We start from the raw sequence: 54,276 nt of genomic DNA, 5'->3' as shown, positions 1-54,276 counted from the left end.
TTCAAGCTTCGTTGTGTTTTCCATGTTCTTTTCCTGCCTATCTTCTTCTATTTCCTTCTTTATTCGACATGCAGGGTTGAAATTCCTTACCATAATCCTCTAATTCTTTTGTTCAACTTATATAGTTCAAATACATTTATTGTTTGTGAAATTCCACAAGCCTCTTCATCTGCTATCGGCAGTATTAATTATATTTTAATACCAGAACGACTTATCATAGATTATGAAAACGATTTAATAATGGCACCTTTGAGAGGACTTGAAAATGATGGCCGTACTTTCCCAATGTTTGATTTTGAAGGATTAAATGAGGTTGATGTAGAGGCTTATTGCGTTAGAATTAGTAAGATAAAAACAGAAATAATAAAGATATTAGATGAAATTGTTGATTTTTTAAATGAATACGAGTGGGAAGAAGAAGTATATTTCGAAAAAGATGATGACAAATTCATGATTAGTGCATTTCTTTATGAAGAAATTGATGGGAAAATATCGATTTCTCTAAGTCTACAATTGCATATTTCAGGTCTCCATCCAATGGGTGATATTATTTTTGACTCAGAATATAAAACTGAAGAGGATGAACTAAAACTATTTACCGATAGCAGTGATTACAATTTAGATATAGAAGAAATTCAAGTTATTTTTTCGGATTGTTGGAACAATATCAGAAGATTCTTTTTATTAGAGAAGGAGTTCGAGATAGAACTTCCAGAAGAAATAAATTATTAAGGGATAATTAAAGAATGTGAGGCGACGTCCTGTCTGCGAAAGAGGGGGAAGATCAATCAGATAACACGGTAACTGGCTCAATACTTAATTTTATAAAATAATATGTCTTTAGCGTTTTCAAAGATGAGAATTACATAATCTCATTGTCACGAGAAACATATTGAGCTTGATTATTCAAGAACTCACCCGGACACATCTCAGAGCCTCGTAGTAGCCAGTCGGAACCATTGTCACCGATGATTCCGTGTTTTGGGAAATGAAATAACGTTCAAACAAACTCAATAATTTAATTGAATATTATGTTATATTATTTAGCTATTAATAATTTGGAGGGGAAATACTTGCCTACTTTATTTTTGAGTCATAGTTCTAAGGATAAGTTCTTTGTAAGGAAGTTAGCAGAGGAGTTAACGCAAAACGGCGTAAAAGTTTGGATAGACGAAGCTGAAATAAAGATAGGAGATTCATTAATTGAGAAGATTACTGCAGGTGTTAAAGACGCTGATTATCTAGTTATAGTTCTATCTCATAATTCTGTTGAATCTACTTGGGTTCAAAAAGAGTTACAAATGGCAATTAGCCGTGAAATGCTTGGTACTAAAGTTATTTTGCCGCTATTAATTGAAAAATGTGAAATACCTTTATTCCTTCAAGACAAGCTTTATGCTGATTTTACTAATCCGGATCATTTTGATAAATCATTTACTCAACTACTACATGCCGTCGGTATTGAAAACAATCAACAATCTCAAAAAGCAGCTACAAAAAAGAAAAAAACTAGGAAGGATATCCTGAAAGAAGAACCAATATTACCAAGAGAGTTACAACTTAAATATAAATTACAACAAAGTCAATTAGAGTTATTTGAAGACATTAAAATTGTGGGTGTAGATAAAAATAAAACTTATAATCCTGATCCTTCGAAGAAATTATTTAATGTATATTTTAACTTGTCACATTCTCCATCGAGAGAATGGGTAGAAATTTTTGATGCAGAACGTAGAGTTCCAAGACATACAATGTGGAGAAAGGCCTGGATTGAAGATACTTTCATTGTTGTTCATTGTTGTCTTAACGAGATTAAAAAATATCATCTACTAGATATCACCGAAGATGTACTAAATAGCAATAATAAATACAGAGAGTATTTGAAAAATATTGAAATGCAGCAACAACGGAAAGCATCTCGAGAAGAAAAAGAAAAGCATGAATTAAATGAGGTTTTGGATAGTTTGGAGTTTTAACATTTCAAAGAAGTAATAATCCTCTTCTAACATTACATTCATGCTACGGGACATTCGACTATCAGTCTGCCGATGCAAACAAGACAAATCGATTTCCCCTAAGATAAGAGCTAAGTGGGATCGACGTTGAGAATATAGAAGCATTAAAAGAAAATCTGATTTTGAAGGAAGGAACCAATGTCAAGTATATTTCTTTGTCATACAAGCATCGATAAACCGTTTGTGGAAAAACTTGCAAGAGATTTGAGGAGGATAGGTGTTAATGTATGGTTTGATAAGTGGGAAATAAAAGTTGGTGACTCTCTCACTTGGAAAATAGAGGAAGGAATTAGAGAGAATGAATTCTTAGGGATAGTATTATCACCAGAGGCACTTAAATCTGAATGGGTCAAAAGTGAACTTGGAGCTGCATGGTCAAAACAAATGAAAACCAGAAAGGTATTTGTATTGCCGATTTTTTACAGAGAATGTGAAATGCCATATTTTCTATCGGATCGTAAATACGCTGATTTTAGAATTGATTATGAGCATGGTTTCAGTGAGTTAGCTGGTATATTTGGGATTGATGAAACAGAAGTAATAACACAAGATAACTGGAGGAAATTCACTAGAAAAAAGAAAGTTAACTGGAAAAGCTTTAAAACTAAAGAATTTGAACAATTAGTAACTACATTAGTAGATAGAGCATATGAGTATAAATGGTCAGCTTGGGTTGGTGGAACTGCAAATGAATACTCAATCTCTTTTTATTGTTCTATTAAAAAGGACGATACGTTTATACATAATTACATTTCATTTAAATTAGTTGGAGAAAGCAATGCATATAACGCCAGTTTTAAAAAAGAATCTAATCCAAATAACCTAAAAGTAAGTGATTATGAAAAATACATAGGAAACTCAATTGATGCTTGTGATGAGTGTTTATGGAGATTTATGGATGATAGTAATTCAATCTATGGAACCCCGACAGAGAAACCATTTTATTTTACAGAACGTTTTTCGAGGGGGAATGAACTGCATGAAGCTGCTAAAGAAATGATGCGAAGATTTAACTGGTACAAAGGGGACAAGTTATAACTATTTCAAGATGGCAAGCAGCTAACATTGCATTCATGCACTATTCGTTTCTCAATTTAGTTCTCAGTAGTACTCTCGGAGAAGCAAATTTTGTGGACAATCTCTGACAGGTATGGTGAATGTAATAAAGATAGATAAATTGTCTTTCATTAAGAAAATAGTAATCAGGAAAGTGAAATTTGATGTTGGGCATTTGATTAGGCAGCATTAACGCAATAGTGATAAACAAGGATTTCTTTGGCATCTCTTGTCTTTTATTTCTCCTAAATATTTTACGATTTTAACTGCCTTAAGGGTGCTTCTAAAGAGCACTCTTATTTTATTTATCACACCTCAAATGTCATGGTGTGTTTTTGTGTTAGGTTATTGGAGGTCATCTATATCTGCAAAGGAATGTTTACACATTAGTATATATATGGTAGTTTTGAAATAAATATATGTATTTTTGTGTAAGCGTGGTTTTGAAAGAAGGTGATTATTTGAGTAAAGAAGATAGGCTTATCAGTGAGTTAATTTACGATTATCGGAAGAGGCTTTAGATACACTTTGCCGTATTTATCTGTTTTATCAGGTATTCCAAAAGTGGACAGGCTACACTAAGTTGGACAGAAAAATTAAGGGCTAGTAGAATGAACACATAAAACCAAGGAGCGGATCTACTATGCCAACACAAAGACGTACATTTACAGCTGAATTTAAGAAACAGATGGTGCAATTATACGAGAACGGAAAATCAAGAGCAGATATCGTCCGTGAATACGATCTAAGTGCTTCAGCATTGGATTGTTGGATCAAGCAAGGACAATGTACAGGTTCGCTCTCTGAGAAGGCGAATCGCACACCAGAAGAAAATGAACTCCTTGCTTTACGTAAAGAAAATCAACGTCTTAAGATGGAGAACGACATTCTAAAGCAAGCTGCGCTGATCATGGGACGAAAGTAAATGTCATCAAACGAAATAGCGACAAATACTCGGTGTCAGCAATGTGTGACGTCCTACAAATTCCACGAAGCACCTACTATTATGAAGCCAAAGAACAGCAGGAAGAAAACGAGATAACGAATCACATCGTTGAAATCTTTGAAAAGAACCGTAGAGCCTACGGTACGCGAAAGATTAAAGTTGAACTACGTGAATATGGTTTCACCGCATCTAGACGTCGAATTGGCCGTATCATGAAAGAACAAGGCCTGGTTTCTACCTACACTGTGGCTCAATTCAAACCACAAAGAACTTCATGTAACGAATCGAAGCAGGCAAATGAACTGAATCGTGAATTTCTACAACCAGAAGCAAAGCGCGTAGTTGTAAGTGACTTAACGTATGTAAGAGTGAAAAACAGATGGCATTACATCTGTGTATTTGTCGATCTCTTCAACCGAGAGATTATTGGCTCAAGTACAGGCCCTAGAAAGGATGCGGATCTTGTAGCACGTGCTTTTGCTTCTGTTCAAGGAGATCTACGTCAAATACAGCTATTCCATACCGACCGAGGCAGTGAGTTTAAAAACAAACTGATCGACGAGACACTAACAACATTCAATATTACTCGTTCATTAAGCATGAAAGGCTGTCCTTACGATAATGCCGTTGCTGAAGCTACATTTAAGATTATGAAGACCGAATTCATCAATCAAACAAACTTTCATAGTCTGCAACAGCTCAAGCTTGAGCTCAGTGACTACGTGAACTGGTACAACAAACGCCGTATTCACGGAACTCTAGGCTATGTCAGCCCGATAGAATACAAAAGATTAGCCCTTAAAAAAAATGTCTAGTTTAGTGTTGACAATCCAAGATGAATGGGAGAACTGTCAAACACAAAAAATACATTTAGATACACTCTTAGATGAGATATTGCCTAACCTGTCAGAAGAGGGAACACATGTAGTTGTATTCAAAGTTCCGGAGGATCCAGACGTTGTAAGAGTATCCGCGGATGATTTTAAAAATAATTTGTTGTATGAATGTTCTCAATATGAATAGCGCTCATGCTAATTCAGCATAAAGCTTCTTCTTTACGATTTGCTTGAACACGAACATACTGACAGACTGTGTTAATGCAGCACGGTCGACATTGAGAAGGATGTGAGAGAACAAGATGAACTGGGAGCGATATTTGCTGGACGAGAAATCTCCTGTTTCCTATTATGCTCATCTGGGCATTATGGAGGGGACTCGGAGAGTGGAGAACTTTGATCTTGCTGCATTGGAAGAAGATACTCGGATTGTTGATTTATTTACGCCTCTGAAAAAATGTAAGAAGAAATATGTGAATTATGAATCGCTGGTCGGTAATCAAATGATAGAAGGAATTTACCTCACTGATCTAGATGAGGAGCGATTACAAATATTTTCTACATTGCCGAATTTAAAGTACTTGCAAATTTCCTCCGGAAAAATGGGGGATATACCCAATTTATCATGTTTACATCGCTTAGAAGTGTTGATCCTGGCGAATTTGCCCCAAGTAAAAGATTTGAACTTTCTGATAGGGTTACAAAACCTGCAAACCTTATATATCTATGGTATGAATCACTTGTACGATTTAACGGCGCTTGCATCTTTATCGAATGTAAAGGAATTAAGTCTTGATCATGGACGAATGAGTGGGACGGGAAATCCAGTTAAAAGCTTTGAGCCTGTTGGAGAATTAATGCGATTGGAGTATTTGTCATTGATCCTGGCATTAGAGAATAAGAGCCGAGATATTACGCCTATTCTAAAATTGAAAAATATAAGGAAACTTCATCTATTGCCGCGATACACAAAGGGAATGAAGGAAACAATTACAGCCAGTTTTCCAAATTTGCTGAACAAACAAGACTTTGAATAGGATCAGAATAGAAGTGATGAGCTGATGTACATAGTCAGATTGATGGCAGGTAACTGTAAAAAATAAACAATAAAGTCTGCAAAAAAACGAGCCTTTAGAATCGCTTCTAAGGCTCGTTTCGCGTTTCGGCATCCATTTTACGGGAGGAATGGATGCCGTTCATATAAAGCAAAGGTAAAATGGAGGAATAATTTAATATTATTTATAAAATAAGCGGAAATATCCTTCTTCGAATGTGAGTTGTCTGTTATGATCAAGAGGAATACCCCGTAATTATTGTTGGAGGTGATGCTTGTAAAAAAATCGGCATAAAAATAGATTTATAGATGAGATTAGTTGTACTTAAGATGGAGTGCTTGGGAAGCTGTTTTTTCATGAACCCATGGGGAGGTTTGAAAATGAGATTAAAGAATACGCTGTCTTTCATCTTATGTTTTGCTCTCATTTTTTCAGGGACGACGTTGACTGTGTTGGCCGATGAAGCCATCACAGCAAAAGATGAAAATGGCAACACCATCACAGCGAAAGCTGCAAACGGTAACACCATCAGCATTACAGCAGTGAATCGAGCCATCGGAGCTTCAGATGAAATGATCCTGTTTACCCGAGAAAATAGTAGTAAGCTCACAGATTCGAACCCTTATGCGGCTGCTGCAGTCGTGGACTACCATGAAGGTACTTACAGCGTTACGGACGTCACTTATCGTGAAGGTGCTGTACAAATACCGACGAATGGTTTTGTACTGTTTGGTCACGGATCGAGTGAACAGTGGATTAAAGACAATATGAGTCCGGGAGACCCGGTTGAGATTGTTGGCTACACGCTGCCTGCACCGGTGGTTGGAGGTCCACAGCTCATCACAGAGCAGGGCACCATACCAATCGACGTTGTAGATCAGGATCAACTGGCGAACACCATCGCAGTCTATACACGTCATTTTGGTGAGATGACAAGACCATTCTCTGAAGATACTGTTCAATATATCATCACCAATGATGTGTCGGTCGTGAAAAGCACATATGGTGTTCATGGTCAGAGTGGAACCTACATTCCTGCGAACGGTTATGTCATTTCGGCTTCTGGCAACGCTGCGTCATCCTTGAATTTGGAGGTGGGACATTCCGTACAAGCAATTAACGTAGATATTCCTATTCTGCCTAGCAAGTATTTGAAAGTGAATGGTATTGCGGTAGGCATTGATAAAATAAATGGACCGCGTGGAGCGGGAGAGGTGGTGTTGTACCAGCCTACTTATGGTGCAACCACCAATCAGAATGCTTGGGGAATGGAACTTACAGTCGTTGGTAATAAGGTAACCAACGTCGTGGCGATTGCATACGATCCCAACACAGGTGCTTATCTTGATAACAACTCCTCCATTCCATCGGATGGATATGTACTGTCGATTCAATCGACAAGTCCATTCTATAACCAACTAGCGGGTCAAGTGCGTATCGGCGCAGAGGTTGAACTCGTGACAGATAGTTTAATTTACCAAGCGGCTAGAACTTCGTTTGATGCATTTAATCCGAAAGTAAAAGAAGATAATCCCGGAGGCTGGGACAATGTTGGCAATGTGCCTTATCCAGGATTTCGTGGATCGAATCAGTTGATCGTCTATAATCGTAATTATGGCGCGGAGACTGGCACGAACCCATGGGGCAATGAAGTGATTGTTAATGCGGACGGATATGTAACGAACAATGGCGGGAACAACAGTAAAATTCCTGAAGGCGGCTATGTATTATCCGGTCATGGGGTTAAAAACACATGGTTAAAGAACAACGCACTGGTTGGAGCCAAATTGAGTCTGGATTTTGTTAAAAAAGAAGTGTTGGTTATTTTTACGCCGGAATCTTACTTAGATAAAGCATCGATAAGTATCGATAGCGCAGAGAAGGGGCTCCAGTTATCCAAGAATCAGTTTATGGATGTGCCTTATGCCGATATTGAACAGAAGATTGTAGAAGCGAAGGGCGTTTATGAGTTGGTCAAACAGCGTTTAAATGAAAGCGATACCAAAGGGTTAATGGATTTACTGAATGACTTAGATCAGAAAGTTACGGATGCAAGTTACATGAATTTTGAGTCTCCAAAAGTACAGACTCGAGGTCTCTGGATGAGGCCGAAGGAAAAGAACTTGGAGCAGGTTCGAGATCATGTGAAGAAAATCAAAGAGACCGGTATCAATGCCATCTATCTAGAAACATGGTGGAATGGATATACCACTTGGCCAACGTCTTTGCCAGATACCGAATTAAATCCTTTGTATGAAGGCTTTGATGTACTTGGAGCATTTATTGAGGAAGGCAAAAGACAGGGGATTGAAATTCATGCCTGGGTGGAGAACTTCTTTGTCGGCGGACCGGTTGTGGTGAATCATCCCGATTGGCTCATGAAAAGCAGAAAAGGTATTGATTATGAAGAAGGCAGTCACAATGCCAAGTGGTATTGGCTTAATCCAGCGCTCCCGCAAGCTAGAGATTTCGTTGCTTCTGTCTACGATGAACTCGTCACGAAATATGACATAGCTTCACTGCATTTGGATTATGCGAGGTATCCAGGGTCCGGAGATTACACGAATGACTTTGGTTACGACACGTATACCCGCAATTTGTTCAGCGAGAAATATGGCGTTGATCCGCTTGACCTTCATCCAGGAGATCGTTACTGGGATGAATGGCTACAATTCCGTGCGGACATTATCAATACCTGGGTCGTTCGGGTAGTTAACGAGGCGCATCAAATCAAACCAAAGCTACAAATTACCACTGCGGTATGGCCGAATTATGAGGAAGCACCGAAATCGCACGCGCAAGAAACGAAATACTGGTTAGATCATAATTTAATCGATCACTTGTTCCATATGTCTTATGCACCGGGTTCGGAATTAACGGTAGCCGACTTGAGACACTCCATGGCATTAGCAGGGGACAATGCATTCGTCACATCGGGTCTGGACACGTTCCAAGGCAATCCTACATCGGCTGTTGTGGATCAAATTACCGAAGCAACAAAGAATGATGGAGCTGGATCCGCATTATTTGAATACGAAGGACTATTTAATTATAAGTATGACAAGGTGCTGAAGATTGGGTTGTATCGTAATAAGGCAATTTTGCCTCAATATGATACGACCAAGCCTCTAGCGACCGTGATGGAAGAAATGATCCGTAAAATCAATGAGATTTACGTTCCTTTCCAAGGGATGAGCCGTAAGGATGGCAAGAAACTAATACAGAAACTTGAATCCGCTGTAAAAGATCTACATGTGAATCCCAATATGACAGATGAGACTGCAAGTGACGTGAAACAGAAGATCGACAGCATAAGCAAACTTCTTGCAAGCAACTCGATTAATAAAGAAGTAAAGAATCGAATGAAGCATGATTTGGACTATGGCAATAAAATGATAGACATCTATTTCTCCAAAACAGCGAAAACGCAATTAAGTAAATTGACGGTGAGCTCGGGGAAGAAGGTAATGAAGTTAACGCCTTCCTTCACACCATCGACGTATGATTACAAGGTAAAGGTCGGGCATTCGGTTACGGAGCTAAATATTACGGCGAGTACAAGTAATCAGAATTCAGTTATTTCCGTGGGTGGCAAGCCTATTGAAAATGATTCGGTCATTCCCGTACCACTTCAAGTGGGTTCGAATCTGGTTACATTACAAGTGATGTCCGAAGATGGACGAATGAAAAACTACACGGTGACGATTCAGCGCGCTGGTAATGATAAAGGGAACTACGAAGAATAACGACAGAGTTGAAACTGCAATATTTAGGCTTCATCAATTTCTAATGAATTCACGGGGTGTCGCAGATCGATTTGGCACCCCGAATTTTTTAATTTATATAGTTGAGGTGATCCCAATATGAGTCTATCTATCGAAAAGGGTGCAAATATGGAGAAAATAATCTCCAATTATTTTAAAAATAGTGGAGAACTTGTTTAATGCGTGTTACAATGAACATGCAAGAAGGGAAAAGGTGGCAGGAACGACTCTTATTCCGAAATAACTCATGGATGGAGCAATTACAGATATAGCGTAGAATAATAAGGCTTTTTTGTAAGCGCTACCGTTTTCGGACTTACAGTCATTTCTTCTCCTAGCTTTGAGAGATAGTTTATAAAGAAGAGAGGGTGTTGTGGCATGAGCTTCAAAGGTAGAAGGTTGATTTCATTACTATTGGCATCAATGATGATGGTGGGGTTATTGGCGGCTTGTGGTTCGGATTCATCGGGCAACAAGGGGGCTGCTTCAAGTGGGAACAACGATAGCAAGAAGCCCGCGGAACAAGTCACGGTAGAGTTCTGGACAATCTCATTGCAGCCGACCTTCAATGATTACTTCAACAAGTTGATTGCGGATTATGAAGCGAAGAATCCGAATGTCAAGATAGATTGGAAGGACTACCCTTACGATGCTGTACTGAACAAGCTCATGACGAATATTGCTGGCGGTAATGCGCCAGACGTGGTGAACCTTAATACGGAGCTGGCCAATCAGATGGGAACCAAGGATGCATTGGTTGACTTCAACCAAGAGCTGACAGCGGACCAGAAGGCAGCTTATTTCCAAGGAATCTACTCCTCAACAGAAATGAACGGCAAAGGGTTCGCACTCCCTTGGTACACTGGATTGCCTGTCCTATTCATGAATAAGGATCTGGTGGAGAAAGCTGGACTGAATCCGGACAATCCGCCGAAGACGAAACAGGAATTGAACGAATGGGGTCGCCAGATCAAAGAGAAAACCGGCGCCTACGGCTACATATTCACGATGGAAGCACGGACTCTGTTAGAAGAGAACCTGCCGTTCCTGACTGAGGATTATAAGAAGGCAGCTTTTAATACACCGGAAGTAGAAGCGTATGTCAATGAGAATGTACAACTGTTAAAAGACGGCGTCATTCCAAAAGACATTATCAACTACGATAAACAAGTGCAATACTTCGCGAGTGAGCAAGTAGCCATGTCTTTATCCAGCTCACCATTTATTAACAAGATCAAGACAGCCGCGCCGGATGTATACAACAAAATGCTTGCCGTTCCAAGTCCGGTTGGCAAAGCGGGCATTCGCTATTCCAACACGATGAACATCGTCGTGCCTTCGGCAACATCTCATAAGAAAGAAGCGGTTGACTTCGCTGTATTCGTCACGAATGCGGCCAATCAGGTGGAATTCTCCAAGATCGCTAATACATTGCCTTCCACGGTAGAGAGTGCCAAAGATCCATTCTTCTCGGAGAATGACGGAACTCTAGAAGGGGTCGCTAAGACCGTATCTGCAGTCAGCCTTGATAAAGCCGAGGATTTCTACATCGGCGTTGAGAGTGCTAAAGACGTTAATCAGACTATCACCAAAGCATTGCAGGAAATTTATTTGAACGGTGCTGACGTGAAGAAGACATTGACTACGGCCGAGAGCGATGTTAACAAAATCTTGGGCAACTAAATACTTCAAATTGGGCAGGCTTGTCCTGCCCGATTCTTATAGACATAGAACTATGTTCAAAAAGTCCGGTTTTCAGCACCGAGAAGGTTGGATAAAGCTAGGGCCTGAGGAGCGCAGCGTACGTAGTTTGTACGTGGGCACCTAAGATGTTTCCGTAGGAAACATGACTTCGTAAGCATCTGCTTAGGCCCGGCTGAATTCAAGATTCGATGCCGATATCACATCCTGAGTTACTTCGTGATCAAAAGTGAACTTTTTGAACTACCTCTTATTAAGATGGTGGAGGAGTACTATCATGAAAAAGACATCCTTCTTTACTAGATTCGGCAAGTCGGAAGCGGCAGTGGCTTGGCTCTTCATGACACCGGGTTTGATTCTACTGGCCCTATTTGTCTTCTGGCCGATTATTTATAGCGTACCGCTGGCGCTGACGAATTACTCCGTCATAGGCAAGACCGAGTTTGTTGGCTTGGATAACTTCGTTAAGGCGTTGCAGGATAAGAGCTTCATCACGTCACTGCTCAACTCATTGCTATACGTCATTGTTGTGCCATTTATTCAGATTATATCTATTCTTATGGCGATTCTAGTCAACAGCAATGTCAAAGGCATTAAATTATTTCGTACGGCTTATTACATCCCCGTAGTTACTTCTATGGTCGCGGTAGCGCTGATTTGGGGCTGGCTGCTCAACCAGAATGGGGTCATAAACTATGTGCTGTCCAATGTAGGGTTAATGAAAGAGCGAATTACCTGGCTATCCAACAAAGATACAGCACTGTGGACACTGATGTTCATTACGATGTGGAAGGGCCTTGGCTACTATATGATGATTTATTTGGCCGGATTGCAATCCGTTCCGAAGGATCTGACAGAGGCTGCGATGATTGATGGCGCGAGCCGGGCGCAGACGATTCGTAAAATTACAATTCCGCTGTTGAAGCCGTATGTCTTTTTCTGCACGCTTATTTCACTAATGGCGGCAATCCGTGTGTTCGATGAAGTGTTCATCCTGACGATGGGTGGACCGGGGGATGCTACCTTAACATCGAGCTTGTATATTTATCAGCAGGGTTTCCAGCAATTTAATTTCGGCTACTCTTCGGCACTTGGCTTAATTGTCAGCGTCATGATTGGTGCGCTTAGTATCGTCATCTTCAGATTCAACCGGAAGGGTGGTGTCAATCCATATTAATGGATGCATGATATGAGAAAAAAACCACTTCGATTAGTGAAATTATTATTGTTATATGGAGCTTTGATTCTATTTGCCATTTTTATGATGGGACCATTCCTATGGATATTAAGTGTGTCGCTCATGCCCGGCAAGAATGTGTTCAGCTCTCCGCCGGCGATCTTCCCGACATTTATCGACTTTGATAATTACGTCCAAGTGTGGAATTACATGGACTTTCCAAGATACTTAATGAATACCGTTATCATTGCGCTGATGGGCGTTGTAATGAACATCTTCTTTTCTTGTCTTACAGCCTATCCGCTTGCCGTATTCCGTTTCAAAGGCCGGGATCTAATCTTTACACTACTGATAGCGACGATGATTATTCCCGCTGCAGCCGGCATGGTAGTTAACTATTTGACGGTAAAAGCACTAGGCATGATGGGCGGGTTTCTTGCAGTCGTGCTTCCTTCAGCGGTTACCGTGTTCAACGTATTCCTAATGAGACAGGCGTTTATGGGCATGCCACATGAACTGCGCGATTCCGGCAAAGTGGACGGTGCCAGCGAATTTCGTATTTGGCTGCAATTGGCGCTGCCGATTGTGAAGCCGGCGATCGCCGTTATTGGATTATTGGAGTTCATGGGGATGTGGAATAGCTTCCTCTGGCCGATGATTGTGCTTAATGATACGAAGCAGTATCCAATCGCGTCCGCGCTCAGCTTTTTAAATGGCCAATTTTCCTATAATTTTGGCTGGATTGCCGCCGGGACCGTCATTTCGGTTATACCGATTATCATCGTGTTCCTGTGCACCCAGAAATATTACATGGAAGGTGTATCCGGAGCAGTTAAAGGATAGGAGGACACTACTCACATGAGAAAAATTATATATATTCCGCTGGACGAACGTCCGTGCAATTACGAATTTCCGGCACTTCTTGCCGCGGGAACGGATTATCATGTCGTTCGTCCGGATTTGAGCATGATGGGGCTGAAGAAGCGCCCAGGAGACATCGAACAGCTATGGACCTGGCTATTCGAGCAGGCGCGTGATGCAGACGGAGCGATTGTGGCCTTGGACACATTGCTATACGGAGGAATAATCCCCTCGCGGCTGCATGAGATGACGGAGGAACAATGCGGGGAGCAATTGGAGAAGCTCCGTCAATTGAAGCAGATCAACCCGGCTTTGCATGTATTTGCTTATCAGCTCATTATGCGTTGCCCGCGCTATTCCAGCAGTGATGAAGAACCGGATTATTACGAGAATTGGGGCAGGGAGATTTTCCGGCGCGGATATATCCGCCACCGGTTGGAACTGGGCATCGCTACAGAAGAAGAGCAAAATGAATTGCAGCAGATCGAGGGCGTTTTGCCTGAATCCATGTGGCAGGACTATACGGAGCGCCGTGCTGTTAATTTAACAGCGAATAAGAGAGCAATCGAACTGGTGCAGGACGGGGCCGTCGATTTCATGATTATCCCACAGGATGACTCGGCCCCTTATGGTCTGACTGCGGTGGATCAGCAGCACGTTCGCGAGCATGTCAAGAAGTGTCAGCAGCAGCTGTCCGTCTATATGTATCCCGGGGCCGACGAAGTGGGATGTACGCTACTTGCCCGCATGATCAATCATTTTGAGCGTCGCAAGCCACGGGTGCAAGTTCATTTTGCCAGTGTGCAAGGGCCGTTAGTGATGCCTCTATATGAAGACCGCGTACTATATGAATCGGTCAAATATCAGATTATGGCGGCCGGAGGACTAATGTCGCCTTCCCTGGCAGAAGCCGATATGGCCCTATGCATCAATTCACCCGGCGAGAGCATGATGGAGTCGAATGATCAAGGGCAGTCTTCTTTAGGGTATCAGGTATACCGGAATCTAGTTGAACTGGTAGAGATGGCTGATGATATTGTTCACCGTCTCGGCAAGCCTTGTGTTATCGCCGATGTAGCCTATGCCAACGGAGCAGATCTTGAACTGCTGCAGCTGCTTCGCGATAAGAAGCTATTGTTCGAATTGGCCGGTTATGTAGGCTGGAATACAAGTGGCAACACGCTCGGAACTTGCATTGCACAGGGCATGATCTATGCCGTGAATGGCAATACGCCGCAGCATCGCGATTTCCTGTCACTACGCTATGTCGAGGATGGGGGCTATTGTGCCTTCGTACGTAGGGATGTAAGCGATCGAGTGCTGCCTGGTACGGGATACAATTATTTCTCGATCGACGGACAGCGGGGACAAATCGCCGAGCAAGTCAGAGCTGGATTGACTCGGTTCATCGAGCAGCATTTGCATGATCCAGAGAATAATTATGAGATTGTGATTGACGATTGCTATATGCCTTGGAGCCGGATGTTTGAGGTCGGATTGAAGACCCATGTCCGTGATACGAAGCAAGGACAATAAAGTACGACGAGGGTTCGAGCTTCGCTAATGCTGCGAGGGCCTACAAATTTTGCAAATAACAGAAAAGGTGCATGAACAGCACAGGTGGATGCTGGAAGCGCCGGAGAAGGAGCCAGCGAGAGATGCATAACGAGCGAATGACAGACGTCGCCGTCCTAGGCGGCGGGTTGGGCGGATGTATGGCCGCATTGGCTGCAGCCAAAATGGGTGTGCGTGTAATCATGACAGAGGAGACGGATTGGCTCGGCGGTCAGCTGACAAGTCAGGCGGTTCCGCCAGATGAACATCGGTGGATCGAGGAATTCGGCTGCACAGAGACGTATCGCGAGTTTCGAGACCGGGTGCGTGCTTATTATCGAGAGAACTATCCGATGTCAGAGGAAGCGAAGAATAATGAACTGCTTAATCCCGGCAACGGTTGGGTAAGCCGCTTATGCCATGAGCCGAAGGTGGCGCTGCGCGTCATCGAGGATATGTTGGCCCCGTATGTGAACAGCGGCCGTATCACGGTATTGTATCATTTCAGACCGACTGCAGCCTCAGTGAACGAGGATCAGATAGAGAGTGTAACCGTTACACATATAAGCTCAGGTGAAGAAGTTGTACTAAGGGGATCATACTTTCTCGATGCTACGGAATGTGGAGACGTACTGCCGTTAGCGGGGGTTGAATATGTAATAGGCGCGGAGTCCAGGCATGAGACAGGGGAGCCGCATGCGCTGGAAGAGGCAAATCCGCTCGATGTGCAGTCGATCACCCATGTGTTTGCCCTCGATTATGTAGAGGGTGGCGATTTCACGATTGAGAAGCCTGAACAATATGATTTCTGGCGCAAGTTCGTACCGAAGCATACGAATATTCCGCTGTTAAGCTGGTATGCGAACGATACGGATGACGCGGAGAAAATGAAGGAGTTCGCCCTATTTCCAGGTGAACGCAAGGACGCTTCTGGGCGGGAGCTACTGTCGCTGTGGACGTATCGTCGTGTCATCGACCCGGCTTTATTTGAGCCTGGGCTATATGAAAGTGACATCACCTTGATCAATTGGCCGCAGAACGATTATTTTCTGGGTTCAATTATTGACGTTCCTGAAGCAGAACGGGAGGAGCATCTGGCAAGTGCTAGACAGTTAAGCCTCTCACTGATCTACTGGCTCCAGACCGAGACGCCTCGTCCGGACGGAGGGCGAGGGTATCCTGGCATCCGGCTGCGTACGGATGTACTGGGTACAGAGGACGGACTGGCGAAGTACCCGTATATTCGCGAGTCGCGCCGGATTCAAGCGATGTATACCATTACGGAGCAGGATGTTAGTAAGGAAATCCGCGGGGAACAAGGGATTCGCCGTTACGACGATAGCGTCGGTGTCGGCAGCTATCATCTGGATGTTCACCTGACGACCGTCACGAACCGGACGTTCTATATTCCGAACTATCCGTACGAGATTCCGCTTGGTGCGTTACTGCCGATCCGGGTCAAGAATTTGCTTCCTGCTTGTAAAAATATCGGCACCACTCAGATCACGAACGGATGCTACCGCCTCCACCCGACAGAATGGAATATTGGGGAATCGGTCGGTTATTTAGCGGCCTATGCGCTACAGAATCAAGTGACGCCGCATGAGGTACACGCCAATTCGGAGCATCTTCAGGCCTATCAAGCGCTGATTCAAAGGCAAGGGGTCCAAATCCACTGGCCGGATGATCTGGTTCTATAACAACGATAGAGTAGAATAACTCAGCAGACAGCCACTCTATTGATAATAAGGGGTGGCTGTTTACTGATTCTAAGGAAATGAAAGAGTACGTATTATGAGTTACATATTACTCAATGAACAGTTTACGGAGGTGTGCACTATGATAGATTCAATTATTCAAACTTTAAAAGGCGGACTTATTGTTTCCTGTCAAGCTCTTGAGGAAGAACCATTCTACGGAAGTGAGTATATGGCCCGCTTTGCTCTAGCGGCTGAAATGGGCAAGGCAGTAGGGATCAGGGCGAATACGCCCCAAGATATTAGAGCGATTAAAAAGGTGACGAATTTGCCGGTTATCGGCTTATGGAAGAAGGAGTATACCGGTTCTGACGTTTACATAACTCCTACCTTAACAGAGGTTGAAGATATAATCGCTGCTGGAGCCGATATTGTCGCTACGGATGCTACATTACGCAATAGGCCGGGCAATGTTTGTCTTGCGGATTTGGTTAAAGAAATAAGGGAGAAGCACCAAGTATTATTAATGGCAGATGTATCTTCTGTAGCAGAAGGAGTAGAGGCGGAGAGATTGGGTTTTGACCTTATTTCTACTACGCTATCTGGTTATACAGCCTACAGCCCGCAGAGTGAGGAACCAGATATTCAATTAGTTGCTGATTTAAGTCAAATGGTTAGCATTCCCGTATTAGCTGAGGGGAGAATTCATAGTCCTGAACAGACTGTTGCGTGTCTTCGGGCCGGAGCTTACGCCGTTGTAATTGGCGGAGCCATTACCAGGCCGCAATTGATTACTAAGAAATATACGGATGCTATACTTCAATATCATAACGTTCCTGAAATGTAGTCTTTATTATTTCCGACAGAAGACTCCCACTTCATGGAATGTCAAGGGCATAGACCAATGAGTAAGTGGGGGATGAATGTCGGTTGGTGATAGCCAAAATTTGTGTCATTGTGATAAAATGGAAACAAGTGTTCTTGTGGCGAGGTGAATTCAATGTTAGTTAATAAGGCATATAAATTACGCATCTACCCAAATAAAGAACAAGAAATGTTGCTGGTTAAAACATTCGGTTGTTCTCGCTTTGTATTCAATCACTTTTTGGCACAATGGAATGAAGCTTACAAAGAGACCGGTATAGGTCTGACTTATAACGCTTGTTCTTCTCAATTACCACAACTAAAGAAAGAGTTAGTTTGGTTAAAAGAAGTCGACAGCATTGCGATTCAATCCTCACTCAAAAACCTTGCTGATTCGTTTGTTCGATTCTTCAAAAAACAGAATAAAGCACCACGATTCAAATCTAAAACGAATAGCGTACAATCTTATACAACAAAGCAAACCAACGGAAATATTGCTATTGTTGACAACAAAATCAAATTGCCTAAACTAGGTCTTGTTCATTTTGCAAAAAGTCGTGAAGTAGAAGGTCGTATTCTGAATGCGACCGTTAGACGAAATCCAAGTGGCAAATACTTTGTGTCTATCTTGGTTGAAACAGAAGTACACGAGTTACCTAAAGCGGGTTCTGTTGTTGGTGTTGATATGGGGTTGAAGAATTTTGCGATTCTTTCTAACGGAACAGAATACGAAAACCCTAAATGGTTTCGGAAGCTTGAGGAAAAATTAGTGAAAGCACAACGCATTCTTTCAAGACGACGAGAAATAGCATTAACACGAAAATGTACATTAAATGAAGTGAAGAACTATCAAAAACAAAAACGTAAATTAGCACGCCTCCATGAGAACATCACAAACGCAAGAACCGATTACTTGCATAAAATCTCAACTGATATTGTCAAAAACCACGACATCATTGGTATTGAAGATTTGCAAGTATCGAATATGTTGAAAAACCACAAATTAGCGAAAGCAATTAGTGAGGTATCTTGGTCACAATTTAGAACGATGCTTGAATATAAAGCAAAATGGTATGGCAAGCAAGTCGTTGCTGTGTCAAAAACATTCGCAAGTTCTCAACTTTGTTCGTGTTGTGGTGAACAATATAAAGACGTTAAGCATCTAAATCTTCGTAAATGGGAATGCCCCTCCTGTGGCACGTATCATGATCGAGATATTAACGCAGGACAAAATCTTAAAAATGAAGCAATAAGACTTCTAACCGTAGGAACTGCGGGGATAGCCTAATCCAAACTTTCGGTTACGAAGGTGTTCTTAGGAATCTCCCACTTCTAAGCATAGCGAAAGTGGGAGTAGTTCAATTGCAGCAGCCTTTAAACGAGGAGGTTCTATGGATGGGACATACTGGGGAAGTAGCTATAGGTCTGGATATCGGTGGAACAAACATGAAGTCGGGGATTGTAAATGCGGAGGGAGTGGTCATTCACCATTTGAATTGTCCGACGAAGGCAAATGAAGGCGGGGAAGCACTGTTAAATCGAATTGCCGAAATTACGAAGGAATTAGAAAGGTATTCAAGCAGTCAAGGATGGAAGGTAAAAGGTGTCGGCATAGGGACTGCTGGTCAAGTGAATAGTCGGACAGGCGTTGTAATGGGGGCCACAGCTAATTTGCCGGGATGGGCCGGAATGGAGCTTGGAAATCGGCTGCATTCCATGACAGGTTTGTCTGTATTGATCGATAACGATGCGAATGCCATGGCATTCGGCGAAGCGTGGGTAGGGTCTGGCAGACAATGGAACGATTTCATCTGTGTTACCTTAGGAACGGGAGTAGGCGGTTGCCTGATCATGAATCATAGGCCGTATCAAGGACGGGATGGGTTTGCGGGAGAAATAGGCCATCATGTTATTGAGTACAATGGTTATCCATGCAATTGCGGAAGAACAGGCTGTTGGGAACAGTATGCTTCTGTTACAGGATTGATGAGAATGGTAGAAGAAGCTGGGGCAGAGCTAGAGGGGATTAGTACCGCGGAAAGTATATTCGCATCTGCGCAGGAAGGACACGAAGCGTCTATTCACGTGCTGAGAAGATATACTCAGTATATTGCTGCTGGTCTGGCTAATATGGTTCATACATGTAATCCAGAGGGGATTGTCATTGGAGGGGCCATTACTCGGCAAGGCGATTTTTTACTTAATCCGGTTCGTGAAAGTCTGTCGCGCCAGCTGCTTCCTGTTTTTAGAGAGAGGGTTCGGGAAATTGAGGTAGTCTCGGCTTCTTTAGGAGATAATGGAGGTGTAGTAGGGGCTGTAGCGGGTTATTTTATTTAAAATAAAATTCACAGTATAATGTAATTTGTTATAGCATACTAGTTTGCCTTTTAAAATGCGTGTTCAAAAAGGTCGGTTTTCAGCACCGAGGCTTATGCTTCCGATGTGCGTTTTTTCAAAACGCTTGAATTGGATGAAGATAGGGACTGAGGAGCGGAGCTACACGTTTTCGTAGAAAACGACTTCGTAAGCATCTGCCTGTAGTGGGTACGTGAGCACCTAAAATGTTTCCGGAGGAAACATACCTCGTAAGCATCTGCTTAGGCCCGGCTGAATTCAAGATTCGATGCCGAATCAGCTTCCCGATTTACTTCGTGATCAAAAGCGGACTTTTTGAACAACCTCTTAAAGGAATTTGTGTATATCCTAAATAGTAGGTTAGTCTACAGTATCATTATTTGTTAGGCAGCCTGAAAGGAGAATGGATTTGTCTAACGAGCAGGGAATGGGAAAGACGTTGTTATCCATAAGAAGTCATTTTAATGGATTAACCAAAACAGAACAAAAAGTTGCAAATTTTATTCTGGAAAACGCTCAGGATATCATTTATCATTCGGTGACCGAGCTTGCAGAGAGAGCGGACGTCGGTGAGACGACGGTGATTCGCCTCTGCCGGAAACTGAAATTCCAGGGCTTTCAGGATTTTAAATTATCTCTGGCACAAGATATGGTTAAGCCTTCCGATCGCTTGTACAATGAAGTTACTGAAGAGGATGATGCAGCGACTTTAAACCGTAAGGTTATATCTATGCATATTGAGACGTTGGAACAAACTTCGGAACTTATTAGTTCAGATCAGTTGGAGAAGACCATTGATCTATTGACTGCAGCTCATCATATTCACTTTTTTGGAGTAGGATCTTCAGGATTGACGGCGTTACAGGCCGCGCATAGCTTCACCAGGATTGGCAAGCAAAGCTTCGCTAAGACAGATACGCACTTTCAGGCTATGACAGCTGCATTAATGCATCCAGGGGATGTAGCTGTTGGGATATCCATTTCGGGAAGCACCAAAGATACGCTCGAGAACTTAAGCCTAGCCAAGAAAGCGGGCGCCAAAATAGTCGTTATGACCAGTAATGCGCGTTCGCCTATAACCAAACTGGCAGATATCGAACTGTTAATGGTTGCTAGAGAAAATCCATTACAAGGCAGCTCACTTGCTGCAAAGATATCCCAGCTAGCTGTTATTGATATTTTGAATGTCGGGGTTTCTTTAAAAATAAAGGATGAAGCTATGAAATACCGCGAGATAACGGCAAAATCAATCTCTGAGAAACTGTATTAATGATTACATCATTAATTTCAATTATAATTAGTCGATAAAATGAGAAAGCTTTCCATCGTATGGAGAGCTTTTTGTCTTTCTATAGCCAGATACTCACAAAAAAGGGGTGCTGATATGCTTAAAAGATTTGTTTGGAAGAAAAACGATATTCATTCCATACAATTAAAAGAAAATGTATACATCATTGCTCAATTATTAGACAATCCATACGTTGCATTTTTTAATATAACGAGTGAACGTAATCATTTTAATGAGAAGCCGCTTGACTTAAATACGTTTAAACCTTTTGGGGTGTGTATGGTGTTAAAGGGGTTTTTCAAACAGTGTTCCGTAGGGAAACTAAAATGTACAACCTAATTTGAATATCCCTATACCAGAGATTTTTATTAGTAGTGACAGGGGACAGTGGGGAAATCGGTCTGAATTTAGTGATGATGAACTCATATACAATTTGGTGAAAATCGATCCCGCAGTCGGTGATAAGGGTCTTATGGGGAATGAAATTATCCAATACAATATTGATAGAAATGACCCGAACATGTTAAACAACTACGAAATTGTTGGGTATAACACTGGTTACGAATTTGTACGTCTCTTAATTCTATCGATTGAGAATGGACGATGGATCGATCCATTAAAAGAGCAGCGATTGCTTGGTATCGATAACTACCCGTTAAATACAGTTGAAGAGATGTGGCAAGCCGGGGTTCCGAAATATGGAGTAGAGGATAAAGACGGGAATCGACAAAATGAGAACGAAGCAGCCCAAATCAATTATCTAATTGAGATGTATAATGACCCTTTCTACCCAGAATTTTTAGTTGATAAAGTAAAGGAATGCATTTTGCGCGTTGTTCAGTTTATAGAAAAAGGGAATCATGATGTAAATAAGATTCAAAGTAAACTTGATGAAATGACAATAGCCATTAATGATTTGGCAGATGAGTTTGAGCAAAATAATAGTGAAATAGAGACTGTTGCAAGGGAATCAATTGCTGCTACAGTAAAATCGGTTTTACAATATTTCAAGATCGATATTGATATGGAAGATGCCCTCAGAGAAAGAGAATGGTAGTAGATAATTGCACACAAAGACAAAAAGGGGGTTATCCAGAAAGTCATTGAAAACTGACTTCTGGACAACCCCTTTTGTCGTTATAAAACATGGCCAACTCCCTTTCTGGTAGGATTTAACTCGATTAATGTCGAAGTATGGTGAGAAGCAGCGCTGCAGTACAATGAACCCGGCCAAGAGATCGAGAGAATCTTATCATTAAAGGAGTAAGTATGAAAATAAATATAGAACCCATTTTACCAATTAGACAAATAGGGGAAGACAATTGGATTGAAAACCTGACATGCTTTCTTGAGGATCATGATGTAGAAGTGATTTCATTAGAAACTGAAAATTTTCAAAAGACAGAGAAATATCTAGATTGGATAATTCCCTCACAAACGAAAGATTATTTCTTACATTTCGGTGGTATAGAAAGCTCTGATTTCATGTACAACCTTAAGAAAATGGATAAGTGGGAAGCATTGACAAATTCTATATGGGAATTTGTATCATTGCATTTTCAACAAGAGGAAACAGATAAATATATTGTTTTTTCCGAAAGTCCTAGCAATGATCCTATTTGCTTTAAAAGGGACACTGGGGAAATCTATTTATTTTCTCATGATCCGATTAAAAGGGCTAAAGTATATAAAGATTTCAATGACTATTTATTAAATGAGATAATTGAAATCCAAAAATTGTACGCAGAAGTTAGTTTTGATAGTTCTAAGGAAGAAATAGAGTATAAAGAAAATTTGTTGGATGGCGTGGGTATTGATTTTGATTTCCGCTATTTAAAACTTTGAGCACGACAAAGAATACAAACCATAGGGTTGCCAATAATAACAACATTTCGATTTGAGTATGTTAATGAAGGTATATTCATATATTCAAAACAAATGAAACGAAATCAGGTGGATGTCGAACAGTTAAGGTGGAAGATCAAAAAATCCAAAATCAAGTAGAATATTTCCACAGAAATAGTCTCACGCCTTCAACTAAAATCACAAGCGAGGTGGCTTTATGAATCAATCTGATATAATTTTACCAAACGAAATTAGTGACATTGTAAGCGATTGGTTTTGGGATATTATTATAAACGCAAATCTGAATGCGGATACATTAAGAGAAATATTGAGAGAAATGGATCAAGAACATATCGTGAAGTTCCAGGAACAATTTTTAGATGCGGCAAGTGTATTACAAGATGAACCATTTTTAGATTACATAGAAGAGTCAGAGGATGGGATTGAAGATGTAAGTTACTTGGTAGTAAGTAAGGGGAAGATATACTATGCAGAGATACTTAATAATCCTGAGAAAATCCCATCTACAGCTGAAGATTGTGTAATTTTATTCGGCATCGCAGATGAAGTATGTATAGAAAAGTTCGGTGAATCAACCGGGGGATATTAACATTATAGAACGTCTTTGTAAGTTAGTGAGTGCCATAAGTCTGTGTTATATATGCTGGAGGTAAGTGTCGTGGAAAATAGTAATAGGTTTCATGATTTTGTTCATTACTTGGATGATGAAGATGTGTATTCTGCTTTAGAAAAATATTGGATTGATATGTTTTTTATGTTGTTGCATAAAGAGAATGTAGATGGAATCGATTGGATATGCCCTTATTATAACACCACCTTCAGTAATGGGAAAAAAATGATGGATGGAAATCCTATATTTTCGGCGAAATCAACAAAAAAGAATAAAATAATTAGAATTATCCAAGAAAGCTCTGAGAATGCGGATTTATTATCTTATTGGATGAATAGTACTATGGACAATAGGAGCAAGAATGAATTGGTGATAGTTTGTACATTAAATAATAATAACTTGGAAAAGATAAAAGAAATAATCATTAGTTGGATTAAAGGAAATTTGAAAGATACAAAATAAAAAGTCTGAGAGAAATTTCGAGATGAGAAAATATACTTTTAATGAAGGTGTAATTGAAATAGATCCAAGGTATTTAGAAGAAGGACTCCATGTTGCAGAAGAAGAGCAGTTTGAATCGATTCGTATTAGGGGCTCATAAAAGAGACACGATAAACAATCTCCTGAAGTCATAATGATCCATGTAGAGAGAAGTGAATGTCATGATAAAGAAAAGAAATTTTGATGAAATAATGGATAGGTTAGAACATAGAAATCGAATTCCAAAGATCAGTGAGTTTACAAGGAAGGATTGTTTATTTTTATATGAGAAACTTGCCGATAATAGCATCGAGGCAGATCATGTTTTTTTATCTTATGAAAAAGCAAAAAAATATAATAAAGAGTATCACGCAGATTTTAGTGAACTTAAAGAAAGCCATTGGATATTCGCCGAAACTGGCAGAGGCGATTTTTGGATAATCGATCTTGATGATATTCAATCACCCCCAACAGTATTCTTTTATGATCATGATCATGGAGATTTTAGTCCTGAAAACATGCAGAATATTTCAATACATATATTAGAGTGGTTTGAGTTAGCAGATTTAATTTCTCAACTTCATAACAAGGATTTTTATGATGAAGATTTTAGACTTACGGAGCATTGGAGACAAAAAGCCATTGAAGAAATTGAAAAGATTAAAAAAGGGCTATCAAAAAAATCCCCTTTTCAATTATTCTGAATAGCTCGATTTCGAAAAGAGGAGGAATCAGGAAGTTGAAGTTCTATCGCTATGTGTTAAGTATCCCACCTTTGGATTGGGAGTGTTGCTTTCTTAGCATTGAGGAGTATAAGCAGAGCTTTGCGAATAAATATAATCAGAATATAGCGTATTACATGCAAGTTATTGGGGATTGTCAACAGCATCTTGGTGATATCGACACCCTCGCTGCTATTACTTATAAAGATCTATGTGCAAGCGTTCATTCTGCAGAGCTGCGTTGTCCAGCTATGATTTTCTCTATACCGAGTGGCGATCAGCGAGGTTCAGCTTTGTTTTGTATCATGTATAAGCTTGAAGACGACGGGGATACGTTTATTTACTCGCCTGTTCCACTTGTTCATCTAGAGCAAGATCAAGCAGGTGAAGTGGAGCTTTAATGGTATAAATTCAAAGGTGGCTTGGATGCTACTCAACTGTCACGAGGGTCATCAATAATACGATATGGGATATGTCTCAAATAAAAAAGCTTGCCTTTGGGCAGGCTTTTGACGTTTTAAACACAGTTCATTTTATTGGTAGGATTTAACTCGATTTATGCCGAAGTATGGTGAGATGATGAACAGGACGAAGGAGGCGCTTATAGTTGGAAGAAGTGTTGGCGACGTTGCCGGAAAAAGGGAAGAAGAGAGAAGACGCTATTGCGCGATTGAGTCATGTGGAGGCGCTTCTATATCTTGTAGAACATGAGAAGGGGAAATGCAAAAAAGCGGCGTTAAAAGCACTTGCTCATCAAGAGTGTGGGGAAGCGACTGCGATCTGGGAAAAATATATGAAACACAAAAATTTAGGCGAGGACATCCTGATGCCGGCTATTTCGGATACGGTTTCGGAAGTGGTGGGCAAGCATTGCGAGAAATATTTTCACGAGCTGTTTCAACAGCCGCCAGATTTCCTGACCGATGAGGATGAGTTTGAACGATTCACTGCCGTTGTTTCCGTTATGCTTGGCAAAGGAAGCCCGTCCATGCTCGGCGTCTACCGTCTCATTGCGGCGAATCGGCCGTTGGTTGCAAGGCTTAAACATATTGAAACTATCGGCCAATAAGGACTATGTGCACATTAACGATACGCTCAGAATATGGAACCTGCAGCCACAGGAAACCCTATGTGTTTTCCCGATTGTGCTCGCTGCTTCGATAATACGGAGCATGAATGAACGGTTGATTTTGTTGGCTGAGGAGCTGTATATGCAATACGGTAATGAGTGGCTGATTCCTTATTTTTCCGCAAAGCTTCTTACCAACCGCGCAGATAACGTGTATGATGAATTCTCCACTTTTTTGCGGGCATTAAATCGGTATATCCATAACGGTTTGGGACTGATCTATTATGACGATAAGAATGGCAGTCACACAATGGCGGCATTTTGGGGACGTTACAGCTACGGAAGTTACGATAACAGAACCTATTTCAAGCGTGAATTGGCAGAAAATCTGGATGCCAGGTGGTTGGAACGTTTGATGGAACATCCGCACCTGGACGATAAGGTCAAATTTCAATTTTACAATCGATGTCCTGTTATCTACGAATCGTTCAAACAGATGTTGATTGATGTACTACCTGAGACGATTGAAGATGCTCGGATGAGAAGTTATTTAGGATTATCAAAATAGTGATAACAATATTAAATTGTAGATTCCCTTAGAGAAAGAGATTGGTAGTAAATAAGGATGGTGCTGTAAAGATGTCAGTTGAAATTACTTTTAGAGATGTTGAAAATGAATCCAATGTACCTCGACTTGGCGGATATAGCTTCTTGCCTGAAAATATGGATTGGCCATTAAACCCAGATGGAGATAATTTAACACTCGTACTAAGCTTGCCAACGGATTTTCTTAATAAAACGCTAGATGTAAACTTACCCAAAGAACATGTACTATCTGTGTTTACAACGTACAAAAAAGAGGATTATTTTTTAGATGTAATCACTTTTCATGGAGATGAGGAAGAGTTACAAAACATTAAAAAAGGATATACAAGAGTTTTATTACACGAAGCAGGTAATATTCGAAATGAATCAGAGTTCTTGATACCAGCACAAGAGTTCATTTTAGGGGATGAATTGAATTTAGATTTAGAAGAAGAAGTAGATGGAGAAGATTTGGATGATATAGAGATTTACTGCGGTTCGTTGATTGGCCATACACCCTCTCTGTTACAAATAGAACACTTGGGTCTGGATGCTTATCAATTTTGTCTACAAATTTATGGTGGTGATTTTCCTGAAGGATTTCAAGATATATTCAGCCTTAGTGACTCGATCGGTTATTTGTTTATAAATAAAAATGTGGATCAGAATGATGCAGGTGTATTTTTTACACAATGTACTTAGAAGAATGACTTTTAATATAATCCTAGGCTAATTAATATGCTTCCGTAATATGCTTCCGAAACATATATGAGGAGGACGTCATAAGTTCTTTCTTTACATATGTTTTTTTGTTAGAAAAGGGAGTCATGCAAAAGTGAAATATCCTTGAGGTGAGTAAAGTAGAATTTGAAATCATAATCAACCCAAATTTTAAGATTGGAATACGTAATCCAGAAGATACAACGATATCGGAAGCACTAGATAATAGGCTTGTTAATAATCAACACTTTACAATGAAATGGCATGATACGTCATTAAGAATCAATTATGGAACACAAATAGCCGATGGCATAAGTGATGTTGTTAAGATGTTAGAGGCAATCAAAAAAAGAGAAGAGCGGTTTGTCGTAACTTTTCCAAGTCAAGCATTTTTCGAAACATGGATATGTAAAATTGGAAAATCTAATATTAACGTTAAATGGGATAGTCGTGATGATTATCAGAGTATGACGATGAAAACCGATTTATTTATAAAAGAATGGCTCAAGCTATTGCAGCAACTACGACAGGTCTTAATAGAAGCTGGATATAATGGTACCAATCTAGTGGATTTTGATTTGCTTGAAAACCTTGAAAGATTTTATTAGTCAATTTTTTTAGAAAAGTTGGAGGATCTATGGTGTAGGCGGACGTCTATATAGATCAGCTGCACGGGAGCCAATTGGGAGATGCTTATAGTATGAGGGGAAAAACAGATATTTTGAGTACAATAATTTACTACTATAGAGATGAAGAGAGAATGAGAAATCTTTGGTCAAACAAAAAAGAGTTTTCAAAGATTCTCTCTCTAGTAATGGAAGTTGAGCATGATACCTCTTCAACAACGATGTTACAAAGTTGTGCAGAGTATTTTATAAACTTTACTAGTGTTTTTCTAATAAAACAAAGTTCTGATGTTTTACATATATTCTCTGAGATAAATGACATAAAAAAACGTGTTTCGTTTATGAAAAAATTTTTCGCAAATGATCTTGTATCTGATAATATTATTTTCAATTTTTTAAACGATGTGGAAGTGATAAAAAAAGTAGGCTCTTACAGGGAGTGGATAGAACTGCCTATTATGATAAGGGCGCGAAAAATTATTACTACATCGAATGATAGTGAAATATCTGTAGACGAAATTATTCCATTAGATTTGGATTTAGATAATAGTCTTCAAGAGTATTTATTATCTTGGGCTTTTGAAGAAAAAAAATTAACTAAGGAAGGGGAAGATTATTTTAGAAAGAACTTTGGAAAAAAGTATAAACAAATATGTTCTGTCATGGAACAAAATTATTGAGAAAAAAGGTTAGAATACAGTGACGATAATAATTGGGGGGATGTTGATTTAAACGAAGTTCCTATTTTATTTAGTACGTCCGTAACAAGACAGTTTATTAAACATAGTAACATTTATAAACAAAGCATTAAGCCCCTTACAAATTACAAGCTCCCTACGTATAAAATAGAATCTTTAGGTATGGGAAGTAGACATGTGACGGTATGGAAAGGAACAACAAATGAGCGGAAAGTATTGATATTGGGTCAAGGTGGAGGCAGGTTAATAGAAGAGGACATGTCTACAGGTAGTTATAAAACGAAAATAATTATGCCTTCAATTCCTGTTACAGATAGCGAGACCATAGATAAATATGAATTAACCAATGTCCGGGTTTATCCAGAATTCAATGAACGATTATATCTTTGTTATAAGTTTGGGAAAAACGTAGATCCTTTAAAAGATCTGATTTTCGATAGACCAATTCCTTTAGAATATAAAGACTATATTGATATTATTTCGTCATAAAAACAATCTTGATAAGAGGTTCAATAATGGATACAGAAAACGGTGGAATATGTAAAAGGTCAGAATTTTGGTTTCGTTTAGCGGTTAACGTTAATTGTAATAGAACACGTGTTTAATTAGCTATAAAGAATAGACTGAGAGGTATACATATGAAAAAATTCCTAAAGATTTTCTCTATTACTATTCTTGTTATTGTAATCGTGTCTATAGTAGCTTTGCTAGTATTTGGTCGTAACAACCATAGTAATTTATCCGGAAGCGTTTCTGATAAAATCGATCAATATTTGACAAATGAAAAATTTCAGGGAACCGTCCTAATTGCAAAGGAGGGGGAAGTTTTATTTACAAAAGGTTATGGATTGGCAGCCACTGATTTACCGAATAGCCCAAGCACGCTCTATCAGATTGCTTCATTATCTAAAACATTCACTGCAGTAGCAGTCATGCAACTAGTAGAAAAGGAACTTATAAACGTAGATAATCCAATTTCGAAATACTTCCCAGACTTTCCGAATGGAGAGTCTATTACAATAAGTCATCTACTAAGTCATAGCTCGGGAATTCCGGATTATCTAAAGCCGAATTTCAAATTTGACTACAGCAAAGAATGGAATCCAAATGATATTGTAAAAACCGTTAGCGGTTCTGAATTAGAGTTTACCCCAGGTAAAAGCTTTGGTTATAGTAATACTGGTTATGTGATGTTAGGACTTATTGTTGAAAAAGTCAGCGGACAGTCATATGCAAATTATATTGAAGAGCATATTTTTAAGCCAAGCAACATGTTGAATTCTATGTTTACGGTTTCGGCTGGTACACCAAAAGCGGAAGGACATGTAAAGGGGGAAGTCGGACCCGTAATGCATAATTCTGCAGCGTTTGCAGCCGGGGATATCATTTCTACAGTTGAAGATTTAGATCGGTTTGACAGAGCCCTGCGTAATAATGTATTGCTAAGCAAAGAATCATCAGAACTGATGGGTATGACCCATGCTAAAAAGTTTCCGTCTCAATATGGATATGGATGGTATACGCAAGATGTCATGGGGAGAAAAGCAGTTGGGCATCCAGGAGGATATCCAAGTGGTTTCTGTCATTATGTTACACGGCTAATGGACGAGGAATTAACAGTGATCGTTCTTAGCAACGAGATGACGGTGAATTCAAAAAGAATCAACCGTAATCTTACATCCATCGTTCTTCAGCAGCCGATTTGGATATGGGAGGAGAAACTTTAATTATAAAGCCTTTTCTCAAGCTTGATAAAAGATTTCCTATTACATAATATTTAAAGAGTAGCATTAATCCTTATAACTTGGATTATCATGTTACTCTTTCTTTTTAAATTGCTAGGTTATAACCTGTCGGCTCTTGCGAGAAAGATGAAACTGCTCCAAGTTGCTTATAGATATATTTAAGTAGAGGAGTTTATCATGGAAATAAGAAAAAGGCTTAGCAGTCAGCTAGAAGGACATAGTATATATGAAATAGTTTATCGTTTTATTCTGGAGCCTACTACATATGAAGACAGTGTATATGACGAACCCTATGACATACTAAAAAGATATTGCAATAACATGTCTGGTGATGAGGAGTATGATACGATTTTATCCTATTACATAGAAATTTTTAATGATCAAGAAGTTGAATTGAAGTTGTATTTTTCAGAAAGAAAACGATACTTGCATGCGATTGAATTCTATGAAGACTCTCCGAAATTATTTGATTTCCAAGAATGTCTAGAGTCCAAGGATATTCTCGTATATGTATGTAAATCTGAGGATTTCGATTGGGAGTATGGAGTAATTCTCCTTAATAAAACAAAGGCGTTAGAATTTAGAGTAAATAAATCGTTAGGGAAATATGAAATCTTTCAAATAGAAGCTCCTCATGTTGGTGAAGATAAGGTGGAACGTACATCGAATAGGATGAGAGGGATTCAAACAGGATATAAAGAAATCAGCTTTCAGGATTTGCAAACATCTTGCTTTTGGAAGTAATGTAGATGGTTAAACAAGTACACCCCGAAACTATAAGTTCAAGTAATCCACATATAGGCGGCGCTAATAACTATTAAAAAGGGATGTGGGACTTAAATGAACAACCATTCTAAAGGGAATCATATTCAATTAATGAATCATGATATTTGTTTTGAGGATTCATGGAAGGCAATATCAGTGTCCCAAATAAATGAAGTTGTATCTGATGAGTTTCCAGGGGAAAAAGATTTTATCGCGTTTTACCTTGCTAATAATGGAGGGGTTTTTACTAAAGGGGCATATATTTATCCTGATCATTTTTATGAAATATCAAATAAGGATTATTTATCGATAGAGATTGGGAGTTTCTTCCATATTCCGTTAATCGAGGATAAGGATGATTCTTATTACACAATGTCTATGGAAAGAGCAAAAGATAGAAGGGCAGATTATTCTGAGGATTTTGAGAATTTCATTCTATTTCATATCCCTTTTGCCGACAATCATGCGGATAATGATTTTTGGATTGATATTCAAACCGGGGAGATTAAATATGTGGATTACGAAGAAAGTTACGACCCTGATGATGCAATAGTTGTAGCACCTTCATTCTTGGAATTTTGCAAGCACATTCAAGCAAATCGTAGGTAGCATAACTCCAATTGCAGATTCTTTGTCGGATTTTCTAGATTCTCTATCAGTGACATTTGTCTCTTAAACTCATGAGTAAATGTACATCTTGTTTTGGCATAGTATATTCGCTCCTTGGTATGACGATCGTAATGAACTACTTGGCTGCGTTATACTGCATCTCCTTTATCGTAATATTGACTTTAAAGGAAGAACCAATTGAGGTTGAGGTTTTGCAACCCGTTGAAGGCATTAATAAAATTGGGTGGTACCGCGAGAGCACAACTCTCGTCCCTTTGGGATGAGAGTTTTTTGTGTTTTCTTAGATGAACAATGGCAAAGGTACATGCATTCAGGTTATAACTAATCTGGCTAACTTGCTGCATCCTTTTGTACCATTTTCTTGCGATGAAATAAGGGGGTTTTAGGGATTGAAGAAGAGACCACTTTGCTAGGAAATCGGCAGTGAGTTTTTCAATAAATCCATATTTTACCGTGAAAGAAGCCTCCATGTATGGGATAATGTCTTTGGGATGGGTTAGGAAAACTTGGAGGAAATGATAGCGATGAAATTTATAATTCGAAAGATGAGAGAGCCGGACGATTTTGCTGCGGTTGCGTCGCTGCTCAATACGGTTTGGTCGGAACCGATAACGGCAGAACTTTTGAAGGAAGAGGAGGACCAAATCCCTCCGGGAAAGCTGGATTACAATGAGAAGGGCGAGCTGACAGGATGGGATCGTCCCAAATGGGTAGCGGAAGATGAGTCGGGGCAAGTTGTTGCTTACGCTATCGCTTGGAGGGCACCTTGGACGGAGCCGGGTGAATTATTCCTCACCCTTGTCGTACACCTGGAAAGCCGCGGGAACGGGGTAGGCAAGGCGATGTACGATACGCTTCACCAATGGGCGGCAGAGGTTAAAGCCTCTCGTCTGACCGTTATGTTGAGAGATGCGGACGCTTCGTCGACAGCTTTTGCCGAACGTCGCGGTTACGTACAGGAGCGCCATATATTCGAATCCGTTTTGGATCTGGCATCGTTTGACGACGACAACCTGTTTGTTTCGGTTGAAGAGGCAGAGCGGGCCGGAATTCAGTTCATTACATTAGCCGATGAGCCGGGAGAAGATAGGGAAAGAAAGCTCTATGAGCTGTACAAGGTCACGCAGCCGGATATACCCGGTTTTTCCGGCGATTTCCCTTGGTTTGAAGAATGGAAGAAATGGAGCATCGGACAAAGCGGAGTGCGCCCGGAATGGATCCATATCGCCAAGGACGGCGACCGCTACATCGGTGTCGTCACATTGTTGCAGAACGAGCAGACGCAGGCGATGTATCATGAATATACCGGCGTTCTGCCGGAGTACCGGGGCCGCCGCATCGCGCTTGCCTTAAAGCTGCTCGGCATCCAAACAGCACGTGTATGCGGAGTCCCTTATTTGAGAACGCATAACGATTCCATGAACGTCCCGATGCTCCGAATTAACCGTGATCTTATCGGTTTCCGGGCGGAGCCCGGGAATTACAAGATGGTGCTTAAGCTATAAACATCACAAGATGGATTATGACAATTCAACAAACGGGCCATTTTGCGGAACAAGGATTAGAAATCACAGGGGAAAAAGAGTTAGCATTGGTGAATATTTTGTGTACCCTATTTTGAGAATTATGGAAATGGTATTTGGAATGTTTTAGGCCATGTGTGAAAGTGGCTTGTCTTAGGAGAGGAGATAAAAAAATGATAGAATTACGAAAAATAACCGGGGATAACATAGATGAAGTAATAGCACTTGAAGTTGGAGAAAACCAGAAAGACTTTATACAAACTACTAACCTCAGAAGCTTTGCAGACGCTCATATGTTGAACGCAGACGGGATACCAGCGACTCCCATTGCTATTTATGCCGATGGAGTTGCGGTTGGATTTTTGATGTATATTTATGATACGACGGATCATGAATCATTTCAAAATGAAGTTTATTACGGGAAGAAGACCTATTTCATTTGGCATTTTATGATTGATAAGAGTTATCAGGGGAAAGGATATGGCAAGCTTGCCTTTGAAAAAATGTTGGCGGATATTGAAAATATCCCATATGGGGAAGCACAATATGTAGGCCTCTTTTATCATAAAAGTAATGTCATAGCTAAAGAATTATACGCTTCATTTGGTTTTGTAGAAACAGGCATCATTCAGGATAATTCGGTGCATGCGATTAGAGATCTAGATGGGAAAATAACAGAAGCCGTAGTAGAATAGGATCCCTCGGAAAGAAATGTTAGCTATCAACGTCTTGACCCATAATAAACACAAATATACAGAAGAAAAAACCGATTTTGTTAACTCTGTCTTATGATTTGAACGGAAAATGCTTAGCAGTCGACTAGAAGGATGTACTATATTTGAAAGAGCAAAGAGGGGCTCGATGCCCCTCTGTCATTTATCTACACTTCACTCTCTTCCATCTCTCGAATAGACTCGGCAACCTTCGCCATCATCGAGCATTCAATCCGTTTACGGAAAACGTCACAACTAAACTCGTAGCTTCCGTTGATGGAGCCCGTCGCATGCAATGCATTAGCAGGGCAGCCGCCGCTGCAGTAGAGTTTAGCCCAGCAATCCTTGCACTCCGGCTTCGTGTAGCAGTTGCTCTCTTTGAATTGGCATTGCAACTCAGGTCGCGTGATGCCATCCCAGATGTTACCCATGCTGTACGCTTCATCCCCAACAAACTGGTGGCAAGGGAACAGTTCGCCCCATGGCGTGACGGCGAGATATTCCGTGCCTGATCCACAGCCCGTGATTCGCTTCTGGATGCACGGTCCCTCTGAGAGATCGAGCATGTAATGATAGAAGGTAAACCCTCTGCCTTGTTCGCTGCGCTCAATCATTTCCTTGGCGAGAATTTCGTACTGATTGTAAATCTCCGGGAGATCCTTCTCGGTAAGCGCATAGGGTTCACGTGGATCACAGATGACGGGTTCCATCGAGAGTTTGTCAAAGCCAAGATCCGCGATATGGAAGATGTCATTGGTGAAGTCGACATTGTTCCGCGTATACGTTCCCCGTACATAGTATTCCTGGTCTCCGCGCTTTTGGACGAATTCCTTGAACTTCGGCACGATAGAATCATAGCTGCCCTTACCGGTGACGGTTGTGCGCAGCCGATCATGAACCTCTTTTCTACCATCCAGACTTAAAACGACATTGTACATTTCCTGATTTAAAAACTCGGTAACTTCATCGTTGAGCAGCATGCCGTTCGTTGTGAAGGTGAAGCGGAATTTTTTCTTCCATTCCTTCTCTTTGCTTCGTGCATACTTTACAATCTCTTTGACGACTTTCCAAGCCATAAGCGGCTCTCCGCCGAAGAAGTCGATGTCAAGGTTTCGGTGATGGCCCGAATTTTCGAGCAGGTAATCGATTGCTCTTTGTCCAACCTCTACGCTCATAATTGCTCGATCACCATTGTACTTCCCTTGGCTGGCGAAGCAATACTCGCACGACAGATTGCAAGTATGCGCGACATTGAGACAGAGCGCCTTCACATACGTTTTACGTGTTTTTAACTGAATAGACAGTTCCTCATACGCATCCTCTGTAAACAGCTGCTCATTTTTTATAAGATCCTCGACCTCTGAGATTGTCCCTCGAATGCTTTCTTCTGAATATTGATTTTCCTTCATTAACGCCAGGATTTGTTCGGGTGTTTCCTGTTCATAAAGCGCAATGATCTCATACGCCAGGTCATCAACAACATGCACTGAGCCACTATAGGTGTCGATCACGATGTTGTATCCGTTCAGTTGGTATTGATGAATCATACTGCGAATCAAGCTCCTTTTTGTCTACAAATTGCAGGTGGTATCCGTAGAAACAACTTCGCCGTCCTTGGAAGGACGGCGGTGAGTTTCATTGCCTATTTGTTATTTGTTCATTGCGTTCTCACAACGCTGGTTGGCAACGCCGCAGGAAGTCTTGCAAGCAGACTGGCAAGATGTCTGGCATGCGCCGCATCCGCCGTGTTTTGCAGTGTCCATCAGTTTGCGTGTGCTTAGTGTTACGATTCTTTTCATCATGAATAACTCCTCTACCATTTCGTGAATTCGAATAAACTTGCTACGTTGAACTATGGTAGCAACAACTTGGAATTCACAGCAATCAAAAAGGTCACACATTCCACCCTTGAAGTAATAAATTCCATATGCCTTAATATGGGGCCGCGCTGCAACACGATTCCTAACCGGGCTGCCGTGAAGGAACTTGTTGACAACTTCTATCACAGTGAAAATTAGTATAGGTCTATTTTAGAAAAGTGAGTTAAATTATGATATATAGGAAAGATGTACAATAATTTGAACCAGATGATATCGATCATTTCCCAAAATGATATAGGGAATAAATGTGAATAACATGTTGAACAAAGAGAACTAATTATGATCATTCAACTTGGCCAATTATTTTTATTAAAGACGCGAACCTGAAAATATATTATACAAAGAGGAGATTAGACGATGAATCTACCAAGGAAAGTACTCGTTATTGAAGATGAACTAGACATTTCCCGTATTTTGAAAGATTACATAACGATCAGCGGATATGAGGTATGGGTTGCTGAGAACGGTCAGGATGGCTTGAAATTCATAGACACCTTGTCCCCCGATTTTATTATTTTGGATATCATGCTTCCGGATGTGGACGGGATTGAGCTTTGCCGCCAAATTCGCGAAACATGCAATACGCCGATTCTAATTTTGAGCGCTAGAGGCAGCGATACGGATAAGGTGCTTGGACTCGGATTTGGTGCGGATGATTATATGACAAAGCCATTTTCACTAAGCGAGCTTGTCGCCAGAATTAATGCCCATTTGCGGAGAGGAAGCATGGAAAATAAGCCGAAGCAAAATGAATCGTTGCAGTTTGGGAGCCTTCTCATTGATAAAAAAGCCTACAAGGTAACCGTTGAGGGTCAAGAAATTTCGTTATCTGCCAAAGAATTTGAACTGCTGTACTACTTATCCAAACATAAAAATCAAGTGTTCTCCAAAAGCCAGCTATTAGATGCAGTATGGGGATACGACACCTTTGGGGATGAAAGCACAATAACTGTTTATATTCGAAGATTGCGAGAAAAGCTGGAGCCGGATCCTTCAAACCCAACTTATATTAAAACGGTCTGGGGCGTTGGCTACAAATTCAGCTCGGATTAGATCAGGGGATGGGGACTACCATGTATGTAAGCCGTTGGTTAAAAAAGTGGATTATGGCCGTATGTTTATGCCTTGTCATCGTGATCGGCTGTGGAGCGTACATCATATGGACTGGGAAAGAAGACAATGTTCAGACGAACTACGTCATTAATCAAGTGCGGATCAAGGTCAACGAAATGATGTTATTCCTTGAAGAAAATCATAAAGCGATCGCTACGGATGCGACAGTGCGACAAACCTTGCAGAAGATGAGCGAAAATGGCGACGTGCGCCTTCTGTTTGCACAGTTGGATGGCAGAATTATTTTTAATTCTGCACCTGAAACGCCGGTCCAAACCATCGATTTAAGGACTTCACTTCATTATGATTTATATGATTCGAAGGTAGATAAGGATCTTTTCAAAATTGCTTTTCCCGTCATCAACCCAGAAACACAAACTCAAATCGGAAACGCCATTTTTACATTGCCAGCAGCATTTGTCATCCCAAAACAATCACATCAAACCATCCTTATTCCTCTCTTCCTGATGGTGATATGTTTACTGCTGGTATTCATTTTATTGTGGTTCCTTAGAAGGAAAATCAACAACGATACTATCCGGCCCATTCAAAAATTAAAATATTATTCGGAAGCGATTCTAAAGGGAGATTACGAGCACAAAGCGGAGTATGGCCGGATGGATGAAATCGGAGAAGTATACGCCATGTTCGAGCAAATGAGGCTGGAAATCATACATCTTAACAAACGAAGAGATGAGCAAGATAAGGCCCAGAAAGAGCTGGTATCGAATTTATCCCATGAACTCAAGACCCCTCTAACTACGATCAATGCATATCTAGAGGCCATACGTGCAGGGATTTGTCCCGATATGGATTCGGTAATGGAATATATTCAAGTGATGCAGACCAATACGCATAAAATGACCGTGCTTTTGGACGATCTGCTCCTGCATGCATTAAAAGAATTAGGGCAAATCTCAGTCCATAGGACAGAGCAATACAGTAAAGAGCTCTTGCTGCAAATCCTTAAGCCGATGGGCCACAATGTTCATACGGCAGGCATTACCTTTATCGAACCAGCAGAAATTCCGAATGTGCTTATCAACGTGGATGCGAACCGGCTGGTATCGGGTTAGAGCGCGCCTGCGATTTGACCCGATTTTCTCTTGGATTATCTGAATTCGACTAGCGAAACTGGGGAGCGTTATTCTAACGGACACCACGACCTTGAAATCCCGAGGAATAACCCGCAGCAGCAAAACTAAATATGACATGTTTGATTCCGACTCTATAGGCGATTGCATAGGATAACGGGTGCATAACAAAATCATTACGAGGTGAATGAAGATGTACCCATGCAATTGCCCGCAATGTCAGTATTCTATGTATTACGCCGTGAACAACCCTCTTAGAGGTTTTAATGTGAACCCTTATGATTACAGCTGGAGTCAATATCTATGGCCTTATGCCTGGAACCAACGTATGGGAAATATGATATTGAAGGATTACGGTCCAAATCCGTTCGTAGTGAACATTGATCATGCCACGAAGCAAAACGATACTTACCGCACCGTTTTATGGACTGGAGAGCACCTACAAGTGGCGCTGATGAGTATTAATGTCGGGGATGATATCGGTTTGGAAGTACATCCTCACACGGATCAATTCATAAGAATTGAGGAGGGAGAAGGGCTTGTCAGGTTGGGGCCAAGCAAAGACAAAGTAGACATCGAGCAACGAGTCAATGAGGATTATGCAACTTTGGTTCCTGCTGGTACGTGGCACAATGTAATCAACATAGGGAATAAACCGCTCAAACTTTACACGATCTACGCTCCACCTGAGCATCCATTTGGTACAGTACATCCGACAAAAGCAATAGCCATGGCCGCAGAAGGAAGTAATCATTGAAATAAAATAAACTAGATCAATTCAGGATGAAGATCAACCAAGCCTTGCATGACAGAGATGACTAAAATGACGATGAAGACGCTGAGATATTCTATATCCAGGCGTCTTTTTTATGTCATGGAACGGAGTCCACTGTAATGCAAGGCTTCAAACTTATCCGCGTTCTAAGAGGATGCTCTACTGATAAATAAGACAATGGGTGAATATTTTTACCAATAAAATAGAAGGGGATATACATAGATTTGTAGAATATTGTATGTCAAATCATTGGGGATTGTGATAGAAGAGGAACTAGAAGCAGTCGAGAGAATCATCGTATGCTTTTACACTGGATGGCAGGCCGTAGATTTCCTCATGAATAACTAGTAAGAAGCAGAAATGAGAAAAAGAATGCGGTTAAATAGAATAACGGTCGTGCGCCATTTTCGACTTCTCGTCCGCTTAAGATAAATGGTGGTGAGTGTTAAAATGAAAAGGAATAAAGAAATCATGAAAAAAATAGTTCCTATAGTGATTGTAACTCAACTTTCGCAGAGCCAAAATTAGCTTAACAGCACGTACTGCATAGATTTGAGAATGATTGGATTATCTACTTGACGAAAATAGAAAAACACCGCTTCGTTTGGTAAAGTGAGAGTGTCGAACAATCACTACCATAAAGAAGAGGTGTCCTCTATATGATAGAACAAAAGCAGTCTTTCGATCAACTGCCAAGAGAAATCAAACCGGCTTTTCAAGAACTGAATGTGCTCAAACACTTAAATGCCGCGGGGTTCAAGAAAAAGTTTGGTTTCACCTGTGCCTGCTTATTTCGCCTCGTATTCGTTCTTTTGTTTCACCAGAAGAACTGGTTTCGCCTGCTGGAAAGTAACAAAGGCGAGGTGTTTCCCGGCAAAGATGCCGTTTACCGGTTTCTCAATCACGGCGGGTACGCCTGGCGGCGGTTCTTACTGTCGCTGAGTGGCGAGACCGTGCAGCGTATCGAGAAACTGACCTCGGAAAGCCGTGAGACGGCATTCATCTTTGATGACTCCATGTTCGAGCGTAATCGGAGTAAAACCGTCGAGATGCTAGCGCGCTTCAAGGATCATGCGACGGGTGCGTTCTATAAGGGATTCCGCATGCTGACGATGGGCTGGTCAGACGGCCATTCGTTCATCCCCATGGACTTTTCGCTGCTCAGTTCCGCGAAGTCCGGTATTAACGGCATCATGGAAGGTATCGACAAACGCACTCATGGCTACAAGCGCCGCCAGGAAGCCTTTTGTTCTGCCCCGCAAGTGATCTCGACTATGCTGGACCGTGCCATACAAGCCGGCGTTTCCGCGTCGTATGTCCTCATGGACAGTTGGTTTACGCATGCACCGCTCATTCAGGAAGTCACTCGCCGTGGACTGCAAGTGATCGGCATGGTGAAGAACGATAACAAGCGCTACCTCGTGAACGAGCAGCGACTGTGCCTCAAAAAGCTGTATGCTGTTGCGCCGCGTGTTGAGGGCAACAACCGCTATATCCTTCGCCACATCCGAACGGAGCTTGCCCCCGGCATCCCGGTGACGGTCGTGTTTGTCCGTCATCGTTCCAAGAAGAACGAGTGGCTTGCCATTCTCTCGACGGATCTGGCTTTGACCGCCCAGGACATCATCCGGATCTACCGGATGCGCTGGGAGATCGAAGTCTTCTTCAAGTGCGCCAAGTCACTGTTGCGACTGCAAAAAGAGTTTCAGGGCACAGCTAATTCATTATGTTTTATAGTAAGTAACACACTAACTACTATAGGAGTTGCCATGGAAGAACTTTTTAAAGAACTTCAGAAATGGGGCTTTTCACAACCTATGCCCCCTTACCAGCAAAAAAATTAATCCGACGATTGCGTAATGACTTTGACAATTCTATGGATTATCTGGAAAAGAATTTATCTGCGTTAGAAAGTGAACAGGAAGTAGATGTCATTCGACGCATCAGCAGTGATGAGCGCGTTGCGGCCGAAATGATTGATATTATAGATAAAGCAGAAGAAGAAATATGGTTGTAGATTTGGGAGCCACAATTCGCTTCGATAAAAGGTGCTATAGATAGGCGGATAAATGATGATATCCACGTTTTTTCCATTCTTTTTGGAGCACCTGAGATTCAGCTGGGTGTAACTACTCATCACAATTACATGGCTCCAGAAGTAGCTGAGGAACGTATGAACGGTCGATTAACGATTGTTGCACGGGATAATGAAGAAGTATTAATTGCTAATTTTTCGCCAAATACACCTGCATGGGCGATAAAAACAGAAGACCCAGCACTTGTGTTAATCGCGATGGAATACATCAAGCATGACATTATGTTTTCAGAATTAGTTAAAGAAGTTGGCCCAGAGAAAACAGAAGCTCTTTGGAAAAACGACCCTAACCTATTTCATGTTGTTACTGGAAAACGGTTCAAATAAATTGAACCGTATTTTCTTTCACTTTTTTCGTAGTAGTTAGTGTGTTAGCTGCTAATTTTTCAAAATAAGGAGGGGATGAAATGAGTCTGTCGAACGTCCAAATGAATTCGTCTCAGCGAGATGAAGACAGCTTTATCCGAGGAGTAAAAGATTGTATCCCTACGTTACTGGGTTATTTAAGTATCGGGTTAGCTGCTGGTGTTATCCAAAAGACTGCGGGACTTAGCATAGCTGAGATCGCTCTGATGTCTTTAATTCTCTATGCGGGCTCAGCTCAGTTTATTGCTGCAGGAATGATAGCAACAAGTAGTTCGCTTCCGGCCATTATTATTACGATTTTCTTTGTGAATCTTCGTCATATTTTACTTAGTGCAGCACTAGCACCTTATTTTCGGCATCTGTCTCCTCTTCGAAACATGCTAGTAGGTTCTCTACTCACCGATGAGACATTCGGTGTCGCGATTACCGAGGCTGCGAAGAAAAAACGAATCAGTGAGAAATGGATGCATGGCCTCAACATAACAGCTTATGTAAATTGGCTTATAGCTAATGTAGCAGGCGCATTTTTGGCACAATGGATTTCGAATCCCGAGAAATTTGGTCTAGAATTTGCCTTGCCATCTATGTTTATTGGAATTCTCATACTCTCCATGTTAGGGCGAAATAAAATTAAACTTGATATCGTTGTCGCAATTATAGCAGTTGTCATTGCTGTAGGAAGTTCTTTCGTGTTTTCCAGCAGTATGGGGGTTATTGTTGCTACAATTATTGCTTCAACAATAGGAATGGTGGTGGAAAAATGGAGGTAAGATGGGACGTTTTTTTGATTATTTTAGGCTCAGCTTTTGTAACGTTCATTCCAAGGGTTGTTCCTCTTATGGTGCTTAGCCGTTTTGAATTACCAGAATGGGGAATGCGATGGTTAAATTATGTTCCCATTTCTGTTATAGCTGCTTTGATAGGTCAAGAGATATTTATGCATGATGGAAAGATTTCATCTCTTTCAAATAACATCGAATTTTTTGCAGCCATACCGACTTTTTTTATTGCGATAAAAACACGTAGTCTATTGGGAACCGTAGTGGGAGGTATTATTTCCATTATCATTTTACGCTTTTTGTTTTAAAACTAGATACTTAATTTGGTCAAGTGCCACGTTTGCAGGCAAAAATGTTAATAAAGCCCTTTTTTTCTTTTACGGCCTAGTAATCTACATATAACCATACTAAAACGATAAATTTGAATAGACTGTAAAGAACTTTGTGCTTCTTACTAATCGCTCAAGGAGGAATCATATGGATGACTCATGTGCATTCGGCCCTTTAGATCCGGAGGAAAGGCAATGTAACGCGTATCAAATTCGGAAACAAGCTGCCATTGAAGAAAAGTTGCGCAAAATCTTACCGCAGCCCTGCAATCACGATGAAAAAAAATATCCGAACAAAATCGGAAACTTCTCGAAGGGCCTGCCGCATAACGGTCTTGGAGAAGTCGATCGGCATGCTTACCAGGCATATCTCAAAGCATTGAAAAGCGGAAAGCCAAGTAAATTTGAAAAAATTCCGCTCGGGGGAACGCTCAAGCTCGTTGATCCGCAAGGCGCTTACGTGTATGATCTTGCCGGCCCCGACGGACATGCATTAACGATTCCAGCTCCGCCTTCGATAAACAGTGCTGCGGCCGCCAGCGATATGGTAGAACTGTACTGGGAATCGCTGCTACGCGATGTTCCGTTCAACAGCTACGATAGGGATCCATTAGCGGCTGCAGCAGCGGAAAACCTTTCAAATCTGACGGATTTTTACGGGCCCAAAATAAATGGACAAGTAACGCCGCAAACTTTATTTCGCGGCGTTACGCAAGGCGATCTGACAGGTCCATATATCTCACAATTTTTATATAAAGATATTCCATTTGGCACCACTGCCATGATTCAAAAATACAAGGTTCCTTTGGCGGGTCAACATTTTCTAATAGATTATCAATCATGGCTGAGCATTCAAAACGGCGCTGCTCCGTCTGCTTCCATCGTTTACGATCCGGTGCCTCGCTTTTTAAGAAACGGAAGAGATGTAAGCGAATGGGTGCATAAAGATTTTTCTTATCAAGGCGTGTTAATGGCTTGTTTATATTTGTTGAGCTTGGGGCCTTCCGCACTCGATCCGGCCAATCCGTATTCCCAATCTCGCACCCAAACCGGATTTGTCACCTTCGGTGCTCCGTATATTTTGGATTTGGTCGCGCGGGCCGCGAATTTCTCGCTCGAGTCTGCCTGGTATCAGAAGTTTCTTGTGCATCGGAGACTTCGGCCGGAAGAGTTTGGCGGTCTCGTTCAACATAAAATAACGAACAAAGCAAATTATCCGATTAATGACCAGCTCCTGAATTCTCCCGCAGTTGATCTAACCTTCAATAAATACGGCACCTATTTGCTGCCGCAGGCTTACCCGGAAGGCTGCCCGGCACATCCGTCCTATCCGGCAGGTCATGCCGTAATTGCCGGCGCAGGCGTCACTATGTTAAAGGCGTTCTTCAATGAAGATTTTGTTCTTCCGAATCCGGTTACAGCGAGCGACGACGGCCTGTCCCTTGAGCCTTTTAACGGAGCGCCGCTCACAGTAGGCGGTGAATTGAATAAGCTTGCCAATAACTTGGCCATCGCTCGAGCATTTGCTGGTATTCATTATCGCTCTGACTGTTTCGATGGCATGAATTTGGGCGAGGCTGCCGCCATTGGTTTGCTTCGCAACTACAGGCATACTTTTAACGAGCCATTCCGCGGATTTAAGCTTACGAAATTCGACGGCACAACCATACTTGTAAAATGATTGCCCGGGTATAAAGCAGCCTAGGACTTTCCTCGAAAATTCTGATTTTCCTACATGGTTAGCTAGACTTTTAGCCAGTCACGGGGAAGAGTATTGGTTATGAGATTATTATGATCGGTTGACATGTTAAGTCCTAACAGATTTAATAAGACAAAGGCATGTTAGAGATGAGTGGAGTGCCTAACATGCCTTTGTAACACGTTGCAAAGGGAGAAGCAGAGATTTTAATGCTTCTGATTGGAATGAATGGGATGAGATGAACAAGCTCGACTTTACTATTTTCAAGTTACTGAATAGCACACCACGGAAAAGAGAGATAAATAAAAGATTATTACCGGCTTTACAAACTCGGCTGTAGAACCAGAGGAAACTAATGGAGTGAAGTATAAACAGCCGACTTACATGGAGAGATTTTTCAATTTTTTTGATACTCCTTAGGTGTTTTACCATACTTCCTTTTAAATACTTGAATAAAATGAGTTACTTGATTAAATCCTGTTAAACTAGTAATTTCAGTGATTGAGTATTTATTTGTCTTGAGATACTCCACACTTCTTTGTAAACGATGATCCATTACATATTTATATGGTGTCATTCCCATCCAACTTCTTTATGACCAAAATAAACTTTGAAAATTTGATCTAACTTTTCGAGCATCTTCTTTTGCCAATCCTCTTTCCTTTTAAGGAAAAGTTTCGGCAGCCAAAATGGTTGCGTATAAGGTTTCCTGCGAGTCTAAGTGGCGGAGCCACTCGGCGACTTCGTCGCCTTAAGCCTCTCGGGTTCGTAGATACAAGAACTTTATACACAATTGCTGGAAACCGATATATAAATAGAACACGTCATAAGTTTGTATCTGGAGGGGGTAATAAAATGGATATCTCTTTATTCAAATCAGGTCTTAATGAAGCATCGATTATTCACGAAATGCAAATCAAAGCCTTTATGCCGTTGTTAGATAAATATCAAGATTATGAAACCAGCCCTGCTAATGAATCTGTGGAACGAATAATAGATCGATTAAATCAATCATTTACGGATTATTACATTATAAAAATTTCCAATGTTTCCGTAGGTGCAATTAGAATTGTAAAGAAAGAGAATAAGACCTATCGCATCAGCCCAATATTTATTTTGCCTGAACATCAAGGGAAAGGAATTGCTCAAAAAGTATTTTCGATTATCGAAAATATGTATAACGACGCGAGAAATTGGGAGTTGGAAACAATATTACAAGAGCAGAGTAATTGTTATCTCTATGAAAAGTTAGGTTATCAAAAGACGGGGGAAATAAAGCAAATTAACGATAAAATGACAATTGTGTTTTATGATAAACGTTTAATTTAGCGTAATCTTAGTATTTTTAAACCCTAATATTGTAGGAATTTCAATAAAATCCAACAACAGCGTATAACAATGTGTTCACGCATCGGCAGACAAGCGCCTCGATCCTGGGCGATTAGTCTGGGAAGCGAATGCCGGGACATATCCGCACCACCTAACCGCATTGCTGCATTGAGTTTAATAGCGAAGTGATCATTGGTTCAATTTCAAGATCACCCTATTTATTAGCAAAAGCAGGGATATTAGAAAATCGGAAATATACGGTCGGTATGCATGAAGCAGGTCGAAGACAAACAGGAGTTTTTAATGAAGAGAATTATTGTGATGATTTGGTCGACTCTATCAGACTTCATTCGCACACAGGGACGGTCAATGATTGCTTGAGGTTCTTTCAACACAAAAGCAGACATTCTTCCGAAAATCTCATCTACAGTGTGATAGAAGACGTTATTCACTACATCCGCTTTGACCCAATTCCAGAGTCCTTCGCATAAGCCCGGCATGGGCGTTATCTTTAGGGTGAACGTCCCGAACGGGGACTGGCTTGCTCCATCTGAGAATCGTTTTCACATATGGTGATGTGTATACAGAGGTGGGGGAGAGGAATTTCCCCCTACCCGCAATTGTCATGCTTCTTCTACATTTGGGTGTAACAGTTTCAAGCTGGTATCAAACTCTTTCTCGATAGCTTCGTCCCGTTGATAGGTAAACAGGCTTATGACAATACTGACGATAAGGTTGACGATAAATCCGGGAATGATTTCGTATATATCTTTAGTAATTTGCAAGTCAATATTTTTCCAAATAATCACTGTTGTTGCGCCTGCTAACATTCCGACAATGGCACCCCAATTGGTCATTTTTCTCCAGTACAGGCTTAACAGGATAACGGGGCCAAAGGAAGCGCCAAAACCGGCCCAGGCATAAGCGACGAGACTTAAAATGGTTTTGTTTTCACCGCCCAGCGCAAGCAGGCAGGCGATGACTGAAATCGTTAGAACAGACATTCGTCCAAAGAACACAAGTTCTTTATCAGAGGCATTTTTACGCAGAATCAGCTTATATAAATCTTCTGTTAATGCACTAGAGGTTACAATGAGCTGAGAAGAAACCGTGCTCATTATTGCAGCCAATACGGCAGCAAGGACAAGTCCGGCAATAAACGGATGGAATAAAATTTGTCCAAGTTGAATGAAGACAGCCTCTGGATTAGACAATGTATAATTTGTTTGTGTAAAAAAAGCAAGACCAACCAATGCTGTTAATGAAGCGCCAAGTAATGAGGCAACCATCCAGCCCATACCAATACGTCGCGCAGTTTTGGTCTCCTGTACAGAGCGGATGGCCATAAAGCGGACGATAATATGCGGTTGTCCAACATAGCCAAGTCCCCAGGCAACTGCGGAGATGATGCCGAGCGCAGTAGTGCCAGCAAATAAATCCAGAAGGGACGGATCTATGGAGCTGATTGTATCAACTGTGTTGGCAAACCCACCCGTCTCGCTCATTGCTAACACCGGTACAAGGATAAGGGCAAACAGCATGATAAGCCCTTGGACAAAGTCCGTCCAACTGACAGCAAGAAAGCCCCCAAACAATGTATAGGCAACAACCACTCCGGATACGAGGAGCAGCCCCGCTATGTAAGGAAGGGAGAAGGAGTTTTCAAAAAAGACGGCTCCTGCCACCATTCCTGAGGATATATAGAACGTAAAGAAAGTTAGGATAACAATAGAGGAAACGATCCGCAGAAGTTTGGTGCTATCCTTAAATCGATTTTCCAAAAACGACGGAATGGTAATGGAATTCCCGGAAACTTCCGTGTATGTGCGCAAACGTGGGGCAATAAACAGCCAGTTAAGATAGGCGCCAACTGATAAGCCAATGGCAATCCAGATATTTGACAGTCCCGTCAGGTAAATCCCTCCCGGAAGCCCCATTAACAGCCATCCGCTCATATCGGCAGCGCCAGCACTTAAAGCAGTTACAGCAGGTCCTAAGGAACGTCCCCCTAACATATAGTCCGTCAAGTTTGTCGTTTTGCGGAAAGCATACCACCCTATACCTAGCATAGTTACCATATATAGCACAATGGAAATCATTTTTGGAATATTTTCTGACACTGTTCCACCTCGTTTAAAAATGATTATTATTCAATATATAACCATCCCATTACATATTGACCTGAATTTCGAAAGTTTTTTATCGGCAGATTGCGACTCTAAATTAGGTCAACTTTTTTTCAATAGAGAGGGCGATTGTCCATCGAGCGGGAGAAAATTTTAACAACAAGCGAAAGTAAAAACCCACTCAAAGGTTAGCACCGAAGGTGGGTTTTGTTCATACGACTTAGAAGTGAATAAACCATCCAAGCCAATTGTATGGATCAAGTGTTAGCGCACTTGGCCTTTATTATATATATATAATAACACAATGGAAAAAATGTATCAAAGTGTAAAATGAAAGATCAACCGATTATTCCCATTTGAAGAGGCGAAGAGACATACTCATACATATCACTGTAAGTACAATCATCACAACCACGGGAATGATGACACGATCCATTGGCATGCCAAGTGAAGTGGCTTTCAACATCTTAATGCCCTGTGCTAGCGGTAATATATCGGCCACTTTTTGAAGCGCCGCAGGCATAACTTCATAAGGCAAGGTAGCACCAGAGAAAATAAGCATTGGAAAATATAGCAGGCTGGCTACAGCACTTGCTGTTTTCATGTTTGGCGCCAGTCCACCCACCAGTAGTCCTATGCTGAACATGGACAGCATGACCAGTAAGTATGCGCCTAAAAATTGTAGCCATGAGCCATGAAATTGATAACCAAAAAAAATGGTTGCAGTCATATAAACAAGGATAAGTGAAGCAATGGAATAAATCGCATAAATGACAACTTGTACGGCTAGTATAAGAGCGGGACTGGTCGGGGTTACCTTAAAACGTTTTAGTATCCTCCTGCTTCGGTAATCGGATACCACTAAAGGAAGTCCCATAACTCCCCCAGCGCATATTGCAATCGTGGCCACCGCTCCAAAGGATTGTTCCAGGAAGGTATAAGCTGCGCCATCGAAAGCTTGCTTATTTCCGAAAACTGCACCTAAAATGATCACGACGACGATAGGCATGCAGATCGCAAAGATGAACATGTCCATCCCGCGAAGAGACAGTTTACACTCTGTTTTGAGCAACGCCCTAAATGCTCTCATTTTCTTTCCTCCTCGTCTGTATACCAAAGATATGCATCCTCAAATTTCTCATGAGGACTAGCCGCAATCGCTTCCTGTACTGTCCCGAAAAAAATGCTCTCCCCTTTTTTCAGAATCATAATTTTATCACAAAGAGCTTCCACCTCGTCCATGAAGTGAGAGGTCAACAGAATGGTTAACCCTTTTGCTTTTAAATCAGCAAGGCTTTTCCACACATCTCGTCTTGCTCTCGCATCAAGCCCAGTAGTCAACTCGTCTAAAAATACGACCTCGGGATTGGGAATTAACGCAAGCACGATGAACAGTCGTTGCTTCTGTCCTCCCGAAAGCTCGCTTACATGGCTTTTCAGCTTGTCGGAAAGCCCAAATTGATGTAACAAGCTTGCGTAATCCATAGGGGTTTTGTAAAGAGATGCAGTGACTTCACAAAGTTCCGCCACTCTTATCTTCTCTTGGTAATTGGCTTCTTGAAATTGAACACCGACCTTCTCAAACAGTTTTTTTCGTTCTTTTTGCGGATCCATTCCCAATATGGACACCGTACCGCTGTCCTGTTTTTTGGTGCCTAAAATACACTCAATGGTGGTGCTTTTGCCTGCACCGTTTGCGCCCAGCAAGCCGAATACTTCACCACGACAAATCGATAGGCTTAGATGATCAACTGCTTTGACGTTGGCGTAAGACTTGCTCAAGTTTTCTACCTTGATCGTTGTTTCCACGTTATCAAATCCCTCCTAAATGCTTTCTTTGCATAAATAAAATAACACCAGAGCAAAGTCTGGTGTTAAAGTGTAGGGTTTGTTGTAAATTGCTTTTTCATCTCCTCAAGGTGAGTGAGCATCATTCGAGCGTTGTTCTCGACGTTTTGCAGGGAGGTAAGTAGTTTATCGCAAACGGAGATAATGTCGTCGTGTTTTTCGGGTGTATCAATGGCCTCTCGTATGTCCGCTTTGGGATCACTGGATAACGCATTCAGCATTCGCAAAATAGCTGCAAGGGAATAGTTTGCGCAGCGTAAAGAACGTATTATTTTCAGTCTCCTGATATCCTCGTCGGAATAAACACGATACCCATTTTGCTTTCGTTTCACCGTCAATAAACCATTCAATTCCCAATTCCTTAAGGCGTCCATTGAGATTTGCAGAAGGTCAGCCGTTTCTTTTCTGGTTAAAATAGCGTTGCTCAGTTCTTGGTTTTCGCCTGACAACAGCTTTTCTGTAATCGCTATAGCTTCTTCTGCGTTTCTTTGTTCTCTTTTTATTTGTTGGTAATAACGCTTCGTCAGATGAATAGCTTTGTCAAAATTTCTGGCGGACGAGGTCTTAATAATATCAATTGCTTGTTTTCGCAGACCGTTTTGCAAAACCTCAACTTGTAGCGCTATTCTCACAAATGTAAGCTGCTCCACATGGAAATCTGTAAAAATACGATAACCATTCGCTTTCCGTTCTGCTTTTGGAATAAGTCCAAGTTCCTCATAAAACCGCACAGTGTTAGGATGGATTCCAATGCTGTGCGCTATTTCTGTTGTTTTGTACGTATTCATGAATCCTATCACCTCATCTCTGCACTATATCATCACTTAAAAGTCTGGTGCTATAATGGAGGGTTTTTCTTATAAATAATGACCACAAAAATTAACTTGAATAATTCTGTTTCATCGAATGAATTTCTAAGAGCATGATGGAGCCAAATTAGAAAAAAAGCAGGCAGTTGTGACAGATGTTCATCTGATTGATACTTCGCTTTTTCAGAAAAGGGAACAGGATCATAGGTCATGAAAAGGATATCGATGATTACATTCATTTCTACAACTACGAACGGTTACAGAAAAAACGAAACAGCCTTAGTCCGATGGAAGCACGAGCTAAGGCTGCATAAGCATTTTATTTTATTCTATTGTCTACTTGACGGGGGGCAGTTCAGAGTGACTACAATTGTTGTGTATTCTTTCCATAAACGCGAAAATGTCTTTAGGCTGCCCATCTTCTCATCGTACGATAGATTGATAAATACTATTAATTTGAAGAGCCATTTGTTGTTGATTTTTGTCTAGAAGAAGTTGATTTTGATTGAGTTTTTGAACTTCTCCTTTAAGAGATTTAAGTTCTTGAAGAATTTGATGAAGTACCTGCTCCACAGGCAATCCCACCTTTCATGAAGATCGTTATAACACTAGAAGACTTAAAGAATCAGTAGGAACTTGAAACAAGGGGAAAATAAAGACTGTATAATAATAAGAGCACCAAACGAAAGGAATCGTGAAACCTTGTAAAGAGCTTTTGTAAGTAACACTAAGAAGGCCGATCCATCCTATAACAACATATCGTTATACGCAAGTTCGTTAAAGCTTTTATGAAACAACTAATAGAGAGATTTGAGACAATCTGTTGATAACATAATTCACTTAAGCTACCAACTCCATACATCCGTACCGATTTTCCGTTAATAAAGTCTATATCTAAGCCAATAGGTTCAACGAGATCAGTATCGAAGATAGTTGTGGAGCATCCAGTATCCAGTAAGACATTATGCAAAAGAGTTGATTTATTCTTGTAAGATAAAGGGAGAGAGACAATAGGAAGACCATTTATAAGATGGATTTTCATTGAAGGCCTCTAATTCCGGTAAAGGGCTGTTCAATGACTTCAATAAATTCATTTCCGGTGTAGAACACATAGAGTTCTCTAGTGGGCTCTGACAAATGAAGTTTTTTATAGGAGGCCCAGGCATGTTTAGGGTTGTCATATTCAGAAATTACAGACATTTCCTCAATAGTTCTCTTGTGATTATTTGAATGAGCAGCTAGAGCTTCAACTAGAACCCAACGCTCGGGATAAATATCACGGATATTAACCCATTTCATATATGAACACCTCCGAAAAGACCTTATAAATCAATTGTACAACCCTACTGAGAAACAAGCAATGATGGTGAATTCGAAGAAGAACGAACCAGCGTATAACACCGTTTTCCTGCTACGTCGCGTGCGCTCCTTGGTCTGCCCGAGGTTTTTCGAAGCAGCGGATTCAGGCAGACAATCCTGTGAGGCTAAGACCGTCGGACCCGGTCGCTGGGGCTGCCTTAAGCCTCTCGAGTTCGTAGATACAAGAACGCTATCGGAAATAATATGTATATTAAGGAGTCGAAGATGAAGTATTCGAAGGAAGAGTTAGATCTAATTAATCACATTGATCAACATGTTAAAAACAAAAAAATAACATACTATAAAGCAATACCTCAAGAACTTTATCAAAAGATTAAAGCAATAATGAGAACTAAAAATTTCAATGGATCTCTTCAAGAATACTTTGAATTTTTAGGATACATTTTTATACCCACATCTAAATATCCAAAAGATACGATTGATATAATTACTTTACTTATGCAACACTACCCAAGTAGATATGTCACTAACCTAGAAAATATTGATAGGAATTTATATTATATAATCCAGGACAAAGCTCTACAACATAAGGTTGATATTCCTGAGTATATTAATAAATTAGGTTTTAATTTTGTTTTCAATAGTAATATATATCCGCACTCTCCTACATATTATATCGGAACATCAGAGAAGGAATATATTAAACAGCTAAACAAATTATTTCCAGAAGGAACTATAATTATTGAAGAACTAATAGAAAAAGACAGTTGGTTATTTAAAAGTATAAATTATCTAAGGCAAATCCGCTCAATACAAACAATTGATGAACAATTAGAATTTTTTGGATTTAAGGTATTTAGGAGATGGAATGGTTAAAAAATATTATGTATATCAAAGGGAATATATTACTTCCGATAACACCGCATTCACGCATCGGGACTAAAGCCCCTCGGGCCGCCCGAAGTTGTGAGCAGTGGAGCGAAGACAGGCGGACACACCAGCTAACCGCGTCGCGGCCGGTCCCTACGGAACCTTAGGGTTCTCGGCGTCGTGAATGCAAGAATGTTATATGAAAGACATGTAATAAGTATCAAGCCAATCTCTCAACCGATGGGTTAGGTGAATATCATGTTTAACGATCTTTATGACGGAATAAAAAATATATTTTATGGTCTCATGTTATTTATATCAGGAATATATGAGTATTTGGATGGTTACTAAGTGCTATATTTATTGTTGTTATAATTTATTTAATGATAATTCGACCTATTTGGGGTTTGTTTTTTGAAAAAGGAAAACGATTATATTGGCTATCATTATTGTTATTAATAGCTTTTGCTTTAGCTATAGGACCAATAATTGTTCTTAAGTTGTCTGACAAGTATGGAAATATTGGTTTGTTTTTTGGAGTTATAATTTATATTTTTGGCATTTGGCTCATTTCTAGACCTGGAATTAAAAAAGAAAATGAAATGAATGGTTAATTCTTGCTATATAAGTTGAATTATTGAATCACTTAGAATCTAACACAAAGACGATCGATGATGGACAAGGGATATTTCATGATCTCGTCCATAAACTGCTGAACATTTTTGCGGATTTCGGCGACTGTGTGATAGAAATCTAACCCCTTCATATGACAAGGTTTTTTGGACATAGAAAAAGGAGTACCTCCCCAAATCTCGAAAGTGTTAGCGACGAAACTACACCAAAAGAGATGAGGCGACTCCCTATGCCGTATATTCGACACGAGAGCCTGTTTACCCTGCAAGATTTATTTAAAATGGAACAGTGTCATCGTTTTGAACGATTTTTCAGCCGTAGACATTGCTCCTATTCTTCGTTTGGTCATAAAAAAGTCGCGTCATGGTGCTCCGATTGAAGTCAATTATCCGGCGATGGTTTACTCTCTCATTGCCAGAATTGTTGAGCGAATTCCGACCATTAAGGATCTCGTGAAGCGCCTGCGGGAAGATATCTTATTTCGATTGGACTGTGGCTTCATGCTGTCTGAAGCGGCTTTGATGAATATTTCGCTCCGACTTGTGTGCGGGAACATTCATATCGCTATGATAGTTATGATCCAAGGTATGAAACGCTCAAATATGTTCGACCAAAGGAATGCGAAAGTTGCCCATTAGCCTACGACTCGCTTTGCCAGAAGGTTTACAAGATGAAAATTACAACAGATCTTAGAAAGTATACAGCTCCAGCACGCGGGTCCGTATCATGGAAGCAGATCGCGAAATAGAGATCGCTATTGAACGAGTGAATGCATATTTAAAAGAATACTTTCAACTTAACAATGTGAGACATCGGTCAGGACAGAAAGCGAAAGCTCACTTCCACTTGGTTACGTTGATTTATAATGGCATGAAATTAGCTTGTGATCGGTTGAATAAGCAGTTACAACTTCAGGCTGCATAAAATTTTCAAAAAATAGCGGAATTATTATGGGATTGGTCTATAGTTTTTTGAATAAAGCATTAAAAAATTGATTCAGGAGAGAAATTTATGTTAGCACTTAGATTTACTCAAAAACTTTTAAAAGATATGAATGTAGCTCCTGTTGAATTAGGTGAGACAGACCCTCTGTTTAGTTGGCATGTGAATATATTACAACTAAGAAGAAAACATATATTATTTGTAAATGACTCAAGTTCTCAACTATATAAGTTGAACAAAAGAATTAGAGGATTATGGTAAGGAATTTCAACCCTGCATGTCGAATAAAGAAGGAAATAGAAGAAGATAGGCAGGAAAAGAACATGGAAAACGCAACGAAGCTTGAAG

The 54,276-nt window shown here is 40.8% G+C and carries 52 protein-coding genes and 5 pseudogenes; 48 read left to right on the top strand and 9 right to left on the bottom strand.

The window, feature by feature from the left end:
- The 33 genes and pseudogenes from M3650_RS30325 to M3650_RS30165 form a co-directional block, all read left to right on the top strand.
- Positions 1 to 732 (top strand): annotated as a pseudogene (locus tag M3650_RS30325) (hypothetical protein); the annotation flags it as partial.
- A gap of 341 nt (positions 733 to 1,073) precedes the next feature.
- Positions 1,074 to 1,976 carry a toll/interleukin-1 receptor domain-containing protein gene (locus M3650_RS30320; protein WP_251580025.1) on the top strand — a complete coding sequence of 301 codons (903 nt, stop codon included), beginning with the start codon at positions 1,074 to 1,076 and terminating at the stop codon, positions 1,974 to 1,976.
- 177 nt (positions 1,977 to 2,153) lie between these two features.
- Positions 2,154 to 3,053: a toll/interleukin-1 receptor domain-containing protein gene (locus M3650_RS30315; protein ID WP_251580024.1), complete on the top strand. Its 900-nt coding sequence runs from the start codon at positions 2,154 to 2,156 to the stop codon at positions 3,051 to 3,053.
- Between the two features lie 661 nt (positions 3,054 to 3,714).
- Positions 3,715 to 4,832 (top strand): IS3 family transposase gene (locus M3650_RS30310; protein WP_251580021.1). Its coding sequence is split into 2 segments (ribosomal slippage): positions 3,715 to 3,961 and positions 3,961 to 4,832, totalling 1,119 coding nucleotides; the frame shifts between segments, so codons are not numbered across the junction.
- Complete coding sequence (locus tag M3650_RS30305; RefSeq protein WP_251580019.1) at positions 4,825 to 5,040, top strand: DUF2750 domain-containing protein; 216 nt, start codon at positions 4,825 to 4,827, stop codon at positions 5,038 to 5,040. The genes M3650_RS30310 and M3650_RS30305 overlap by 8 nt, the downstream gene beginning before the upstream one ends.
- Before the next feature lie 115 nt (positions 5,041 to 5,155).
- The gene (locus tag M3650_RS30300; protein ID WP_251580018.1) at positions 5,156 to 5,890 is read left to right on the top strand and encodes a leucine-rich repeat domain-containing protein; all 735 of its coding nucleotides are present in this window, start codon (positions 5,156 to 5,158) and stop codon (positions 5,888 to 5,890) included.
- 398 nt (positions 5,891 to 6,288) lie between these two features.
- Positions 6,289 to 9,654 carry a family 10 glycosylhydrolase gene (locus M3650_RS30295; RefSeq protein ID WP_251580017.1) on the top strand — a complete coding sequence of 1,122 codons (3,366 nt, stop codon included), beginning with the start codon at positions 6,289 to 6,291 and terminating at the stop codon, positions 9,652 to 9,654.
- Between the two features lie 396 nt (positions 9,655 to 10,050).
- Positions 10,051 to 11,355: an ABC transporter substrate-binding protein gene (locus tag M3650_RS30290; protein ID WP_251580016.1), complete on the top strand. Its 1,305-nt coding sequence runs from the start codon at positions 10,051 to 10,053 to the stop codon at positions 11,353 to 11,355.
- 295 nt (positions 11,356 to 11,650) lie between these two features.
- Positions 11,651 to 12,550 carry a carbohydrate ABC transporter permease gene (locus M3650_RS30285; RefSeq protein ID WP_251580015.1) on the top strand — a complete coding sequence of 300 codons (900 nt, stop codon included), beginning with the start codon at positions 11,651 to 11,653 and terminating at the stop codon, positions 12,548 to 12,550.
- A gap of 12 nt (positions 12,551 to 12,562) precedes the next feature.
- Entirely contained in the window at positions 12,563 to 13,393 is an 831-nt protein-coding gene (locus M3650_RS30280; protein WP_251580014.1) for a carbohydrate ABC transporter permease, read from the top strand.
- Between the two features lie 15 nt (positions 13,394 to 13,408).
- A complete protein-coding gene (locus M3650_RS30275; RefSeq protein WP_251580013.1) occupies positions 13,409 to 14,947 on the top strand; it encodes a DUF4127 family protein in 1,539 nt (512 codons plus the stop codon).
- Between the two features lie 122 nt (positions 14,948 to 15,069).
- Positions 15,070 to 16,665 carry an FAD-dependent oxidoreductase gene (locus M3650_RS30270; protein ID WP_251580012.1) on the top strand — a complete coding sequence of 532 codons (1,596 nt, stop codon included), beginning with the start codon at positions 15,070 to 15,072 and terminating at the stop codon, positions 16,663 to 16,665.
- Positions 16,666 to 16,804: 139 nt separating this feature from the next.
- Positions 16,805 to 17,509, top strand: coding sequence for an N-acetylmannosamine-6-phosphate 2-epimerase (locus tag M3650_RS30265; protein WP_251580010.1), 705 nt, complete (start codon positions 16,805 to 16,807; stop codon positions 17,507 to 17,509).
- 153 nt (positions 17,510 to 17,662) lie between these two features.
- Entirely contained in the window at positions 17,663 to 18,814 is a 1,152-nt protein-coding gene (gene tnpB / locus M3650_RS30260) for an IS200/IS605 family element RNA-guided endonuclease TnpB (protein ID WP_251580008.1), read from the top strand.
- Between the two features lie 107 nt (positions 18,815 to 18,921).
- Positions 18,922 to 19,863, top strand: a complete 942-nt coding sequence (locus M3650_RS30255; protein WP_251580006.1) for an ROK family protein — start codon at positions 18,922 to 18,924, stop codon at positions 19,861 to 19,863.
- Between the two features lie 427 nt (positions 19,864 to 20,290).
- A complete protein-coding gene (locus M3650_RS30250) occupies positions 20,291 to 21,151 on the top strand; it encodes a MurR/RpiR family transcriptional regulator (protein WP_251580004.1) in 861 nt (286 codons plus the stop codon).
- 769 nt (positions 21,152 to 21,920) lie between these two features.
- Complete coding sequence (locus M3650_RS30245; RefSeq protein WP_311295172.1) at positions 21,921 to 22,226, top strand: DUF5713 family protein; 306 nt, start codon at positions 21,921 to 21,923, stop codon at positions 22,224 to 22,226.
- A 212-nt stretch (positions 22,227 to 22,438) separates the two neighbouring features.
- A complete protein-coding gene (locus M3650_RS30240) occupies positions 22,439 to 23,014 on the top strand; it encodes an SMI1/KNR4 family protein (RefSeq protein WP_251580002.1) in 576 nt (191 codons plus the stop codon).
- A gap of 217 nt (positions 23,015 to 23,231) precedes the next feature.
- Positions 23,232 to 23,624 (top strand): DUF4240 domain-containing protein, encoded by a 393-nt coding sequence (locus M3650_RS30235; protein WP_251580000.1) that lies wholly within the window; start codon positions 23,232 to 23,234, stop codon positions 23,622 to 23,624.
- Positions 23,625 to 23,693: 69 nt separating this feature from the next.
- A complete protein-coding gene (locus M3650_RS30230; protein ID WP_251579999.1) occupies positions 23,694 to 24,107 on the top strand; it encodes a restriction endonuclease subunit S domain-containing protein in 414 nt (137 codons plus the stop codon).
- A 200-nt stretch (positions 24,108 to 24,307) separates the two neighbouring features.
- Positions 24,308 to 24,829, top strand: a complete 522-nt coding sequence (locus M3650_RS30225) for a hypothetical protein (RefSeq protein WP_251579998.1) — start codon at positions 24,308 to 24,310, stop codon at positions 24,827 to 24,829.
- Positions 24,830 to 24,864: 35 nt separating this feature from the next.
- Positions 24,865 to 25,248, top strand: a complete 384-nt coding sequence (locus M3650_RS30220; RefSeq protein WP_251579997.1) for a hypothetical protein — start codon at positions 24,865 to 24,867, stop codon at positions 25,246 to 25,248.
- A 206-nt stretch (positions 25,249 to 25,454) separates the two neighbouring features.
- The gene (locus M3650_RS30215) at positions 25,455 to 25,916 is read left to right on the top strand and encodes a hypothetical protein (RefSeq protein ID WP_251579996.1); all 462 of its coding nucleotides are present in this window, start codon (positions 25,455 to 25,457) and stop codon (positions 25,914 to 25,916) included.
- A gap of 103 nt (positions 25,917 to 26,019) precedes the next feature.
- Positions 26,020 to 26,484 carry a hypothetical protein gene (locus M3650_RS30210; RefSeq protein ID WP_251579995.1) on the top strand — a complete coding sequence of 155 codons (465 nt, stop codon included), beginning with the start codon at positions 26,020 to 26,022 and terminating at the stop codon, positions 26,482 to 26,484.
- 71 nt (positions 26,485 to 26,555) lie between these two features.
- Complete coding sequence (locus tag M3650_RS30205) at positions 26,556 to 27,203, top strand: DUF1963 domain-containing protein (RefSeq protein ID WP_251579994.1); 648 nt, start codon at positions 26,556 to 26,558, stop codon at positions 27,201 to 27,203.
- A gap of 149 nt (positions 27,204 to 27,352) precedes the next feature.
- On the top strand, positions 27,353 to 27,829 hold the full coding sequence (locus tag M3650_RS30200; RefSeq protein WP_251579993.1) for a hypothetical protein: 477 nt from the start codon (positions 27,353 to 27,355) through the stop codon (positions 27,827 to 27,829).
- A gap of 92 nt (positions 27,830 to 27,921) precedes the next feature.
- Positions 27,922 to 28,527 carry a hypothetical protein gene (locus tag M3650_RS30195; RefSeq protein ID WP_251579992.1) on the top strand — a complete coding sequence of 202 codons (606 nt, stop codon included), beginning with the start codon at positions 27,922 to 27,924 and terminating at the stop codon, positions 28,525 to 28,527.
- Positions 28,528 to 28,722: 195 nt separating this feature from the next.
- The gene (locus M3650_RS30190) at positions 28,723 to 29,034 is read left to right on the top strand and encodes a hypothetical protein (RefSeq protein WP_251579991.1); all 312 of its coding nucleotides are present in this window, start codon (positions 28,723 to 28,725) and stop codon (positions 29,032 to 29,034) included.
- 149 nt (positions 29,035 to 29,183) lie between these two features.
- On the top strand, positions 29,184 to 30,272 hold the full coding sequence (locus M3650_RS30185) for a serine hydrolase domain-containing protein (RefSeq protein WP_251579990.1): 1,089 nt from the start codon (positions 29,184 to 29,186) through the stop codon (positions 30,270 to 30,272).
- Between the two features lie 195 nt (positions 30,273 to 30,467).
- The gene (locus M3650_RS30180; RefSeq protein WP_251579989.1) at positions 30,468 to 31,034 is read left to right on the top strand and encodes a hypothetical protein; all 567 of its coding nucleotides are present in this window, start codon (positions 30,468 to 30,470) and stop codon (positions 31,032 to 31,034) included.
- Positions 31,035 to 31,130: 96 nt separating this feature from the next.
- Positions 31,131 to 31,664: an SMI1/KNR4 family protein gene (locus tag M3650_RS30175; RefSeq protein WP_251579988.1), complete on the top strand. Its 534-nt coding sequence runs from the start codon at positions 31,131 to 31,133 to the stop codon at positions 31,662 to 31,664.
- Between the two features lie 545 nt (positions 31,665 to 32,209).
- Complete coding sequence (locus M3650_RS30170; RefSeq protein WP_251579986.1) at positions 32,210 to 33,190, top strand: GNAT family N-acetyltransferase; 981 nt, start codon at positions 32,210 to 32,212, stop codon at positions 33,188 to 33,190.
- Positions 33,191 to 33,381: 191 nt separating this feature from the next.
- Positions 33,382 to 33,903 carry a GNAT family N-acetyltransferase gene (locus tag M3650_RS30165; RefSeq protein WP_251579984.1) on the top strand — a complete coding sequence of 174 codons (522 nt, stop codon included), beginning with the start codon at positions 33,382 to 33,384 and terminating at the stop codon, positions 33,901 to 33,903.
- Between the two features lie 185 nt (positions 33,904 to 34,088).
- Here M3650_RS30165 and scfB read toward each other — a convergent pair whose 3' ends face one another.
- Together scfB and scfA are read right to left on the bottom strand one after the other, a co-directional pair.
- Positions 34,089 to 35,468: a thioether cross-link-forming SCIFF peptide maturase gene (gene scfB, locus M3650_RS30160; protein ID WP_251579982.1), complete on the bottom strand. Its 1,380-nt coding sequence runs from the start codon at positions 35,466 to 35,468 to the stop codon at positions 34,089 to 34,091.
- A gap of 102 nt (positions 35,469 to 35,570) precedes the next feature.
- A complete protein-coding gene (scfA, locus tag M3650_RS30155; protein ID WP_076321126.1) occupies positions 35,571 to 35,720 on the bottom strand; it encodes a six-cysteine ranthipeptide SCIFF in 150 nt (49 codons plus the stop codon).
- A gap of 438 nt (positions 35,721 to 36,158) precedes the next feature.
- On the opposite strand from scfA, the gene M3650_RS30150 reads away from it, so the two are divergent.
- From M3650_RS30150 to M3650_RS30115, 8 genes and pseudogenes are all read left to right on the top strand, one after another.
- Positions 36,159 to 36,854: a response regulator transcription factor gene (locus M3650_RS30150; protein WP_251579980.1), complete on the top strand. Its 696-nt coding sequence runs from the start codon at positions 36,159 to 36,161 to the stop codon at positions 36,852 to 36,854.
- An 80-nt stretch (positions 36,855 to 36,934) separates the two neighbouring features.
- Positions 36,935 to 37,990 (top strand): histidine kinase dimerization/phospho-acceptor domain-containing protein, encoded by a 1,056-nt coding sequence (locus M3650_RS32405; RefSeq protein WP_251579978.1) that lies wholly within the window; start codon positions 36,935 to 36,937, stop codon positions 37,988 to 37,990.
- Positions 37,991 to 38,237: 247 nt separating this feature from the next.
- Complete coding sequence (locus M3650_RS30140; RefSeq protein WP_251579976.1) at positions 38,238 to 38,765, top strand: cupin domain-containing protein; 528 nt, start codon at positions 38,238 to 38,240, stop codon at positions 38,763 to 38,765.
- A gap of 677 nt (positions 38,766 to 39,442) precedes the next feature.
- Positions 39,443 to 40,531 (top strand): annotated as a pseudogene (locus tag M3650_RS30135) (IS4 family transposase); the annotation flags it as partial.
- A gap of 65 nt (positions 40,532 to 40,596) precedes the next feature.
- Positions 40,597 to 41,205: pseudogene (locus tag M3650_RS30130) on the top strand (TrmB family transcriptional regulator); the annotation flags it as partial.
- An 80-nt stretch (positions 41,206 to 41,285) separates the two neighbouring features.
- On the top strand, positions 41,286 to 42,014 hold the full coding sequence (locus tag M3650_RS30125; protein WP_251579972.1) for an AzlC family ABC transporter permease: 729 nt from the start codon (positions 41,286 to 41,288) through the stop codon (positions 42,012 to 42,014).
- A complete protein-coding gene (locus M3650_RS30120) occupies positions 42,005 to 42,331 on the top strand; it encodes an AzlD domain-containing protein (protein WP_251579971.1) in 327 nt (108 codons plus the stop codon). The genes M3650_RS30125 and M3650_RS30120 overlap by 10 nt, the downstream gene beginning before the upstream one ends.
- Before the next feature lie 169 nt (positions 42,332 to 42,500).
- Positions 42,501 to 44,033 carry a vanadium-dependent haloperoxidase gene (locus M3650_RS30115; RefSeq protein ID WP_251579970.1) on the top strand — a complete coding sequence of 511 codons (1,533 nt, stop codon included), beginning with the start codon at positions 42,501 to 42,503 and terminating at the stop codon, positions 44,031 to 44,033.
- A 415-nt stretch (positions 44,034 to 44,448) separates the two neighbouring features.
- Here M3650_RS30115 and M3650_RS32810 read toward each other — a convergent pair whose 3' ends face one another.
- The gene (locus tag M3650_RS32810) at positions 44,449 to 44,628 is read right to left on the bottom strand and encodes a helix-turn-helix domain-containing protein (protein WP_369011167.1); all 180 of its coding nucleotides are present in this window, start codon (positions 44,626 to 44,628) and stop codon (positions 44,449 to 44,451) included.
- A 278-nt stretch (positions 44,629 to 44,906) separates the two neighbouring features.
- Here M3650_RS32810 and M3650_RS30110 point away from each other — a divergent pair, with 278 nt between their 5' ends.
- Positions 44,907 to 45,380, top strand: a complete 474-nt coding sequence (locus M3650_RS30110) for a GNAT family N-acetyltransferase (protein ID WP_251579969.1) — start codon at positions 44,907 to 44,909, stop codon at positions 45,378 to 45,380.
- Between the two features lie 623 nt (positions 45,381 to 46,003).
- On the opposite strand, the gene putP is transcribed toward M3650_RS30110, so the two are convergent.
- The 4 genes from putP to M3650_RS30090 all read right to left on the bottom strand — a co-directional run bounded on the left by putP (position 46,004) and on the right by M3650_RS30090 (position 50,142).
- Positions 46,004 to 47,500, bottom strand: coding sequence for a sodium/proline symporter PutP (gene putP, locus M3650_RS30105; protein ID WP_311295171.1), 1,497 nt, complete (start codon positions 47,498 to 47,500; stop codon positions 46,004 to 46,006).
- 352 nt (positions 47,501 to 47,852) lie between these two features.
- A complete protein-coding gene (locus tag M3650_RS30100) occupies positions 47,853 to 48,596 on the bottom strand; it encodes an ABC transporter permease (protein WP_251579968.1) in 744 nt (247 codons plus the stop codon).
- Entirely contained in the window at positions 48,593 to 49,315 is a 723-nt protein-coding gene (locus M3650_RS30095; protein ID WP_251579967.1) for an ABC transporter ATP-binding protein, read from the bottom strand. Before M3650_RS30095 ends, M3650_RS30100 begins: the two co-directional genes overlap by 4 nt.
- A 65-nt stretch (positions 49,316 to 49,380) precedes the next feature.
- Positions 49,381 to 50,142, bottom strand: a complete 762-nt coding sequence (locus tag M3650_RS30090; RefSeq protein WP_251579966.1) for a MerR family transcriptional regulator — start codon at positions 50,140 to 50,142, stop codon at positions 49,381 to 49,383.
- Positions 50,143 to 50,330: 188 nt separating this feature from the next.
- On the opposite strand from M3650_RS30090, the gene M3650_RS32805 reads away from it, so the two are divergent.
- Positions 50,331 to 50,477 (top strand): IS3 family transposase, encoded by a 147-nt coding sequence (locus tag M3650_RS32805; protein WP_369011166.1) that lies wholly within the window; start codon positions 50,331 to 50,333, stop codon positions 50,475 to 50,477.
- Between the two features lie 109 nt (positions 50,478 to 50,586).
- Here the strand turns inward: M3650_RS32805 and M3650_RS30085 are convergent, their stop codons facing one another.
- On the bottom strand, positions 50,587 to 50,736 hold the full coding sequence (locus tag M3650_RS30085; RefSeq protein WP_251579964.1) for a hypothetical protein: 150 nt from the start codon (positions 50,734 to 50,736) through the stop codon (positions 50,587 to 50,589).
- A gap of 465 nt (positions 50,737 to 51,201) precedes the next feature.
- Entirely contained in the window at positions 51,202 to 51,462 is a 261-nt protein-coding gene (locus M3650_RS30080) for a hypothetical protein (RefSeq protein WP_251579963.1), read from the bottom strand.
- A 285-nt stretch (positions 51,463 to 51,747) separates the two neighbouring features.
- Here M3650_RS30080 and M3650_RS30075 point away from each other — a divergent pair, with 285 nt between their 5' ends.
- The 5 genes and pseudogenes from M3650_RS30075 to M3650_RS30060 all read left to right on the top strand — a co-directional run bounded on the left by M3650_RS30075 (position 51,748) and on the right by M3650_RS30060 (position 54,189).
- Positions 51,748 to 52,359, top strand: coding sequence for a hypothetical protein (locus M3650_RS30075; protein ID WP_251579961.1), 612 nt, complete (start codon positions 51,748 to 51,750; stop codon positions 52,357 to 52,359).
- Between the two features lie 443 nt (positions 52,360 to 52,802).
- Positions 52,803 to 52,967, top strand: a complete 165-nt coding sequence (locus tag M3650_RS30070) for a hypothetical protein (protein ID WP_251579960.1) — start codon at positions 52,803 to 52,805, stop codon at positions 52,965 to 52,967.
- A 318-nt stretch (positions 52,968 to 53,285) separates the two neighbouring features.
- Positions 53,286 to 53,441: pseudogene (locus tag M3650_RS33260) on the top strand (IS5/IS1182 family transposase); the annotation flags it as partial.
- Positions 53,442 to 53,500: 59 nt separating this feature from the next.
- Positions 53,501 to 53,910, top strand: a pseudogene (locus M3650_RS33255) (transposase); the annotation flags it as partial.
- Positions 53,911 to 53,997: 87 nt separating this feature from the next.
- Positions 53,998 to 54,189: a DUF6933 domain-containing protein gene (locus M3650_RS30060; RefSeq protein WP_251579958.1), complete on the top strand. Its 192-nt coding sequence runs from the start codon at positions 53,998 to 54,000 to the stop codon at positions 54,187 to 54,189.
- The last annotated feature ends 87 nt before the right edge of the window (positions 54,190 to 54,276 follow it).

The organism is Paenibacillus sp. MER TA 81-3 (genome assembly GCF_023713585.1).
GTDB lineage: Bacteria > Bacillota > Bacilli > Paenibacillales > Paenibacillaceae > Paenibacillus_B > Paenibacillus_B profundus.
This window is presented reverse-complemented; position numbering and strand designations above follow the sequence as displayed.

What these genes read in the sequence shown, in the direction of transcription:
- M3650_RS30315 (WP_251580024.1), top strand. Translation starts at nt 2,154, where the DNA reads ATGTCAAGTATATTTCTTTGTCATACAAGCATCGATAAACCGTTTGTG.
- M3650_RS30305 (WP_251580019.1), top strand. Translation starts at nt 4,825, where the DNA reads ATGTCTAGTTTAGTGTTGACAATCCAAGATGAATGGGAGAACTGTCAA.
- M3650_RS30300 (WP_251580018.1), top strand. Translation starts at nt 5,156, where the DNA reads ATGAACTGGGAGCGATATTTGCTGGACGAGAAATCTCCTGTTTCCTAT.
- M3650_RS30295 (WP_251580017.1), top strand. Translation starts at nt 6,289, where the DNA reads ATGAGATTAAAGAATACGCTGTCTTTCATCTTATGTTTTGCTCTCATT.
- M3650_RS30290 (WP_251580016.1), top strand. Translation starts at nt 10,051, where the DNA reads ATGAGCTTCAAAGGTAGAAGGTTGATTTCATTACTATTGGCATCAATG.
- M3650_RS30285 (WP_251580015.1), top strand. Translation starts at nt 11,651, where the DNA reads ATGAAAAAGACATCCTTCTTTACTAGATTCGGCAAGTCGGAAGCGGCA.
- M3650_RS30280 (WP_251580014.1), top strand. Translation starts at nt 12,563, where the DNA reads ATGAGAAAAAAACCACTTCGATTAGTGAAATTATTATTGTTATATGGA.
- M3650_RS30275 (WP_251580013.1), top strand. Translation starts at nt 13,409, where the DNA reads ATGAGAAAAATTATATATATTCCGCTGGACGAACGTCCGTGCAATTAC.
- M3650_RS30270 (WP_251580012.1), top strand. Translation starts at nt 15,070, where the DNA reads ATGCATAACGAGCGAATGACAGACGTCGCCGTCCTAGGCGGCGGGTTG.
- M3650_RS30265 (WP_251580010.1), top strand. Translation starts at nt 16,805, where the DNA reads ATGATAGATTCAATTATTCAAACTTTAAAAGGCGGACTTATTGTTTCC.
- tnpB (WP_251580008.1), top strand. Translation starts at nt 17,663, where the DNA reads ATGTTAGTTAATAAGGCATATAAATTACGCATCTACCCAAATAAAGAA.
- M3650_RS30255 (WP_251580006.1), top strand. Translation starts at nt 18,922, where the DNA reads ATGGGACATACTGGGGAAGTAGCTATAGGTCTGGATATCGGTGGAACA.
- M3650_RS30240 (WP_251580002.1), top strand. Translation starts at nt 22,439, where the DNA reads ATGAAAATAAATATAGAACCCATTTTACCAATTAGACAAATAGGGGAA.
- M3650_RS30235 (WP_251580000.1), top strand. Translation starts at nt 23,232, where the DNA reads ATGAATCAATCTGATATAATTTTACCAAACGAAATTAGTGACATTGTA.
- M3650_RS30225 (WP_251579998.1), top strand. Translation starts at nt 24,308, where the DNA reads ATGATAAAGAAAAGAAATTTTGATGAAATAATGGATAGGTTAGAACAT.
- M3650_RS30210 (WP_251579995.1), top strand. Translation starts at nt 26,020, where the DNA reads ATGAATGAACGGTTGATTTTGTTGGCTGAGGAGCTGTATATGCAATAC.
- M3650_RS30205 (WP_251579994.1), top strand. Translation starts at nt 26,556, where the DNA reads ATGTCAGTTGAAATTACTTTTAGAGATGTTGAAAATGAATCCAATGTA.
- M3650_RS30195 (WP_251579992.1), top strand. Translation starts at nt 27,922, where the DNA reads ATGAGGGGAAAAACAGATATTTTGAGTACAATAATTTACTACTATAGA.
- M3650_RS30185 (WP_251579990.1), top strand. Translation starts at nt 29,184, where the DNA reads ATGAAAAAATTCCTAAAGATTTTCTCTATTACTATTCTTGTTATTGTA.
- M3650_RS30180 (WP_251579989.1), top strand. Translation starts at nt 30,468, where the DNA reads ATGGAAATAAGAAAAAGGCTTAGCAGTCAGCTAGAAGGACATAGTATA.
- M3650_RS30175 (WP_251579988.1), top strand. Translation starts at nt 31,131, where the DNA reads ATGAACAACCATTCTAAAGGGAATCATATTCAATTAATGAATCATGAT.
- M3650_RS30170 (WP_251579986.1), top strand. Translation starts at nt 32,210, where the DNA reads ATGAAATTTATAATTCGAAAGATGAGAGAGCCGGACGATTTTGCTGCG.
- M3650_RS30165 (WP_251579984.1), top strand. Translation starts at nt 33,382, where the DNA reads ATGATAGAATTACGAAAAATAACCGGGGATAACATAGATGAAGTAATA.
- scfB (WP_251579982.1), bottom strand. Translation starts at nt 35,468, where the DNA reads ATGATTCATCAATACCAACTGAACGGATACAACATCGTGATCGACACC.
- scfA (WP_076321126.1), bottom strand. Translation starts at nt 35,720, where the DNA reads ATGAAAAGAATCGTAACACTAAGCACACGCAAACTGATGGACACTGCA.
- M3650_RS30150 (WP_251579980.1), top strand. Translation starts at nt 36,159, where the DNA reads ATGAATCTACCAAGGAAAGTACTCGTTATTGAAGATGAACTAGACATT.
- M3650_RS30140 (WP_251579976.1), top strand. Translation starts at nt 38,238, where the DNA reads ATGTATTACGCCGTGAACAACCCTCTTAGAGGTTTTAATGTGAACCCT.
- M3650_RS30125 (WP_251579972.1), top strand. Translation starts at nt 41,286, where the DNA reads ATGAGTCTGTCGAACGTCCAAATGAATTCGTCTCAGCGAGATGAAGAC.
- M3650_RS30120 (WP_251579971.1), top strand. Translation starts at nt 42,005, where the DNA reads ATGGAGGTAAGATGGGACGTTTTTTTGATTATTTTAGGCTCAGCTTTT.
- M3650_RS30115 (WP_251579970.1), top strand. Translation starts at nt 42,501, where the DNA reads ATGGATGACTCATGTGCATTCGGCCCTTTAGATCCGGAGGAAAGGCAA.
- M3650_RS32810 (WP_369011167.1), bottom strand. Translation starts at nt 44,628, where the DNA reads ATGACACCATATAAATATGTAATGGATCATCGTTTACAAAGAAGTGTG.
- M3650_RS30110 (WP_251579969.1), top strand. Translation starts at nt 44,907, where the DNA reads ATGGATATCTCTTTATTCAAATCAGGTCTTAATGAAGCATCGATTATT.
- M3650_RS30100 (WP_251579968.1), bottom strand. Translation starts at nt 48,596, where the DNA reads ATGAGAGCATTTAGGGCGTTGCTCAAAACAGAGTGTAAACTGTCTCTT.
- M3650_RS30090 (WP_251579966.1), bottom strand. Translation starts at nt 50,142, where the DNA reads ATGAATACGTACAAAACAACAGAAATAGCGCACAGCATTGGAATCCAT.
- M3650_RS30080 (WP_251579963.1), bottom strand. Translation starts at nt 51,462, where the DNA reads ATGAAATGGGTTAATATCCGTGATATTTATCCCGAGCGTTGGGTTCTA.
- M3650_RS30075 (WP_251579961.1), top strand. Translation starts at nt 51,748, where the DNA reads ATGAAGTATTCGAAGGAAGAGTTAGATCTAATTAATCACATTGATCAA.
- M3650_RS30060 (WP_251579958.1), top strand. Translation starts at nt 53,998, where the DNA reads ATGTTAGCACTTAGATTTACTCAAAAACTTTTAAAAGATATGAATGTA.